Genomic DNA, 57671 nt, shown 5'->3' with positions numbered 1-57671 from the left:
TGTTCTTGATGTAGTCGGCGTGACCCGGCGCGTCAACGTGCGCGTAGTGACGCTTCGGCGTCTCGTACTCGATGTGCGCGATGTTGATCGTGATACCGCGCTGCTTCTCCTCCGGCGCGGCGTCGATCTCGTCGAAGTTGCGCTGGACGTTCGCCGGCAGGTCCGGGTACTTGTCCGCGAGGGTCTTCGAGATCGCCGCGGTCAGCGTCGTCTTGCCGTGGTCGACGTGACCGATCGTGCCGATGTTGACGTGCGGCTTGGTCCGCTCGAACTTGGCCTTAGCCACTGGGGTCCTCCTGGGACTTGGGTAGATGTTCCGAACGTTGCAGATGCTCGGCCAAGAAGCCTACAACTGCGGGGCGTTGCGGTTTTTCCTACAGGTTGGTTGTGCGGGTCGACCTGTGGGGACTCACTCGCCCCGGGTCTTCTTGATGATCTCTTCGGCAACTGCCTTGGGAACCTCGGCGTAGCTGTCGAACTGCATCGAGTACACCGCGCGACCCTGGGTCTTCGACCGCAGGTCACCGATGTAGCCGAACATCTCGCTCAGCGGCACCTGGGCGCGAACGACCTTGACACCGGTCGCGTCCTCCATGGACTGGATCATGCCACGTCGGGAGTTGAGGTCGCCGATCACGTCGCCCATGTACTCCTCGGGCGTACGCACCTCGACGGCCATGACCGGCTCGAGCAGGACCGGGTCGGCGCGCTTGACGCCTTCCTTGAAGACCATCGAACCGGCGATCTTGAACGCCATCTCCGAGGAGTCGACGTCGTGGTAGGCACCGTCGATCAGCGTCGCCTTCACGCCGACCACGGGGAAGCCCGCCAGCACACCCTGCTGCATGGCCGCCTGGATACCGGCGTCCACGGACGGGATGTACTCGCGCGGGATACGACCACCGGTGACGGCGTTCTCGAACTCGTAGAGCTCGCCCTCCGTCGTCTCCAGCGGCGCGAAGGTCACCTGGACCTTGGCGAACTGGCCGGAACCACCGGTCTGCTTCTTGTGCGTGTAGTCGATCTTCTCCGCCGTGCGGCGGATCGTCTCGCGGTACGCGACCTGCGGCTTGCCGACGTTCGCCTCGACCTTGAACTCGCGACGCATGCGGTCGACGAGGATGTCGAGGTGGAGCTCACCCATACCGCCGATGACGGTCTGGCCGGTCTCCTCGTCCAGCTTCACACGGAAGGTCGGGTCCTCCTCGGCGAGCTTCTGGATGGCGGTCGACAGCTTCTCCTGGTCGGCCTTCGTCTTCGGCTCGATGGCCACGTCGATGACCGGCTCCGGGAAGGTCATCGACTCCAGGATGACCGGGTTCGCCGGGTCGCTCAGGGTGTCACCCGTGGTGACGTCCTTCAGCCCGATGAACGCGTAGATGTGGCCCGCCTGGGCTTCCTCGACCGGGTTCTCCTTGTTGGAGTGCATCTGGAAGAGCTTCCCGATGCGCTCCTTCTTGCCCTTGGTCGAGTTCTGCACCTGGGCGCCCTGGGCGACCTTGCCGGAGTAGACCCGGACGTAGGTGAGCTTGCCGAAGAACGGGTGCGAGGCGACCTTGAACGCCAGGGCCGAGAACGGCTCGGTGGCGTCGGCGTGGCGCTCGACCGTCTTCTCGGCGTCCTTCGCGTCGTGACCCTCGATGGAGGGCACGTCGAGGGGCGACGGCAGGTAGTCGATGACGGCGTCGAGCATGGGCTGCACGCCCTTGTTCTTGAACGCCGAACCGCACAGGACCGGGAAGGCCTGCGAGCTGATGACGAGCTTACGGATGCCGGCCTTGATCTCGGCGACCGTGAGCTCCTCACCGCCGAGGAACTTCTCGAGCAGCTCGTCGTCCGCCTCGGCGACGGCCTCCACGAGCTCGTTGCGGTACTGCTCCGCCTTCTCCTGGAGGTCGGCCGGGATCTCCTCGACCTCGTACTCCTCGCCCATCTTGGTGTCGCCGCGCCACGTGAGCGCCTTCATCTCGACCAGGTCGACGACGCCCTCGAAGTCGTTCTCAGCGCCGATGGGCAGCTGGATGACGAGGGGCTTCGCCTTCAGGCGGTTGATGATGGTGTCGACGGTGAAGTAGAAGTCCGCACCGAGCTTGTCCATCTTGTTGACGAAGCAGATGCGCGGGACGTCGTACTTGTCCGCCTGGCGCCAGACGGTCTCGGACTGGGGCTCGACACCCTCCTTGCCGTCGAACACGGCAACGGCACCGTCGAGCACGCGGAGCGAACGCTCCACCTCGACCGTGAAGTCGACGTGACCCGGCGTGTCGATGATGTTGATCTGGTTGTTCTTCCAGTAGCAGGTCGTCGCGGCGGACGTGATCGTGATGCCGCGCTCCTGCTCCTGCTCCATCCAGTCCATCGTCGACGCACCGTCGTGCGTCTCACCGATCTTGTAGTTCACACCCGTGTAGAACAGGATGCGCTCGGTCGTCGTGGTCTTGCCGGCATCGATGTGGGCCATGATGCCGATGTTGCGGACCTTGTTCAGGTCGGTCAGCACGTCGAGTGCCACGGTGTCTTACCCCTTGGTCTGAAGGTGGGTGGGGAGCCGGCTGTTAGGCATCCACCGACGGCCCCGGGGGTCACCCGGGGCCGCTCGGAAGCTACTACCAGCGGTAGTGCGCGAAGGCCTTGTTGGAGTCGGCCATCTTGTGCATGTCCTCGCGGCGCTTGACCGCGGCACCGAGACCGTTCGACGCGTCGAGGATCTCGTTCATGAGGCGCTCGGTCATCGTCTTCTCGCGGCGGGCGCGCGAGAAGTCGGTGAGCCAGCGGAGCGCGAGCGTCGTGGCACGGGCGGGACGCACGTCGACCGGCACCTGGTACGTGGCACCACCGACACGGCGCGAGCGCACCTCGAGCGCGGGACGGACGTTGTCCAGCGCGCGCTTGAGCACGACGACCGGGTCACCGTCGGTCTTGGCACGGACGCCCTCGAGGGCGCCGTAGACGATCGCCTCGGCGGTCGACTTCTTGCCGTCGAGCAGGACCTTGTTGATCAGCTGCGTGACGACCGGGGACCCGTACACCGGGTCGACGATGAGCGGCCGCTTCGGGGCCGGACCCTTGCGGGGCATCAGCTCTTCTCCTTCTTGGCGCCGTAACGGGACCGAGCCTGCTTGCGGCCCTTCACGCCCTGCGTGTCGAGCGCGCCGCGGACGATCTTGTACCGGACACCGGGGAGGTCCTTCACGCGGCCGCCGCGCACGAGCACGATCGAGTGCTCCTGGAGGTTGTGGCCGACACCGGGGATGTACGCGGTGACCTCGACCTGCGAGGAGAGCTTCACACGGGCGACCTTGCGGAGGGCCGAGTTCGGCTTCTTGGGGGTGGTGGTGTACACACGGGTGCACACGCCGCGCCGCTGGGGGGAGCCCTTGAGTGCCGGGGTCTTCGACTTCCCGGCCTTCGAGGTCCGCCCCTTGCGGACGAGCTGCTGGATCGTAGGCACTACGTCTCCGTCGTCTTCTTGAGCTTCGGCGACGCCCTGCCGGCGTCCCCGTCGATGGTTCTGGCTTGTGCGTGCCGATCGCATGCGGCACCCACAGCCCCCACGGGGACTGCTACGCCACTTACCACCGGCTCGATGGCCCGGCTCCGCCGTCGGGGCACGCCGTGCCCCGGGAGGTTCTTGCCGGGGTGCCCACGCACTCACATCGGCCGCTTCCGAAGCCGCTTCGCAGCGGCTCTCAGGGGGTGCGGCCAGACGGCGCAGGCACAGACTCCTAGGCTACCCGTGTGTTCACGGGGGGTCAAAGCGAATCGGGTGTGAGGTACACCCGACCACCCGCCGAAGTAGAACCGTGGCGAGATAGAACTGGGGCTGAGGTGCTGATCAGCACCTCAGCCCCAGTTCTATCTCGCCACGGTTCTACTTCGGCGAGGGGGAACTAGCTCAGCGGAAGTCGCCGAGGTCCAGGTCCTCCAGCGGGATCGCCTCGCCCGAGCCCATGCCGAGCGTCGGGAAGTCGATCTCGTCGTAGCCGAAGCTCGGGTAGAGCTCGGCCTTGGCCTGCTCGGTGGGCTCGACCTCGACGTTGCGGTAGCGGGGCAGACCCGTACCGGCCGGGATGAGCTTACCGATGATGACGTTCTCCTTGAGGCCGAGCAGCGGGTCACGACGACCGCTCATCGACGCCTCGGTGAGCACGCGGGTGGTCTCCTGGAAGGAGGCCGCCGAGAGCCACGAGTCGGTCGCGAGCGAGGCCTTCGTGATACCCATCAGCTCGGGACGGCCGGCGGCCGGCTGGCCACCCTCCGCCACGGCCTTGCGGTTGGCGTCCTCGAAGCGCATGCGCTCCGCGAGCTCGCCCGGCAGCAGCTGCGAGTCACCCGAGTCGAGCACGGTCACGCGCCGCAGCATCTGCCGCACGATGACCTCGATGTGCTTGTCGTGGATGTCCACACCCTGGCTGCGGTAGGTCTCCTGGACCTGGTCCACCAGGTGCGTCTGCGTGGCACGCGGGCCGAGGATGCGCAGCACCTTCTTCGGGTCGACAGCACCCTGCACGAGCTGGGTGCCCACGGTGACGTGGTCGCCGTCCGCGATCTTGAGGCGCGCGCGCTTCGTGACCGGGTACTTGATCTCCTCGCCACCGTCGTCCGGCGTCAGCACGAGGTGACGCGTCCGCTCGGTGTCCTCGATCGTCACGCGACCCGTGTACTCCGCGATCGGCGCCTCACCCTTGGGGGTGCGGGCCTCGAAGAGCTCCGTGACACGCGGCAGACCCTGCGTGATGTCCTCGGCGGCCGCCACACCACCGGTGTGGAAGGTACGCATCGTCAGCTGCGTGCCCGGCTCACCGATGGACTGCGCCGCGATGATGCCGACGGCCTCGCCGATGTCCACGAGCAGACCCGTGGCCAGGGAGCGGCCGTAGCACTTGGCGCAGGTGCCGACGCGCGACTCGCACGTCAGGACCGAACGGACCTTGACGTTCTCGATGCCCGCGGCGATCACCTTGTCGATGATGACGTCGCCGGCGTCGGACCCCGCGGTGGCGATGACGTTGCCGTCGGCGTCCACCACGTCGGTCGCGAACGTGCGCGAGTAGATGCTGGTCTCGACCCGGTCGTGCGGGACGAGCGAGCCGTCGGGGAGCTTCTCCGCCACGGGCAGCGTGAGGCCACGCTCCGTGCCGCAGTCGTCCTCACGGATGATCACGTCCTGCGAGACGTCCACCAGACGACGGGTCAGGTAACCCGAGTCCGCCGTACGGAGGGCCGTGTCGGCCAGACCCTTACGGGCACCGTGCGTCGCGATGAAGTACTCCAGGACGGACAGGCCCTCGCGGTAGTTGGACTTGATCGGACGAGGGATGATCTCGCCCTTCGGGTTCGCCACGAGACCGCGCATACCGGCGATCTGACGGACCTGCATCCAGTTACCGCGGGCGCCCGAGCCCACCATGCGCATCACGGTGTTGCGCTGGTCGCTCTCGAGGTTGACCCGCATGGCCGACGCGACCTTGTCGGTCGCCTGGGTCCAGATCTCGATGAGCTCCTGACGGCGCTCGTCGTCGGTGATCAGACCCTTGTCGAACTGCTGCTGGACCTTGAGGGCCCGGGCCTCGTGCTCGTCGAGGATCTCGCCCTTGACCGTCGGAGCGGCGACGTCGGAGATGGCGATCGTGACGCCGGAACGCGTGGCCCACTTGTAGCCGGCGTCCTTCAGCGCGTCCAGCGCCGCGGCCACCTCCACCTTCGGGTAGCGCTCGGCGAGGTCGTTGACGATCGTCGACAGACGCTTCTTGTCGGCCACACCGTTCTCGTACGGGTAGTCGACGGGCAGCGCCTCGTTGAACAGGTACCGGCCGAGGGTGGTCTCGAACAGCAGCTGCTGCCCCTGCTCCCAGCCCTCGGGCGCCTCGAAGTCCTTCAGCGGCGGCACGAGGTCCGACATCCGCAGCTTGATCTTGGCGTTGATGTCCAGCTCACCCCGGTCGAAGGCCATGATGGCCTCGGCCACGGAACCGAACGCACGGCCCTCGCCCACGGCGCCCGGACGGTCGCTCGTGAGGTGGTGCAGACCGATGATCATGTCCTGCGAGGGCATGGTCACCGGACGGCCGTCCGACGGCTTGAGGATGTTGTTGCTCGAGAGCATGAGGATGCGGGCCTCGGCCTGCGCCTCGGCGCTCAGGGGCAGGTGCACGGCCATCTGGTCACCGTCGAAGTCGGCGTTGAACGCGCCGCACACGAGCGGGTGCAGGTGGATGGCCTTGCCCTCGACGAGCTGCGGCTCGAAGGCCTGGATACCCAGGCGGTGCAGCGTCGGCGCACGGTTCAGGAGCACGGGGTGCTCCGTGATGACCTCTTCGAGCACGTCCCACACGACCGGGCGCGTGCGCTCGACCATGCGCTTGGCGCTCTTGATGTTCTGCGCGTGGTTCAGCTCCACGAGCCGCTTCATGACGAACGGCTTGAACAGCTCGAGCGCCATCTGCTTGGGCAGACCGCACTGGTGCAGCTTGAGCTGCGGGCCGACGACGATGACCGAACGGCCCGAGTAGTCGACGCGCTTGCCGAGCAGGTTCTGGCGGAACCGGCCCTGCTTGCCCTTGAGCATGTCGGAGATCGACTTCAGCGGACGGTTGCCCGGGCCCGTGACAGGCCGGCCACGACGGCCGTTGTCGAACAGCGAGTCCACGGCCTCCTGGAGCATCCGCTTCTCGTTGTTGACGATGATCTCCGGCGCGCCCAGGTCGAGCAGCCGCTTGAGGCGGTTGTTGCGGTTGATCACGCGCCGGTACAGGTCGTTCAGGTCCGACGTCGCGAACCGGCCACCGTCGAGCTGCACCATCGGGCGCAGGTCCGGCGGGATGACCGGGACGGCGTCGAGCACCATCGCGGTCGGCGAGTTCGTCGTCGTCAGGAACGCGTTGACGACCTTGAGGCGCTTGAGGGCGCGGGTCTTGCGCTGGCCCTTGCCGGTACGGATGGTCTCGCGCAGGGACTCGGCCTCGGCCTCCAGGTCGAAGTTCTGCAGGCGCTGCTGGATCGCGTTCGCGCCCATCGCACCCTCGAAGTACGTGCCGTAGCGGTCCTGGAGCTGGCGGTACAGCATCTCGTCGCCCTCGAGGTCGGCGACCTTGAGGTTCTTGAACCGGTCCCAGACCTGCTCGAGGCGGTCGAGCTCCTGGTCCGCACGCTTGCGGATCTGAGCCATCTCGCGCTCGGCGGAGTCACGCACCTTGCGGCGCGCGTCGGCCTTGGCACCCTCGGCCTCGAGCTCGGCCAGGTCGGCCTCGAGCTTCTGGGCGCGGGTGTTGATGTCGTTGTCCCGGCGGTCGGAGATCTCCTTCTTCTCGAGGTCGATCTCGTTCTGCAGGTTGGGCAGGTCCTCCTGGCGGGCCTCCTCGTCGACCGAGGTGATCATGTAGGCCGCGAAGTAGATGACCTTCTCCAGGTCCTTCGGCGCAAGGTCGAGCAGGTAGCCCAGACGCGACGGCACACCCTTGAAGAACCAGATGTGCGTGACGGGGGCGGCCAGCTCGATGTGGCCCATGCGCTCACGGCGCACCTTGGAGCGCGTGACCTCGACACCGCAGCGCTCGCAGATGATGCCCTTGAAGCGCACGCGCTTGTACTTGCCGCAGTAGCACTCCCAGTCCCGGGTCGGACCGAAGATCTTCTCGCAGAAGAGCCCGTCCTTCTCCGGCTTGAGGGTGCGGTAGTTGATGGTCTCGGGCTTCTTCACCTCACCGTGCGACCAGGCACGGATGTCCTCGGCCGTGGCCAGGCCGATACGCAGCTCGTCGAAGACGTTGACGTCGAGCAAGATGTCCTACTTCCTGAAGTTCTCGAAAATCCTTGGTGTCCAGGACTGCGCCTGGTGTCCAGGTCCGCGCCCGGTGCCCCCGGGCGCGGACCGGTGTCAGATCTCGTCGACGCTGGAGGCGGCGTTCGGCCGCCGCGAGAGGTCGATGCCGAGCTCCTCAGCGGCGCGGTACACCTCGTCGTCCGACTCCTTCATCTCGATGGAGACACCGTCGCTCGAGAGCACCTCGACGTTCAGGCACAGCGACTGCATCTCCTTGAGGAGCACCTTGAAGGACTCCGGGATGCCCGAGTCGGGGATGTTCTCGCCCTTGACGATCGCCTCGTAGACCTTCACGCGGCCCGGGACGTCGTCGGACTTGATGGTGAGCAGCTCCTGGAGCGTGTACGCGGCGCCGTACGCCTCGAGCGCCCACACCTCCATCTCACCGAAGCGCTGACCACCGAACTGCGCCTTACCACCCAGCGGCTGCTGCGTGATCATCGAGTACGGGCCGGTCGAGCGGGCGTGGATCTTGTCGTCGACCAGGTGGTGCAGCTTCAGGATGTACATGTAGCCGGTCGAGACGGGCTCGGGGAACGGCTCGCCGGAGCGGCCGTCGAAGAGCTTCGCCTTGCCGTCCTGGTTCACCATGCGCTGACCGTCACGGTTCGGCAGGGTCGCCCCGAACAGACCGCGGAGCGCCTCCTCCTCCAGGCCGTCGAACACCGGCGTGGCGACAGGGCGGCCCGGCTCGCTCGTGTGAGCGACCTCGGGGAGGCTCTCCAGCCACTCCCCGCCCTTGTCCTCGGCCAGCGATACGTCCCAGCCCTGCTTGGCGATCCACCCGAGGTGGGTCTCCAGCACCTGGCCCACGTTCATGCGGCCCGGCACACCCAGCGGGTTGAGGATGACGTCGACCGGGGTCCCGTCCTCGAGGAACGGCATGTCCTCCTGCGGCAGGATCTTCGAGATGACGCCCTTGTTGCCGTGGCGGCCGGCCAGCTTGTCACCGACCGTGATCTTGCGGCGCTGCGCGATGTAGACGCGCACCAGCTGGTTCACGCCGGCGGGCAGCTCGTCGCCGTCCTCCCGGTTGAACTCGCGCACCGCGATGACCGTGCCCTGCTCGCCGTGGGGCACCTTGAGCGAGGTGTCGCGCACCTCGCGGGCCTTCTCGCCGAAGATGGCGCGCAGCAGGCGCTCCTCCGGGGTCAGCTCGGTCTCACCCTTGGGGGTGACCTTGCCGACCAGGATGTCGCCCGCGCCGACCTCGGCACCGATGCGGATCACGCCGCGCTCGTCGAGGTCCGCGAGGACCTCCTCCGAGACGTTGGGGATGTCCCGCGTGATCTCCTCGGGGCCCAGCTTGGTGTCGCGCGCGTCGACCTCGTGCTCCTCGATGTGGATCGAGGAGAGGACGTCGTCCTCCACGAGGCGCTGCGACAGGATGATCGCGTCCTCGTAGTTGTGGCCCTCCCACGACATGAACGCGACCAGCAGGTTGCGGCCGAGCGCGAGCTCGCCCTCGTCCGTCGCCGGGCCGTCCGCGAGCACGGAGCCGACCTCGACCCGCGCACCCTCGTCGACCAGCACGCGCTGGTTGTAGCTCGTGCCCTGGTTGGAGCGCACGAACTTGTGCACGCGGTACGAGCCCGTCGTGCCGTCGTCGTTCGCCACGAGCACCAGGTCGGCCGAGACCTCGGTGACCACACCGGGCTTGGTCGCCACGATGACGTCGCCGGCGTCGACCGCCGCACGGCGCTCCATGCCGGTACCGACCACGGGCGCCTCCGAGCGGACCAGCGGCACCGCCTGGCGCTGCATGTTGGCACCCATGAGGGCGCGGTTCGCGTCGTCGTGCTCGAGGAACGGGATCAGGGCCGTCGCGACCGACACCATCTGGCGCGGCGAGATGTCCATGTAGTCGACCTCGGCACCCGGGATGTCGTTGGTCTCGCCACCCTTCGTGCGGACCAGGACGCGGTCGAGGACGAACGTGCCGTCCTCGAGCAGCGGCGTGTTGGCCTGCGCGATGATGTAACGGTCCTCGTCGTCGGCCGTGAGGTAGTCGATCTGGTCGGTGACCTTGCCGTCGACGACCTTCCGGTACGGCGTCTCGATGAAGCCGAACGGGTTGATGCGACCGAACGACGCGAGCGAGCCGATCAGACCGATGTTCGGACCCTCAGGGGTCTCGATCGGGCACATGCGGCCGTAGTGCGACGGGTGGACGTCACGGACCTCCATGCCGGCGCGGTCACGGGACAGACCACCCGGGCCCAGCGCGTTCAGACGACGCTTGTGCGTCAGACCGGCCAGCGGGTTGTTCTGGTCCATGAACTGCGACAGCTGCGAGGTGCCGAAGAACTCACGGATCGACGCGACGACCGGACGGATGTTGATCAGCGTCTGCGGCGTGATGGCCTCGACGTCCTGCGTGGTCATGCGCTCGCGAACGACACGCTCCATGCGGGACAGACCCGTGCGCACCTGGTTCTGGATGAGCTCGCCCACGGCGCGGATGCGGCGGTTGCCGAAGTGGTCGATGTCGTCGACCTCGACCCGCACCTCGACCGGCTGGCCGTTGCGGACGCCGTCCATCGTCGTCTTGTCCGCGTGCAGCGCGGCCAGGTACTTGATGGTGGCGACCACGTCGGTCAGCGACAGCGTGGACTCGGCCAGCTCCGCGTCGACGCCCAGCTTCTTGTTCGCCTTGTAGCGGCCGACCTTCGCGAGGTCGTAGCGCTTCGGGTTGAAGTAGAAGTTCTCGAGCAGTGCGCGGCCGGCCTCGACCGTCGGCGGCTCACCCGGGCGGATCTTGCGGTACAGGTCGACCAGGGCCTCGTCCTCGGTGTGGACGTGGTCCTTCTCCAGCGTGTCGAGCACCGACGGGAACTCGGCGAACTCCTCGCGGATCTGCGCCTCGGTCATGCCGAGGGCCTTGAGCAGCACGGTGACGGACTGCTTGCGCTTGCGGTCGACGCGCACGCCGACGGCGTCGCGCTTGTCGATCTCGAACTCGAGCCACGCGCCGCGCGACGGGATGATCTTCGCGGAGAAGACGTCCTTGTCGCTGGTCTTGTCCGGGGTGCGCTCGAAGTACACGCCCGGCGAACGCACCAGCTGCGAGACGACGACGCGCTCGGTGCCGTTGATGATGAAGGTGCCGCGCGCCGTCATGAGCGGGAAGTCGCCCATGAAGACCGTCTGGCTCTTGATCTCACCGGTGGTGTAGTTGACGAACTCCGCGGTGACGAACAGCGGGGCCGCGTAGGTGAAGTCCTTCTCCTTGCACTCGTCCGCCGTGTACTTCGGCGGCTCGAAGCGGTGGTTCGAGAAGGAGAGGGACATCGAGGAGCCGAAGTCCTCGATGGGGGAGATCTCCTCGAAGATCTCCTCGAGACCCGAGGTTTCCGGGACGTCGTTACGGCCAGCCGCCTTGGCAGTTTCTACCCGGGCCTGCCAGGCTGGGTTACCGAGGAGCCAGTCGAAGCTCTCGGTCTGAAGGCCAAGCAGGTCGGGGACCTCGAGTGGCTCATAGATCTTTGCGAAGGAAACACGACGGGAAGCGGTACGGTTCGCAATGGCTTCGGCGGACGGAGCTGAAGGGGTGCGCGAGGCAGCCAAGAGGGGTCCTTCCCTGCAGTTCGGGTGAACGCTGTACGCTCTGCGGTGCTGCAGGAAGCTCTGCCGGCTTCACCGGTCACCGGAGGCCATCCCCCAGGCGGGGATGGGACCAGGACTTTCGGGAAGCAGAGGGAGGCGTCGAGGGCACACGCGGGCGCAAAGCGCTAGCATACCTATCTCCCGTAAGTATGTCCAGTACCCCCAGGGCGTGCACGCCGAGACTGTGGTAAACCTCGAATCGTTGCGCATACGCACTGGTCCGGCGCCGTTGCCGCACCCACGTCAACCCTGGTGAGCTGCTCACCGATCCTCGCACCCACGAGCCCGCTCACGCAAGAGGCCCGCACCCCTCGACGGGGTGCGGGCCTCTGCTGGTGGCGGACGACGCCCGGGCCGGGCCCGGGACGCCGTCACACCTGCCCGAAGGCGGTACTGCCAGAGGTCACTTGAGCGTGACGGTGGCGCCGGCGCCCTCGAGGGCAGCCTTGGCCTTGTCGGCGGCGTCCTTGTCGACACCCTCCAGGACGGGCTTGGGGGCGCCGTCCACGAGGTCCTTGGCCTCCTTCAGACCGAGGGAGGTCAGGCCGCGCACCTCCTTGATGACAGCGATCTTCTTGTCGCCGGCGGCCTCGAGGATGACGTCGAACTCCGTCTTCTCCTCGGCGGCAGCGGCGCCCGCGTCGCCACCGGCGGGGGCGGCGGCAACCGCGGCGACCGGAGCGGCGGCGGTGACGTCGAACTTCTCCTCGAAGGCCTTCACGAAGTCGGAGAGCTCGATGAGCGTGAGCTCCTCGAAGGCGGACAGGAGCTCGTCGGTGCTGAGCTTCGCCATGATGGCGTTCCTTTCAGTTGGCGCTTCGCGGGCCGGTGCGGGCCCGCCAGAAGCAGGGGGTTGTGAACTGGCACTGCCACCTGGTCAGGCGGCAGCACCCTCCGATTCCTGCTTCTGACGCAGGGCATCGATGGCACGGGCGACCTGGGCGGGCTTGGCGGTGAAGGCGTAAGCGGCACGCGTGAGCGTGGCCTTCAGACCGCCGGCCACCTTGGCCAGCAGAACCTCGCGGGACTCGAGGTCCGCGAGCTTCGTGATCTCCGCGCTGGACATCGGGCGGCCGTCGAGCACGCCGCCCTTGATGACCAGTGCGGGGTTCGCCTTGGCGAAGTCACGCAGACCCTTCGCAGCCTCGACCGGGTCCCCGGTCACGAATGCGATGGCGGAGGGGCCCTTCAGGTCGGCGTCGAGACCATCGACACCGGCCTCCTTGGCCGCGATCCCCGTCAGCGTGTTCTTCACCACGGCGTAGGTTGCGTTGCCGCTGAGCGACCGACGCAGCTCCTTGAGCTGCGCGACGGTGAGCCCGCGGTACTCGGTCAGCACGGCCGCGCTGGAGTCGCGGAACTTGTCCGCGAGCTCTGCGACAGCGGCTGCCTTGTCCGGCCTCGCCATGGCAATCCTTCCGGTGGTGGTACCACCGTCCCCTGGGGCGACGTGCCCCGGGCGGGCCCCGGAACGAGAAAAGAGCCCCGGCGCAGGCGCACGGGGCTCGGTCTGCACGGCAGGGCCGCACTCGAGTTCGTCACCTGCGCAGGCCCCCGCTCTCACGGGACTTCGGTCTTCTGCCACCCTGATGCTCCGAGGAGCGGGCAGCGTCGGACGACCGGCGGTCTTGGGTTACCCGAGAAGATTACACGATCGGACGCGCGGTCGTGACATCGAGGCGGGTTGCCTGCGCCACACGCGCGCAAGGTCAGCGTTCCAGGCCCTCCAACGACCCGAAGCACACGAGCGGTACGGGTTCCGGCTCGTCCGCGAGCGCCGCCGCCAGGGCGGCCTCCGGGTCGTCGGTGACCCGCAGGTGCTCGTGGAGGCGCGGCATGACGCGCGCGGCCGCGGCGTCGGAGAGCGGGGCGACGGCGGCGACGACGGCGCGGGCGCCGAGCCGTAGCAGGACGGACGTCAGGCCGAGCACCTCGCCGCCCACGACCTGCGAGGAGCCGCCGACCTCGCACGCGGACAGGATCACGACGGAGCCGGGCAGTCGCGTGCTGTCGAGCTCGTGGGCGAACAGCGGGCCGTCGGCGAGGTCGATGCTCGCGAAGAGCGGGTTGTCGGCGTCGTGCCTGCCGTGCGTCGCGAGGTGGACGACGTCGTGCGTGGCGAGCGCGGTGCGGACGGCGTCCGCGGTCGCGGTGGCGCCGGTGAGGACGGTCGCTCCGGGCCAGGTGCGCCCGACTGCGAGGACCTCGCTCGCGCCGAGCGTCACGCCGGGGCCGTGGGCGGCGAGCAGGCGGTGGCGCGCGCCGGGGCGGGCGGGCGTCCGGCCGTGGGCCACGTAGGTGCGCAGGGTGGTGCGCCGGCCGCGACGGGACGGGAGCGCGGTCCAGGGCACGCCGATGACGGGGTCGCGGCCCGCGACGTACAGCGAGCCGCCGGCCTGGAGGGGTACGGCGAGCAGGGTGTCGAGCACGGCGAGGTTGCGGTCGAGGGAACGGCGGGCGGCGGCGCGCAGGGCGGGCGGTACCAGGTCGTTGACGCACACGCCGAGGTCGGCGCGGGTGCGGGCGACCCGTTCGGTGACGTCGGACAGGGGGCCGAGCTCGAGCAGCCGTGCGCCGTGCGCGTCGATGCGGACACAGCGCAGCACGCCGTCGACGACGAGGAAGTTGGCCAGCACCGCGCCGTCGTCGCGGGCCGCGAGGAGCGCGCGGACCTCCTCGGCCCGGGCGGGGCGTTCCTTGACGACGCCCTCCTCCGCGCCGGTGCGGTGCCAGGCGCGTTCGCGGGCGACGGCGAGGAGCCGGCGGGACCGGTCGAAGAGCTGGGCCCGCTCGACGGCCGCGTCCTTGGCACCGAGCGTGCGGGCCCGGGCGACGAGGCCGCGTGCCTCGGTGACGAGCGCGCCGACGGCGGGCTCGTCGGGGGCCGCGGTGCCGCCCATGCCCGCGAAGGTGGCGCGGCCGCGTTCCACGGCCTCGAAGATCCAGTCGGGACGCCCGGAGGCGAGGGCGGCACGGACGTCGGTCCACTGCAGGTCGACGCCGTGCACGGCGGCCGCCGTCACCGACTCGAGCGACCCGAGGCCCATGCGGTGGTCGGCGAGCAGCCGCAGGCCGGCGGTCACCGCCTCGATGCCGGCGTCGCGGTCGCCCGAGGCGAACGCGATCTGGGCGAGGACCGTCTGCCGCTGGATCCGCGTGGAGAGCGGCGCCTCGTCGATCCTGGCGGGGAGGTCGTCGAGCACGGCGCGGGCCGCCGCGACGTCGTCGGCGAGGAGGTACCACTGCGCGGCGACGAACCGGCCGGTCAGGCCGGGTCGCTGGCCGAGCAGCGGGTCCACCTCGTCCCCGGCCTCCGCCGCCCCCACGGCCTGCTCGGCGTGCCGGCGTGCGTCCTCGGGCACGGGCACCTCGCCGCGACGGACGGGCAGGAGGATCGCCTCGAGCTCGGCCACGCGGGCGATGGCGGCCCGCTGCGGGTGCCCGACGCCCGCGTAGTACCGCCGCGCGAACGCCGCGCCGGTGCGTGCCTCGTCCCACCGGTGCAGCGCGAGCAGGCAGCGAGCCCGGAAGTACTCGGCCTCGGCGCGGTGGTGGGCGCGGCCCGGCACGACCATGCGGGAGATGGCCTGGGTGAGCACCTGCTCGGCCTCCTCGAGCAGGCCGGCCTCGTAGAGCACGGCGCCACGACCGATGTCGAGCACGCCGTCGGCCCGCTCGGGGTCGACGGCGCGGGCGGCGGCCATGGCCCGGAGCGCGCCGGGGAGGTCGCCGAGCGCGTACCGGACGAAGCCGGTGTTGTGCAGGGCGAGCGAGGCGATCCCCGCGAGGTCGGCGCCCATGGCCTGCTCGTGGCAGGCGTCGAAGTCGGCGAGCGCCCGATCGAGCCGGCCGAGCTCGATCGCGGCGGCGCCCCGGTTGAGCAGAGCGCTCGTCCGGTCACGCACCGGGAGGCGGTCCGCGACGGCGAGCACGCGGTCGAAGGCGGCGGTGGCCTCGTGCAGGCGGCCGGCGCGCTGGAGCAGGAGCCCGCGCGTCCCGTCGACGACGGCGGCGAGCACCCGGCGCACCCGCGCCGGCGCGGAGTCGGCGCGGGCGTCGGCGTCCTCGAGCAGGGCGAGCGGCTTGTCGAGGGTGTCCTCGATGGCGTGGACGGCGACGGCCTCCCCCACCAGGCCGCGGACCATGCCCTCGGACCAGCGTTCGCGGTCGGCGGGGTCGAGGTCCGCGAGGTCGACGGTGCGGAGCCGGTCGAGCACGGCGCGAAACCGGGGCAGGGCGTCGCCGGGCCGCGACCGGGAGTTGAGCTCGCGGGCGGCCGCCAGCTCGTCCGCGAGTTCCGGCCACATGCGCGTCCCCTGTCTCCTGGTGCCCCCTCGGGGTATCGGGCGGGAACGATAGCGGGACGTGGGGCGCCGTGTCACCGGTGAGTGCAACCGCGCAGGTCAGTGCTGTATATGCAGACGGATCAGTCGGCGCTGAGACCTTCCACCGAGCTGAAGCAGACGAGGGGAACGGGCTCCGCGACGTCGGCCAGCGCCGCCGCGAGCGCCGCCTCCGGGTCGTCCGTCTCGCGCAGGTGAGCGTGCAGGCGCGGCATGACACGGGCGGCCAGCTCGTCGGAGAGCTTGGCGACCGACGCGATGACGGCGCGGGCGCCGAGGCGCAGGAGGACCGACGTGAGGCCGAGGAGCTCGCCGCCGAGCACCTGCGTGGATCCGCCGACCTCGCAGGACGACAGGATCACCACGGAGCCGGGCAGCGGGGTGCCGTCGAGCTCGTGGGCGAACAGCGGGCCGTCGGCAAGGTCGATGCTCGCGAAGAGCGGGTTGTCGGCGTCGTGCTGGCCGTGCGTCGCGAGGTGCACGACGTCGTGCGTGGCGAGCGCCGTGCGGACGCGCTCGGTGACGGCGTCCTCGCCGGTCAGCACGGTTGCACCCGGCCACTGCTCCCCCACGGCGCGCGCCTCGGCGGTGCCGTGCTCGACGCCGGGGCCGGCGGCGGCGAGGAGGCGGCGCTTGCCGGAGGGGCGGGCGTGCGCCCTACCCCTGGCGACGTGTGAGTTCACGGCCGTGCGGAGGCCGCTGCGGGACGGCAGCGAGGACCAGGGGACGCTGAGCAGCGGTTCGCGGGCGACGATGTAGAGGTCACCCTGGGCTGCCAGCGGGACGAGGAGCAGGTCGTCGATCGTCTTGAGGTTGCGCTCCAGGGACGCACGCGCCGCGGCGCGCAGCGGGGGCGGGATGAGGTGGTTGGCCGCCATGGCGAAGTCGGCACCCAGTCGGCGGACGCTCTCCGTGATCGTCTTCTCCGGCGCGACGTCGTAGGAGGTGACGCCCTGGGCGTCGACCCTGACGCAGCGCAGCATGCCGTCCATGACCAGGTAGTTCGCGACGACCGTCGTGTCGTCGGACCGCCGGTCCAGGACGGCGCGCAGCTCCTTCGAGGTGACCGGGCGCTGTACCGCTCCCGCGTTGCCCGCGTGCCGCCAGGAACGTTCCCGCACCTCGTCCTGGATGCGTGCCGCACGGCGCGTCAGGCGCTCACGCTCCCTCGGGTTGGCGGCCCCGATCTCCCGGGCCTTGGCCAGCAGGCCGCGCGCCTCGGTCAGGAGCGCCGCAGCCTCCGGATCCTCCGGAGGCGTGACCCGGCCCGTGCCGGCGAAGGTCGCGCGACCGCGTTCGAGGGCATCGAAGAGCGCGGCAGGACGGCGGCTCCGCGCTGCGGCCTCGACGTCGAGACGCGTGAGGTCCACGCCGTGCGCGGCCGCCGCCGTGACCGACTCGACCGAACCGAGCCTGCTGCGATGGTCGGCGAGCAGTGACAGGCCGGAACGCACGGCGCGCACGCCCTTGGCGCGGTCCCCGGTCGCGAACGCCAGCTCGGCCTGCGCGGTGTAGTGCTGGATACGCAGCGACAACGGTGCCGTCGTCAGACGGCGCGGCAGCTGCGCAAGCGCTGTCTGGGCAGCATCGACGTCTCCGGCCCGGAGGAACCACTGCACCGCGACGAGACGAGCGGCGTGCCCCGGGTCGAGTCCCAGCACCGGACCGGCAGTGTCTCCCTCCTGCGCAACGACGAGTGCCGACGTCGCGCGGCGACGTGCCGTGCGGGCGAGTGTCGGGCTCCGCCGCGCTGGTTCGAGCATCGCCTCGAGCTCCAGAACTCTGGCGAGGACCGCACGCGCCTCGTGCCCCACCCGCTCGTAGTGGCGACGCGCGGTTGCCGCCAGACGCGCCGCTTCCTCGAAGCGATTCAGGATCAACAGGCACTTGGCGCGGTAGTACTCCGCCTCGGCTCGCTCCGGCCGTAGTCTCGCCGCTGCGAGATCCGGGATGGTCGTCGTGAGCAGCTCCTCCGCAGCGGCGACGAGACCACCCTCGAAGAGGACCTCGGCCCGCCCCAGACGGTCGATGGCAGTGCTCTCGTCCGGCAGCGCCGCGAGTGCGTCCTCCATGGCCATCAGCGCTCCGGGAAGATCGCCCATGAGGTGCCGTACGTAGCCGAGGTTGTGGAGTGCGAACGACTGGGTCCTGGCATTGCGGTCTTCCTCCGCCAGCCGACGGGCCCATTCCAGGTCCTCGAGGGCTTCGCCCAGGCGTCCGATCTGGATCAGGGCGACGCCCCGGTTCAGATGATCGATCGCACGGCTGCGCAGGTCGTCCTCGTCGTGCGCGGCCAGCGACGCCGAGATCGCCGGCAGGCTGGCGCCGAACTGTCCGCTGCGCATGAGGATGACCCCGCGCTGACCCGAGACCAGGCCGACGAGCCCCCTGCGGATCGACTCCGGGGCCGCTTCGGCCTCGTCTGCCGCCCTGTCCAGCATCGACGTCGTCATCTCGAGATCGACGGTGTTCTCGTACGTGGCCAGGGCGAGGCCGAGACGCGAGCGCACCAGAAGGCGCGACCGCGTCTCGTTCTCGTACAGAGAATGGGCGGTGGTGTCAGCCAGCTCCGCGACGAGAGACCGGAACGCTGACAATGCCTCGACAGCCTGGTACTGGTCGTTCAGTGTGCGAGCGCCTGCGTAACGCCGCTCGAGGTCGTCCCAGTCCACGGGGTTCACGCGGCACCACACTACCTACCAGCGGTCAGTCGGTCACCGGAGGCTCCGCATAGAGATCCCCCACCTCCACGACGGCGCGCCACGCAGCGGACACGCGCCCGTCGAAATCGGTCGGCGCGACCTGTGCCTCTTCACGTTCCCGCAGGAGCGCTGCTGCCAGCTCACCCGCCAGCACCGGCGCTGCGAACGAGGTACCACTCCACAGGCCGAACCCGCTGGCGAAGTTGTCAGGGTCCACGGTCCGGCGCAGGCCGTCTCCGCTCTGCAACGGAACCTCGGCACCGTCAAAGGTGGTCGGCATCGCGCTCAGCACGTTCGATCCGGGACGGACCGCGACGACCCACGGCCCGTCGTTGCTGAAGTCCGACAGAGTGCCGTCGGGGTTCTGCCCCGTCACCGGAAGCAGGGGCGTGTAGTGCGCAGAGACCTCGCCGCTACCCACCTGGACGGCGCCGTTCGGCGTCCGCCGGACACGGGGCGCCCATGCAGCAGGGAAGATCGGACGGGTGGAACCGTCGTTCCCCGCGGACACGACGACGAGCACACCGGCCCGCCGGAGGTCCCTGAGCCGGCCACGGAGCACACCGTCGTAGTCCTCGTCGTCCTCCGGTCGCTCGGCATAGAATCCACCGCTCAGCACGACGACATCGACCGGCCAGCAGCCGTCGACACCTGCGACGCCGCGGCGGTGGAACTCGAGGAGCTTTTCCAGCGTGTGCGCGATGTCCCACTCCCGGACCCGGCCGTCGCCACCGAAGATGCGCACGGGCATGATCGCGGCATCGGGACTGACCTGGTGGACGACGCCGGCGATGAAGGTGCCGTGTCCCGCATAGGTGTCCAGGTAGGCAGCGTCGTCGCGCCGGCGACCGCGCACCTCCGAGTCGTACAACGGCTCGTCCTCTGCCGCTGTCCCGATCGGCTCTCCGTCCAGGTTCGCGCCTCGGAGGACCACGGCGGTCGGCTCGTCGAACCAGGGGTGAGCGCCGATGCCCGAGTCGAGGACCGCGACGACCGGCCGGGCAGTGCCGTCCGCCGTAGTGAGCGGGGAGTCGCCGTCGGACCGCGTCCGCCGCGGCGCAGGGCCGAGGAAGACGGCAGGTTCGCGCCCGATCGGGCGCCCGTGACCCTGCCACTTCGTATGTCCCGTGAGCACATGGTCCAGGGACACCCGCCGGCGGTCCTCGTCGCCGACCGAGTCCGCCACTTCGTCGAGCAGATCCCACACGTCGGTGCGAGATGCGCCCTCCTCCGTCGCGGCAACCCGGAAGGCAACGCCCGGCCGCGGGCCGAACGGGCCGGACCCGTCGCCCCGCCACGCCGCCTCGGCGAACGCCGTCTCCTCCAGCTCGAGGCCGTGCGCGGCCGCACGCTCCCGGATCGCCCCCATGACCACGTCGTTCTCAAGGTCCTCGCCGACGCGGACGATCAGCCGGTCCGCCACATATCTCGTGGGCATCAGCCGACCTGTACGCCGGGACGAAGCCCGCACGGGGTCGAGATCCCGCACGCGACACCACGTCCCCGCATGATCCCGAACCCGCAGCTCACCCTCAGGCATCGACTCACTCACAACTCTATACCTCTCTGTCGATAGGCATGCTCAACAGACCCCACCGCCCTGTGCGGCCAGGCCTGGCGTGCTCTCGTGCGTTCTTGATGCGCCCCGGGGCCGGTGGCTCAGAGCTCGATGACCGGCGTGCTCACAGCCCCGCCCCCGCCGTCGATCCGGCGGACCACCAGGCTCGCCCGCCCGCGTTCGACCGCCTCGAAGGCGAACCGCCCGTCCTCGTCGGAGGCTGTCGTGACGACGTCGACCCCCGGACGGTGCAGCTCCACCGACAGGCCTGCGGCCGGAGCGGCCCAGCCGTCGATGCGCACCTTGCCGCCGGCGGCCGGCGACAGGCTGATCATCACGGTCAGCGAGTCGTGCGTGAAGGTGATGGTCTTCGCCTCGGCGGGCGCGGTGTCGTCGGCGCGTGCTGCTGCGGCGGCCCCCCGGACGCCCGCGAGCGGCGCGTCGAGGTAGACCGCCTCCATCATCTCGGCCTCGAGGCCCGCCAGGGTGATCGCGAAGAGCGAGCGCTCCACGAGGTCGTCCGGCACCGGGTCGGCCGCCTCCACCAGGTGGGCGAGGCGGGTCAGCACGGCTCCGTCCCCGGCGTCGAGGACGCCCTTCGGGTCGAACGACAGGTCCCCCACGGCCTCGTCGTCCTTGTTCGGTTCCGGCGTCAGGTCCACGAGAAGTCCCCCTGCTCGTCGAGGATGGTGCGCAGCTTCGCCAAGCAGCGGCCACGGGTCGAGCCGATGGAGCCCATCGGCATTCCGATCGCCGCCGAGATGTACCGGTAGTCCGGCCGGTCGGCGAGCGAGACCAGACGCAGCAGCTCTTGGCAGCGTCCGGGAAGTTTCTGGAGCGACGTCCACAGGATGCGGTCGCGCTCGTCGCGCAGCACCTGCGCGTCGGGCAGCGGGTCCTTGGCGGGCAACGACGTCGGGTGCTCCGGACTGTCGTCCGGGAGCTCGGTACGCCGCTTCTCGTCGTCGCGGTGCTTGCGCACGGCCTCCCAGGCGGCGCGCTTCGCCGTGACCAGGAGCCACTTCAGCACGGCCTTCGGCTCGGCGATGGTGTCCGCATGTCGTACGAGGGCCACCCACGTGCTCTGGACCACGTCCTCGGCGGTGTCCTGCTCGACCCCCTGCGCCCGCACCGTGTGCCAGAGCAGCGGTGTGGCCTCACGGACCAGCTCACCGAGCGCCTGGTGGTTGCCGTTGCGGTACTCGGTCAGCGCGATCGCAGCGCGATCGCCGAGCGTGAGACCGGACCCGTCGACGTCGGGCAGGGCCTCCCTTGATCCTGTCATTGCACCACGGGATTCTCTGCTGGCGGATGTTTCCACATCCGGCACAGGATGTGGAGTACGTGGACCAGCCGAGTCTACGACCGCTGCTGTGGATCCGGGGAGGAAAAAGACGGTGCCCACCAGGCACTCCTCTCTCCTCGACGCGTGTCGGCGGGTTGCCGCACATCAGACAAGAGGGACGGGCGCACCGTTAGATACATCGAACTGAGGACCAATCAAAAAGGCCCGCATCCCCGGGTGGGGATGCGGGCCTTCCTGTGCCCGGAGGCCTCGGCTCAGGCCGAGAGCTCCTCGAGGAGCTTGGTGGTCTTGCTCTGGTCCAGCGGGATGCCCGGGCCCATCGTCGTGGTCATGGTCGCCTTGCTGATGTAGCGACCCTTCGACGACGACGGCTTGAGGCGCAGGACCTCGTCGAGCGCGGCGGCGTAGTTCTCCAGCAGCTGCGCCTCCGAGAAGGAGGACTTGCCGATGATGAAGTGCAGGTTCGCGTGCTTGTCCACGCGGAACTCGATCTTGCCGCCCTTGATGTCGGACACGGCCTTGGTGACGTCCATGGTCACGGTGCCGGTCTTCGGGTTCGGCATGAGGCCGCGGGGGCCCAGCACCTTACCGAGGCGACCGACCTTGCCCATGAGGTCCGGCGTGGCCACGGCCGCGTCGAAGTCGGTGTAGCCGGCGGCCACCTTCTCGATCAGCTCGTCGCCACCGACCTCGTCGGCGCCGGCCGCGCGGGCCTCCTCCGCCTTGGCGGCGTTGGCGAACACGATGACCTTGGCGGTCTTGCCCGTGCCGTTCGGCAGGTTGACCGTGCCACGGACCATCTGGTCCGCCTTGCGCGGGTCCACGCTCAGCCGGAACGCGACCTCGACGGTGGCGTCGTACTTGACCGTCGCGGTCTCCTTGGCGAGGCGGATGGCCTCGAGCGGCGAGTACAGCGTGGTGCTGTCGATCTTCTCCGCGGCGGCGAGGTACGCCTTGCTGCGCTTTGCCATGTTTCTCTCCTTGTGGTCGTAGCGGGCCGGACGGCCCTGCCACTGTGCTGGTTCGGTCCGGGGCGAGAGCCCCGGGGATCACTCCGAGACGGTGATGCCCATCGAGCGGGCGGTGCCCGCGATGATCAGCGACGCGGCCTCGAGGTCGTTCGCGTTGAGGTCCGGCATCTTGGTCGTGGCGATCTCGCGGACCTGGTCCTTGGTGATCGAGGCGACCTTGACCGTGTGCGGCGTCGCGGAGCCCTTGGCCACACCGGCGGCCTTCTTGATGAGCTCGGCGGCCGGCGGCGTCTTCGTGATGAAGGTGAACGAGCGGTCCTCGTACACCGTGATCTCGACGGGGATGACGTTGCCGCGCTGCGACTCGGTCGCCGCGTTGTAGGCCTTGCAGAACTCCATGATGTTCACGCCGTGCTGACCCAGCGCGGGGCCGATCGGCGGGGCCGGCGTCGCCGCGCCGGCCTGGATCTGGAGCTTGATGAGGCCGGCGACCTTCTTCTTCGGGGGCATGCTTGTCTACCTTCTTGTTGTGATGGGCCGACGCCGTGGGCGATGACCCGGTTGCACTGCCGGGGGACGGACGTCAGATCTTGGCGACCTGGTTGAACCCCAGCTCGACCGGGGTCTCCCGGCCGAAGATGGACACGAGGACCTTGAGCTTCTGGGCCTCGACGTTGATCTCGGAGATCGAGGCGGGCAGCGTGTCGAACGGGCCGTCCGTGACGGTCACCGACTCGCCGACCTCGAAGTCCACGTGGACCGGAGCCTTGCCCGCCGTCGACGCCGCCGCGGCGCCCGCGGCCGGCTGACCGGACTGCGCCTGCTGGGACAGCATCGAGGGCGCGAGCATCGAGTAGATCTCGTCGAAGCTCAGCGGCACCGGCTGGTGCGTGTGCCCGACGAAGCCCGTGACGCCCGGCGTGTGCCGCACGGCGCCCCACGACTCGTCGGTCAGGTCCATGCGCACGAGGACGTAGCCCGGGATGCGCACCCGGCTCACGATCTTCTTCTGCGCGTTCTTGATCTCGGCGACCTCTTCCATCGGAACCTCGACCTGGAAGATGTAGTCCTCCATGTTCAGGCTCTGGATGCGGTTCTCGAGGTTGGTCTTCACGCGCTTCTCGTAGCCCGCGTACGAGTGGATGACGTACCAGTCGCCCAGCTGGCTGCGGAGGGTTCGCTTGAACTCCTCGACCTCGTCGACGATCACGTCACCGTCGGCATCGACGGGGCGCTCCTCGTCGGTCTCGTCGGGAGTCTCGGCGTCCGCAGGCACGTCAGCGTTCTCGGCGTCCAGGGGCGCGTCGACGGCCGCCTCGTCGCCCTCGGGCGTCGAGACGTTCTCCGTCTGGTCCAGAGAGTCCTGGGACACGAACGAACCTGCTTTCTCTTCGTGCGCCGGGTCTGCGCCCGGCACGGGTGTGCGTACCTCTACGAGCTGTATCCGTTCATTGTCGCGCGAAAACACCGCGGAGGAACAATCGGCGACAGGCGAGAACGATCACAGCGAGGTACTGCGCAGCGTGCCCCATGGCTCTGTCCGGCGCACCCCGACCGGGTCGGGGCCGCGGCCACGAGGGCCGTCCACGGCCACGTCAGCGGCCGTGCCAGGTGCTCGCGATCAGGCGAAGACCCAGCCTGCGAGCATACCGAAGGCGTAGTCCAGGAGGACGACGAAGACCATCACCACGACGAGGAAGACCAGCACCACCGTCGTGTACGTCACGAGCTCCGAGCGCGTCGGCGCGACGACCTTCTTGAGCTCCGCCACCACCTGGCGCACGAAGAGCGCGATGCGGGCGAAGATGTTGCCGCCGCCCTTGCTAGGACGCTCCGCGGCGCTCTGGATCACCTCGGTGTCGCTCACTGCTACCCCACTCCTGTGGCCCGGCGCGCCCGGGCGGCGCGGACTGCCTTTCGAGGTCCACTCACGTGGGCCCGCTGCGCGCGGCCCCGCTGGGGTTCACGCTGGCAGGGTAGACAGGACTCGAACCTGCAACCTGCGGTTTTGGAGACCGCTGCGCTACCAATTGCGCCACTACCCTTTGTGTTCGATGCGCCGCGACGCACCCCGGAGAGGCGCACCACATGAGGTGAGCATCGATCACCGAGGCACAACTGTACGGTACCCACGGCCGTAGGTCGAACCCGTTCTCCGCGCCCCGTCCACCGAACGGGGGACACCAGGTGCAGCCGAACGGGCGTCCCGCCGCGAGCGCCGCCGGAGCATGATCGCAGCATGCAGAACTTCGACCCCGTGGCCGTGCGGGTACGCGGCCTCCGCAAGCGGTACGGCAACCCCCGCGCGGGGTACAAGGACGCCGTGGCCGGGCTAGACCTCGACGTGGCGCGCGGCGAGATCGTCGCCGTCCTGGGTCCGAACGGCGCGGGCAAGACGACCACGGTCGAGATCCTCGAGGGTTTCCGGGACCGGGACGGGGGCGAGGTCGAGGTGCTCGGCGAGGACCCGCGGCGCGCCGGCCGGGCGTGGCGGGCCCGGATCGGCGTCGTCATGCAGGACTCCCGCGACATGAGCGAGCTGACGGTGCTCGAGAAGGTGCGGGCGACCGCGGCGGCCTACCCGGACCCGCGCGACGCGGCGGAGGTCGTGGCCGCCGTCGGGCTGGAGCAGAAGGCCCGGGCCCGGGCGCGCGGGCTGTCGGGCGGTCAGCGGCGCCGGCTCGACGTGGCGCTCGGGATCGTGGGCCGCCCGGAGCTGCTGTTCCTCGACGAGCCGACCACCGGGTTCGACCCGCAGGCCCGGCGTTCCTTCTGGGACCTGGTGACGAGCCTGCGGGACAGCGGGACGACGATCCTGCTGACCACCCACTACCTGGACGAGGCGGCGCAGCTCGCCGACCGCGTGGTCGTGGTGCGCGACGGCGTCGTGGTCGCCGAGGGCACGCCGGACACCCTGGGCGGCGCCGAGGCGCGCACGCCGGTGGTGGCCTGGGAGCAGGACGGCGTGCGGCGCACGGAGCGGACCGACCGGCCCACCGCCGTCGTCGGCCGGCTGATCGAGGCGGCCGGACCGGGGGCCGAGGTGCCCGGCCTGTCGGTGACGCGCCCGACCCTGGAGGACGTGTACCTGGCGCTGATCGGCGAGTCCCCCACCGACGAGGCCGCGGCCGCCGCGCCCGGCGACGGCACGAGCACGGAGGCGGCGTGATGAGCACGACGACGGAGACCACCGGTACGACGACCCGCACCGCCCCCGGCGCACGCCGGCTGCCCGGCACGCTGTGGCTCGGCCTGGTCCGGGGCGGTGTGGAGCTGCGGGAGTACGTGCGCGAGCGGGACTCGATCATCTTCGGCTTCGCCTACCCGATCGTGATGCTCGCGATCTTCGCGACGGTGTTCGGCGACGACGAGCCGATCACCGTGGACGGCACCACGGTCAGCTTCGCGCAGTACTTCCTGCCCGGCATGGTCGCGACCGGGATCATGCTCTCGACCTACCAGACGCTGGCCATCTCGATCGCGGTCGAGCGCGACGACGGCAGCCTCAAGCGCCTGCGCGCCACGCCCCTGCCCCCGACGTCGTACTTCCTAGGCAAGGTGTTCCTGTCGCTGACCACCGTGCTGGTGCAGACCGCCCTGCTGCTCGCGGTCGCGGCGCTCGTCTTCGACGTGCCGCTGCCGGACGAGCCGGACCGCTGGGTCACGTTCGCCTGGGTCTTCGTGCTCGGGACGGCCGCCGGTGCGCTGTGCGGCGTCGCGTACTCCTCGGTGCCCCGTTCGGGGCGCTCGGCGAGCGCCGTCGTGGTGACGCCGCTGCTGGTGCTGCAGTTCACGTCGGGGGTGTTCTTCTCGGTCAGCCAGCTGCCCGAGTGGATGATCAACCTGTCGTCGCTGTTCCCGCTCAAGTGGGTGGCGCAGGGCATGCGGTCGGTGTTCCTGCCGGACGAGTTCGCGCTCGCCGAGCCCGCGGAGGCCTGGCAGCACGGTGCGACGGCTGCTGTACTGGCGGCATGGCTGGTCGTGGCGCTCGTGGTGGGTACCCGGACGTTCCGGTGGCGACGCCACGATGACGGCTGAGGAGGCCGCGGCCGAGGAGGTTCCCGCCGTCGAGCGGCTGTACTCCGGCTGGGGGCAGCAGGTGCGGTGGTGGGACGCGGCGTTCGGCGTGATCGTCGGCCTGACCGCGGTCGCGCTGGTGCTGGAGGGGACGCGCGGGGTGCGGCTGACGGTCGCGTTCGCGGCCATGGGGGCGATCGTGGTCGCCTACGTGCTGTGGGGGGCGCGGGCGGCGCGGACCCGCGACCAGCGGTCGGCCCTGGCGTACCTGGTGGTGCTGGTGCTCGGTACGGCGGTGACGGTGTCCCAGGGCGGTCTGGCGTCGCTCCTGCTGTTCATCGCGTTCGCGCAGGTGTGGATGCTCCTGGAGTCGGTGCGGCTGGGCGTGGTCGGCTGCGCGGTGCTGGCGGCGGCGGTCTCGATCGGCATCTCGGGCCGGTACGGCTTCGACGTCGCGGTGCTGGCCGAGGTGGTGCCGCAGATGCTGGTGACGCTCGTGTTCGCGATCGGGCTGGGGCTGTGGTTCCACGTGGCGATGCAGCGGGCCGAGGAGCATGCGCGGCTGCTCGACGAGCTGCGGGCGGCGCAGGCCGAGCTCGCGCGCACCAACCACGAGGCGGGCGTGCTCGCCGAGCGGCAGCGCCTGGCCCGGGAGATCCACGACACGCTGGCCCAGGGCTTCACGAGCGTGGTCATGCAGGCGCAGGCGGCCACGGCCGCGCTCGACCTGGGGGACGGCGGCGCGGTGCGCGACCGCCTGCACGTGATGGAGGAGACGGCACGGGAGAACCTGGCGGAGGCCCGGGGGCTGGTGGCCGCGTTCGCGCCGGTGCCGCTGCAGGACGCGTCACTGCCCCAGGCGCTCGGCCGGCTCACGGACCTGTTCGCCCAGGACACCGGCCTCGAGGCCGACTTCCGCACCGTGGGTGACGGGCCGTTGCCGCCCGCCATCGAGGTGGTGCTGCTGCGGGCCGCCCAGGAGGCCCTGGCGAACGTGCGCCGGCACGCCCGGGCCCGCACGGTCGCGGTGTGCCTCGAGCGGACGGCGGACGAGGTGGTGCTCGTGGTGACCGACGACGGGCAGGGCATCCCTCCGGGCACGGCCGACGGGTTCGGGCTGGCGGGCATGCGCGACCGCGTGCGTTCGGTGGGCGGGGCGCTGGAGGTGGCGCCCGGCGCCGACGGCGGCGGCACCCGCCTCTGCGCGCGGGTACCGGTCGAGGCCCGGCCCGGGGTGCCCGACGAGGGGGACGCAGCCGGTGGGCCGGCACAGGACGAGACGCAGGAACAGGGGGTGGCCCGATGATCCGGGTGCTGGTGGTGGACGACCATCCGGTCGTGCGGTCGGGGCTGGCGGGCATGCTCAGCGTCGAGGAGGACCTGGACGTGGTGGGCGAGGCCGCCGACGGGGAGCAGGCGGTGGGTCTCGCGGCCGAGCTGCGGCCCGACGTGGTGCTCATGGACCTGCGCATGCCGGTGCTGGACGGCGTCGCCGCGACCGTGCGGATCGTCGGGACCGGTCCGCGCGTGGTGGTGCTGACGACGTACGACACCGACGCGGACATCCTGCGCGCGGTGGAGGCCGGCGCGACCGGCTACCTGCTCAAGGACACCCCGCGCGCCGAGCTGGTCGCGGGGGTCCGCGCGGCGGCCCGCGGCGAGACCGTGCTGGCCCCCAGCGTGGCCACCCGCCTGGTCAGCTCGGTCCGCACGGCCGCGGAACGACCGTCGGCGCGCGAGGCCGAGGTGCTCGCCCTCGTCGCGCGCGGCCGCTCCAACGCCGAGGTGGGCCGTGCGCTGTCCATCACGGAGGCGACCGTGAAGACCCACCTGATCAGGGCGTTCGCCAAGCTCGGCGTCACCGACCGCACGGCGGCGGTCACGGTCGCCCGCGAGCGCGGCTGGATCTCCTGAGCCCGCGGGCTCAGGAGCTCGTCGTGCCGGACCCGCCGCCGGTGTCGCCGCCCGCCTGACCGCCGCCGGTCGGGTTGGTCGAGGGTTCGACGGGTGCGCTCGGTTCGTTGGACGGTTCGCCGGTGGGCTCGCCCGTGGGCTCGGTCGACGGCTCGTTCGTCGGCTCGCCCGTGGGGCCGCCCGTCGGGGTGGGCGTCGGCGTGGGGGTCGGCGTCGGGGTCGGGGTCGGCGTGGGCGTGGGGGTCGGCGTCGGGGTCGGCGTCGGCCTCGGGGTCCACGTGTCCTGCGGCAGCGGCTCGAGCTCGTCCGTCTCGGTGGCGCTCGGCGACGGCGTGGCCGACGGCGTGCGCGACGGTTCCCGCGTCGAGGGGCTGTTGGTCGGGTTGACCGCGGGGGTGCCGCCGTCGTCCAGCATGCTCGCGATGACGAGGCCCGCCCCGCCGAACACGAGCAGCGCGAACACGATGATCGTGGCCACGCGGCCGCGGCCGGTGGTCATCTTCTCCCAGAAGGACTTCTCCTCCGCGGGCGGGTCCAGGGGCGCGGGAGCGGGCACGGGCGGCGGCACCGACGCCGCGGCCTCCGGCGCGCCGAGGGCCCCTGCGGCAGCACCCGCGCCGACCGCGCCCGCACCGACCGCGCCGATCGTCGTCGTGCGGTCGGCCCCCTCGGTCACCTGCCCGAGCTTCATCGTGCCCGAGCCGGCCGCGCCCGTGACCGGGTCGATCACCTCGGTGCCGCCGGCACCGACCCCGAGCTGCATCGTCTCGCCGCTGGTCCCCATCCGGCCGGCGGGACCGCCGAGCAGGATGGTCACGGTCTCGCGCATCGACTCCGCGGTCGGGAACCGCCGGTTCGGGTCCTTCGCCATGGCACGCGAGACCAGCCGGTCCACGGACGCCGGGACCGCGGCGCGGCGGGCCGACGCCGCGGGCACCGGTGCGTTGACGTGCGCCCGCAGGACGTCCTCCGGCTGGGCGCGCTCGTACGGCGCGTGGCCCGTCAGGGCGTAGTACGCGAGCGCGCCGACGGCGTAGATGTCGCTGCGCGCGTCGAGCGGCTTGCCGCGGGCCTGCTCCGGCGACATGCCGATGACCGACCCGGCCACCGTCTCGCCGTCGCCCTCGCCGCCCGCGGGGCGGGTGAGGCCGAGGTCGATCAGGCCCACGCCGTACGTGCCGTCGGGGCGCCTGTCGACCATGACGTTGCGCGGTGCGACGTCGCGGTGCACCAGGCCCGCCTCGTGCACGGCGGACAGGGCCTCGAGCAGGCCGTCGATGATGACGAGCGCGTCGCGCCAGGGCAGGCCGTCGTCACCCGCCAGGTCGGACAGGGACACGCCGGGCATGCGGTTCATGACGGTCCAGGGGACGTTCGCGCCGGCGACGTCCTCCTCGCCGGAGTCCAGGACCTTCACGACACCCGGGTGGTCCACCTGGGCCGAGGCCTCGATCTCGCGGCGCAGGGACGCGCGCGCGTTCTCGTCGTCGACCAGGTGGGGGTGCAGCACCTTGACCACGAGCGGCTGGTCGAACGGGTCCTCGGCGTCGTCCTGCTCGTCCGGGCCGGGCAGCTCCTGGGTCGCGGCGGCGTCCGCCGTCGCACCGGACCCGGTCTCCTCCGCGCCTTCCGGAGCCTCGCCGCCCTCGGACGCATCGGTCTCCGGGGTCGCCGCGGCGTCCTCCCCGGCGCGCTCCGTGTCGCCGGCCGCCTCGCCCGCGGCGGGCGCCTCCGCAGTCGTGTCCGCGCCGTCGTCCGAGTCGTCCTCGGCAGCGTCGGCCGCGTCCCGCTCGCCGTCCTCGGCCTCGGCCGCCGGGGGCTCGGGAGGCTCGGGAGGAGCCGGGGGTGCCACTCGCTGCGCGTCGTAGACGGTGAACGTCGCCCCGGTGCCGAGCACGTCGACCAGCTCGTACTTCTCGCCGAGCACGACGTGCACGGGGAGGTCTGCCGCGTTCTCCTCGCCCGTGTTCTCTTGGTTCACTGGTTCACCGGTGTCTGTGGTCGCGCAACGTGCGAAGCGGTCTTTTCGGCTATCTGGGGCATGTCCTTCTCAGGATACGTAGCGGGGCGCGAGCGCACCAAAGATACGCGGGATGTGTGAGTAGTGCGGAGTATCACGATCGCGGCTGCCACCGGTCCTCCGCTTTGCCAGACTACGCAGATGCGCGACCTCGCACGTCTTCCCAAGGCGCACCTCCACCTGCACTTCACCGGATCCATGCGGGTGCCGACCCTCGTGGACATGGCCGCCGCCTACAACGTCCGGCTGCCCGAGGCCCTCGTCGACAACGACCCCTTGCGCCTGCCCGCCACGGAGCGCGGCTGGTTCCGCTTCCAGCGCCTGTACGACGCCGCCCGCGCGTGCGTGCGGTCCGAGGCGGACATGCGCCGCCTGGTCGACGAGGCGGCCGCCGACGACGCCGCCGAGGGTTCCCGCCGCCTGGAGATCCAGGTGGATCCCACGTCGTACGCCCCGTTCGTGGGCGGCATCACCCCCGCCGTCGAGATCGTCATCGACGCCGCGCGGGTCGCGAGCGCCGCCCACGGGATCGAGGTGGGCGTGATCGTCGCGGCGTCGCGCATGAAGCATCCGCTGGACGCGCGCACGCTCGCCCGGCTGGCGGCGCGCCACGCGGGGGACGGTGTGGGCGACGTGGTGGGCTTCGGCCTGTCGAACGACGAGCGGCGCGGGGACACGTCGCAGTTCGGGCCCGCGTTCGACATCGCACGGCGGGCCGGGCTGGCCGCCGTGCCGCACGGGGGTGAGCTGCTCGGCCCCGACCACATCGGCGAGGTGATGCGGGAGCTCGTGCCCGACCGCATCGGGCACGGCGTGCGCGCGGCCGAGGACGAGCGGGTGCTCGCCGCCATCGTGGAGCGCGGGGTCGCGCTGGAGGTCAACCCTGGTTCGAACATCGGGCTGGGGGTGTACGCGGAGGCGTCCGAGGTGCCGTTGCGCACCCTGGTGGACGCGGGCGCCCTGGTGGCGCTCGGCGCGGACGACCCGCTCCTGTTCGGGTCGCGCCTCGTGGACCAGTACGAGATCGCGCGCACGGCGCACGGGTTCACGGACACCGAGCTCGCGGCGCTGGCGGCGTCGTCCATCCGGGCGAGCCGGGCGTCGGAGAGCACCAGGACGCGGCTCCTGGCCGAGGTCGACGCGTGGCTGCTGGCCCCCGACCCGGCCGACGCGGTCGACACGCACCCGGCCCGGGGCACTGTCACGATTGGGTGACGAAAGGTCTGCCCAACCATCCTGAGCGCCCGCGCGTCAGTTAGAGATACAGGACACTCGCGAGGGGACGACGTCGTCTCGTGGGTGTGGTGCCGCACCGCCCCAGAAGGTGCGGCCGAGGAGGAGTCACGATGCGGGTAATGCACGCAAGGCCGGCCCGTGGTGCGGGCCGGGTCGTCGGTACGAGGGTGATGGGCACGCTCGGCGCGGTCGCGCTGACGGCGGGCCTGCTGTCGGCCTGCGGCCAGGAGGAGCCGCCGACCGACGCGGCGTCGAGCAGCTCGCCGGCGCCCACCGGGAGCAGCTCGCCTGCGCCGAGCACGCCGAGCGCCGAGCCGGGGACCGAGGAGCCGGGTACGGACGAGCCGGGCACGGACCAACCCGGGACCGACGAGCCGACCCCGGACGAGAGCGCGGGCGACGGTACGGACGAGGGCGGCGACGGCACCGGCCAGGAGCCGGGCGACGAGGCGAGCGAGGACCCCGGCGAGGACGAGAAGCCGGAGGACGGCGGAACGGGCCAGGACGAGGGCGACAGCACGAGCGACGACAACGGCGACGACAAGGGCGACGACGAGCCCGAGAAGCCCGACCACCTGCAGCTCGGTTCGTCGGGCGAGCGCGTGGGCGACCTGCAGCAGCGGCTGCAGGACCTCGGCTACTTCGTGACCTCGGTCGACGGCGAGTTCGGCAGCGAGACGCAGCAGGCCGTCTTCGCGCTGCAGAAGGCCGGCGGGCTGTACCGCGACGGTGTGGTGGGTGACGTGACGCTCGACGCCGCGGACCGGGGCGTGGTGCCGCGGGCGCAGACGTCGTCGGGCAAGGTGCTCGAGATCGACATCGACCGGCAGCTCGTGCTCGCCGTCGAGGACGGCCGGGTCGTGCGCGTCATCAACGCGTCGTCCGGCAACGGGGAGACGTACGAGGCGCAGGGTGCGACCTACACGGCGTACACGCCGCGCGGTTCGTTCGCGGTGTACCGCGAGGTGAACCGGATGCACTCCTCGACGCTCGAGCTCGGTGACATGTGGCGGCCGAAGTTCTTCACGGGCGGCATCGCCGTGCACGGCTCGGCGTCGGTGCCCGCGTTCCCGGCGTCGCACGGGTGCGTGCGGGTGTCGAACAGTGCGATGAACTGGATCTGGGACACCTGGGGCGCGCCCTCGGGCACCCCGGTCGTCGTCTACTGACCTCCCGACGTGTCAGACGCTCAGGTCACCCGGGTGGCCTGAGCGTCCGACACGTGCGCGGGGTGTCAGAGCGAGACGCCCACCAGGACGGTCTCCGGCACCAGGGTGACGCCGAACCGGTCGCGGACCCCGTCGCGGACCGCGCGCGCGAGGGCGACGACGTCCTCGGCCCGGGCACCGCCCCGGTTGGTCATGGCGAGCGTGTGCTTGGTCGACAGCCGCGCGGGGCTCTGCTCCCCCGCCAGGCCGAAGCCCTTGGCGAAGCCGGCGCGCTCGATGAGCCATGCCGCGCTGGTCTTGACGAACGCCGGGTCGACGGCGCCCAGGCTCGGGCCGGTCGACGTCTCGGGCGTCGAGGAGCGGACGGGGTAGCGCGGGGCGTCCTCGGGCAGGTGCTCCAGGTGCTCCACGGGGATGACCGGGTTGGTGAAGAACGACCCGGAGTTCCAGCGGTCGTGGTCGGGCTCCGCGCCGAACTCGGGATCGTCGAGCAGCATGCCCTTGCCGCCGCGCAGGCCGAGCACGGTCTCGCGGACGTCCGTCATCGGGGCCCGCTGGCCCACCTCGACCCCGAGGCGCCGGGCCAGCTCGCCGTAGCCCACGGGCGCGGACAGCGTGCCGAGCCGGAACTGGAGCTGCACGCTGAGCACCACGTACCGCGGCGACGGGTACCAGGGGGCGAGCGGGTCGCTCTCGCGCCCCTCGCTGTGCATCGAACGCTTGAGCAGCGAGGTGCGGTACCCGAAGCCCAGCTCCCCCACCGCGAACGTGCGTACCCGGCGCTCCGCCCGGTCCCAGGTGCGCACCAGCGACACCACGCCCGACAGCTCCTGGCCGTACGCGCCGATGTTCTGCACCGGGGCGGCGCCGACCGTGCCCGGGATGCCCGACAGCGACTCCACGCCGACCCAGCCCTCGTGGACGGCGCGCGCCACGAGCTCGTCCCAGTTCTGCCCGGCCGAGGCGCTCACCACGGCGCCGCCGCAGGTGTCGACCGACTCGACGGTGATCCCCGAGCGAGCGTCGCGCACGACCACGCCGTCGAAGCCCTCGTCCGCCACCAGCAGGTTCGACCCGCCGCCCACGACCAGCAGCGGCACGCCGGCGTCGTCGGCGGCGCTCACGGCGTCGATCAGGGCTGCTTCCTCCTCCGCCTCGACGAACGAGGCGGCCGGGCCACCCACTCGGAGCGTGGTGAGGTCGGCGAGGCTGGGGGCCACCGCTTGCGCCTGGACGGTGTCTGCCGGGTATGGGCTCACCGTGCAAGCCTATCTACCTGACGCGTTGGATTTGTGCACATCTTCGACATGGCGTGGGTGATGTCTGTCAGATCTGGAACCTTCCGGGGGCGGCAGACGTGTTCAATGCTCGCGCTGACGGGCCTGGCCTGCGCCGAGGCCGGCGCCCGTCCCTGCACTACCTCTTCACACCCACCGCTTCACACCCGCCGCTGCACACCCGCCGCCGACGGCAGCGGCCGCACCGAGCGGGCCACGGCCAGACCGAGCACCATCGGGACGAGGAGCACGAGCACCGCGAGGCGGTAGCCGGTGCTGTGCGCGACGAACCCGATCAGCGGCGGCCCCACGAAGAACGCCGTGTACGCGATGGTCGAGACCGCGGCCACGCGCATGGCGGCGCGCCTCGGGTCGTCGGACGCCGCGCTCATGCCCATCGGGAAGCCCATCGCGGCGCCCAGCCCCCACAGCGCGACGCCCACCAGCGCGAGCCACAGGAACGGCACCAGCGCGAACGTCAGCACGCCCACGAACGCCAGCAGCGCGGAGAGCACCAGCACCGGCACCCGTCCGAACCGGTCGATCGCCCGGGTGCCGGCCAGCCGCGCCGTCGTCATGGCGGTGAGGAAGACCGCGAGGCCGACGGCGCCCGTGCCGTCGGAGGTGCCGAACCCGTCCACGACCGCGAGGCTCACCCAGTCGTTCGCGACGCCCTCGGTGAGCGCGGACGCGAGCACCACGAGACCGATCGCCAGGGTCCGCGGCTCCCGCCAGGCCGCGAGCAGGCCCGCGACGCCGGACGGCGGTGGCGTCACCGCGGCCGGGTCGGCGCCGTCCGTGCCCACGGCCGCACCGTCGGGCACCGCTGCCGCGACCACCGTCGGCGAGAAGTAGCGGATGGCGACCAGGACGGAGCCGAGCGCGAGGACCCCCGCTGCGACGACGTGCCAGAGCACGGGGACGCCGAGCGTGGCCACGAGGGCCCCGATGCCCGCACCGAGCACCGTGCCGAACGAGAACCCGGCGTGGAAGACGGGCATCACGGCGCGGCCGAGCCGCTGCTCGACCGCCGCGCCCTCGAGGTTCATCGCCGCGTCCCACACCCCGGCCCCGACGCCGAACAGGACGAGGCCGAGCCGCACGGCGAGGTGCTCCCCCAGCGCGACGCCGAACCCGGCGACGGTCAGACCGACCACGAGCACACCGGCGAAGGAGAGCACGGTCCGCGCCGTGCCGATCCGCTCGGCGACCAGCCCCGACAACGGGATCGCGGCGACCGACCCGATGGACCCGGTGAGCAGCAGCAGGCCCATGTCCTGCTCCGAGAACGAGAGGCCGTCGCGTACCGCCGGGAGGCGGGAGGCCCAGCTCGCGAACGCGAAGCCGCTGGCGGCGAAGACGACGAAGACGGCACGGGCGGCGGCGTGTGCAGTAGGCACGGAACTCCTTGGTGCGATTGAATCTCCCGACCGTAAGCCACAACCTGGGATGGTCCCAGCAGATTCCGTGAGGCGAGAGAAGGAACCACGATGACCCGCCAGAACGTACGACCGACCCTCGCGCGGGTCGCCGAGCTGGCAGGCGTGTCCGTCTCCACCGCATCGCTCGCCTTCTCCGGCGCCGGCCCCATCACGCCGGAGACGCGGGAGAAGGTGCTGGCCGCGGCGCGCGAGCTGGACTACTCCGGGCCGAACCCGCTGGGCCGCCAGCTCCGGTCGGGCCGCTCCGGGATCGTCGGCGTCGTGATCGGCGACCAGCTCGGCCGGTCGTTCCGGGACCCGGTGTCGACGCAGGTGCTGCACGGCCTGGTGTCCGCCATCGGTGAGCAGGGGCTCGGCGTGCTGCTCATCCCGGGCATGCCGCAGGGCTCGACCGCGCAGTCGGTGGGGCTCGCGGCCGGTGCGGGCCTGCCCGCCGCCGTCGACCCGCTGGTCGAGGCCGCGGCCATGGACGTGGCCGTGCTCGTGTGGGGCACGCTGCCCGACGACCCGAACCTCGCGGCGCTGCAGCGCCGCGGCGTGCCCGTCGTGATCGGCGAGGGTCAGGACGTGCCCGGCGTGCCCGTGGTCGGCGTCGAGGACCGCCACGGGGCGGCCGAGGCGGTGCGCCACCTGGTCGAGCTCGGGCACACCCGCATCGCCGAGATCACGCTGCCGTTCGGCCGCGACGAGCGGTCCGGGCTGGTCGACGCCGACCGTCTCGCCGCCGTCGAGCGCACCCCGACCCGCAACCGGCTGGCGGGCGTGCGCGACGTCGTGGAGCCGGTCATGTCGTGGGAGACGCCCGCCTCGCTGGTGGAGCACGGCCGCGACGCCGCGACCGAGATCCTGTCCGAGTGGGCGCCGGCGCGCGACCGCCCCACGGCGATCGTCGCGCACTCCGACCTGCTGGCCGCCGGCGCCGTGATCGCCGCCCGGGAGCTCGGCCTGCGCGTGCCCGAGGACGTGTCGGTGGCCGGGTTCGACGGGCTCGACCTGCCGTGGCTCTCCCCCGACGTGCTCACCAGCGTGCACCAGCCGCTGGTCGAGAAGGGCCGGGCGCTGGGCCTGGCGGTGGTCGCCCTGCTCGCGGGCGAGGAGCCGGAGTCGGTGACCCTCCCGGTGAGCCTGGTCGAGGGCACGACGACGGGCCCGGTCCCGGACCTCACCGACCCCGCCCGCTGAGTGCGGGATCTTCGCCCTCCTGGCACACGAAAGAGGGCGAAGATCCCGCACTCAGCGAGGGGTTACGGGCGGGAGGTCGGGGTCGGGAGGTAGACCTCGCCGCCCGACGCCCGGAACTCCTGCGACTTCGTCGCCATGCCCGCCAGCGCCGCCTGGGCCTGCGCGCCCCCGAACTCGTCGCGGATGTCCTGCGAGATGCGCATGGAGCAGAACTTGGGGCCGCACATCGAGCAGAAGTGCGCCGTCTTGGCGGCCTCGGCCGGGAGCGTCTCGTCGTGGTACGACTCGGCGAGCTCGGGGTCGAGCGAGAGGTTGAACTGGTCGCGCCAGCGGAACTCGAAGCGGGCCTTGGACAGGGCGTCGTCGCGGTCGCGGGCGCCGGGGTGCCCCTTGGCGACGTCGGCGGCGTGCGCGGCGATCTTGTAGGTCACCACGCCGGTGCGCACGTCGTCGCGGTCCGGCAGGCCGAGGTGCTCCTTGGGCGTGACGTAGCAGAGCATCGCGGTGCCGTAGCGGGCGATCTCGGTGGCGCCGATGGCCGAGGTGATGTGGTCGTAGCCGGGGGCGACGTCCGTGACGAGCGGCCCGAGCGTGTAGAACGGGGCGCCGTCGCAGAGCTCCTGCTGCCGCTCGACGTTCTCGCGCACCAGGTGGAACGGCACGTGGCCGGGGCCCTCGACCATGACCTGCACGTCGTGGCGCCACGCCCGGCGGGTGAGCTCGGCGAGGGTGTCGAGCTCGGCGAACTGGGCGGCGTCGTTGGCGTCGGCGAGGGAGCCGGGGCGCAGGCCGTCGCCCAGGGAGAAGGCGACGTCGTAGGCCGCGAAGATCTCGCAGAGCTCGTCGAAGTGCGTGTAGAGGAAGTTCTCCTGGTGGTGCGCGAGGCACCAGCCGGCCATGATCGAGCCGCCGCGGCTCACGATGCCGGTCACCCGGTCCGCGGTGAGGGGCACGTAGCGCAGCAGCACCCCGGCGTGCACGGTCATGTAGTCCACGCCCTGCTCGCACTGCTCGATCACGGTGTCGCGGTAGACCTCCCAGGTCAGCGCGCTCGCGTCACCGTTGACCTTCTCCAGCGCCTGGTAGATCGGCACGGTGCCGATCGGCACGGGCGAGTTGCGCAGCAGCCACTCGCGGGTGGTGTGGATGTCGTCGCCCGTGGACAGGTCCATGACGGTGTCGGCGCCCCACTTCGTGGCCCACTCGAGCTTCTCCACCTCCTCGGCGATGGAGCTGTGCACGGCGGAGTTGCCGATGTTCGCGTTGACCTTCACGAGGAACGCCTTGCCGATGATCATCGGCTCGGACTCGGGGTGGTTCACGTTGTTGGGGATGATCGCGCGCCCGGCGGCGACCTCGCTGCGGACCAGCTCGACGTCGCAGCCCTCGCGCACCGCGACGAACCGCATCTCGGGGGTGATCACGCCCTGGCGCGCGTAGTGCATCTGGGTGACGGTGCGGCCGGGCCGGGCGCGCCGCGGGCGGCGTCGTTCGCCCTGCCACTCCTGGGTCGCAGCGCCACGGCGCAGGGCGCCGCGCCCGTCGTCGGCGAGGTCACGACGGCGGCCGTCGTACTCCTCGGTGTCGCCCCGTGCCACGACCCAGGGCTCGCGCGCCGGGGCGAGGCCACGGACCGGGTCGGAGCCCGGTCCCTGTGTGCGGTAGACCCGGACCGGGTCGTTGGGCGTGCCGTCGGGCGACGGCGCCAGGCTGATCTCGGTGACCGGCACCCGCAGGCCGGTGTCGTGCGTGTCGGACTTGTACGCGAGCGTGCGGGACGGGGTGTGCTCCATCATCAGACTCCTGCTTCCTACGCCGGTGTTAACCGGACAGGTTCAACGGTCCCGGGCCGTCCAGCCCGATCTCAGCCCCTGCGCGGGGCACCCGTGGGATCGCCGACGACGGTAGCACCGCCGACCGGCGTACGTCTCGGCCCGTTTCAGGTGGGGGCACAACACTTCTGCCGGGGCCGTCCCTCTGGTAAAGAAGGTCAACGGCTGGTTCACACCGACGTGGGCCGGGGACACGGAGGCAGGCATGTCGACAAGGGGAAGGCTGCGGACCACGGTGTTCGCGCTGATGACGACGGGGGCGCTCGTGATACAGGCAGGGGTTGCGGCGGGTGCCGCACCGGCGTCGGACAACCGGATCACGCTCACCGCGTGGGACGGGGTGCGGGAGCTGCGCGCGGGCACGACCACCAACCTCCGGCCGGGTGCGCACGGCGGCCTGGTGCTGCGCGGCGGCGGCGAGGTCGTCGAGTACACCGACCCGTTCGGCGACGGGTCCCCGGTGCGCTACGAGACGGGCCGGTGGACGTCGCCCGTGGTCGAGGCCGGGTACGCGATCGACGAGTCCGTGACCTCCTGGAACGCCGACACGCCCACGGGCACGTGGGTCGAGGTCGAGTTCCGCGGCCGGAAGGCCGACGGCGTCTGGACGAAGTGGTTCGTGATGGGCCGCTGGGCGTCGGGCGACGACTACACGCCCGAGCGGGGCGTTGGCGACATCCACCGCACCTCGGTGAACGGGCAGACCGACGAGGACGCGTACCTGTTCACCGACACGTACGTCGCGAAGTCCGGGCACGAGCCGGACGCGTTCCAGACGCGGGTCACGCTGTACCGCCCGGAAGACGGCCGGAAGTCCCCGCGCCTCGACGCGGTGCGCACCATGACCAACGAGTACCTGCCGGACACGCACTACCCGGGCACGAGCGACTTCACGCTACGCCGGGAGACCGTGCTCGACGTACCGCAGCTCAGCCAGAACATCCACCGCGGCGAGTACCCCGAGTTCGGGGGCGGCGGCCAGGTGTGGTGCTCGCCGACGTCGTCCACCATGGTGATCTACTCCTACGGGCGCGAGGTGCCGCCTGCCGAGCTGGAGGGCATCGAGGCCCCGAACGGCGACCCGCAGGTCGACTACGCGGCCATGAACACGTGGGACCACACGTACGAGGGCGCGGGCAACTGGCCGTTCAACGCGGCCTACGCGAGCCGGTTCGGGCTGGAGACGTTCGTGACGCGGCTACGCTCCCTCGCGGAGGCGGAGAGGTTCGTGGCGGCCGGCATCCCGCTGGTCTTCTCCATCAACTTCGAGGAGGAGGAGATGCCGGAGGCCGGGTACGGGACCAACGGCCACCTGGTGGTGCTGCGCGGGTTCACGGCTGACGGCGACCCGGTCATCAACGACCCGAACAAGCCGAGCAACGAGGCGGTGCGGGTCGTCTACACGCGGGAGAACTTCGAGCGGGTGTGGCAGACGTCGACCGACGGGCTGACGTACGTCTTCCACCCGAAGAACGTCGCACTCCCCCGCCACCTCCCCGGGGTCACCCCGAACTGGTGACCGCTGAGTGCGGGATCTTCGCCCTTCCGGCCCACGAAGAAGGGCGAAGATCCCGCACTCAACGGGTGGTCAGCGGACTCGGAGCGGGGGCGAGACGTGGGTGGCCGGGGTGTGGGCCGGGGCCGACACCGTGACCTCGACCTGGAGGTCGGCACCGCGGTCGCGGCCCGTCACCAGGTAGCGGCGGCCGGTCGCGTGGCGCACCGGCTCGCCGTCGCGCAGCCAGCGGTAGGTCACGTCGACGTCGCCCGGCAGGTAGGTGCCAGGATGCGCCGTCAGGACGCGGCCCGGCCGGGCCTCACCGGTGACCGACGGACCCGTCACGTCCGCCACGACCGGGTCGTGCAGCTCGACGTCGGCCGCCCGGACGTACACGTACCGGTGCGCGAGCCAGAGCTGGTAGTAGACGTCCTCGCCACGGACCACCGTGCGGTCGCCCGGGCCCGACCCGTCGAACGTGGCGGCCCGGTAGTAGTCGGAGGGGACGTGGTCGTCCGCCACGGCGTAGGCCTGGCCCGCACCGACCGTGTACTCGATGGGCGTGACCTCCTGCACCGGCACGTCCGGGTGGGCCGCATAGGCGGCGGTCTCCGGGTACGCGCGGCCGTAGACCGGGGCGGGGCCGTCGCCCGCCACGGTGACGGTCTTCGCCGTGGCCGGCACCACGACCGGGCGCCCGGCCGGGTTGTGCAGCCAGGCCAGCGAACCGGCCCACCACACGCCCAGCCAGTCACCCTCGACCTGGTCGACGACGAGCTTGTGCCCCGACTGCACGCGTGCGCTCACGTCGCTCGCGTACGTGGTGCCGGCGGAGCCGTCCGGCTTCCAGCCCGGGTCCTTGGCCAGCGGCGCGTCGGCGGACGGCTCCTGGTAGAGGTACCGGAAGTTGGTGCCCGCGCCCTCGACGCAGTCGCCCGAGCCCGGCGAGGCCTCCTCGCAGCCCGTCACCACGTTCGGGTTGTCGGCGTAGCCCGTGCGCACCTCGACGACGTCACCCGGCGCGACGTCCGTCGTCGCCTCCAGCCCGCCGCCGATGGGCGCGCCCAGCAGCTCGAAGTAGTGGTCCCAGTCCCAGTACGGGCCCGGGTCCCAGTGCACGTTCTTCGTGTAGCCGGGCAGGATGCCCGGGACCTGGTCGTGGCCGATGACGTGCGCCCGGTCGAGCGGGATGTCGTGCTTCGCCGCGAGGTACCGCACCAGCGCCGCCGACGACCGGTACATCGCCTCGGTGAACCAGGTGCCCGTGCCCGCCCAGCCCTCGTGCTCCAGGCCGATCGAGTGCATGTTGAGGTACCAGTTGCCGGCGTGCCAGCCGACGTCGGCCGGGTCCAGGTGGTTCGCCACGTGCCCGTCGGCCGACCGCAGCGTGTAGTTCCAGGCCAGGTAGGTCGGGTCCTGCACCAGGTTCACGCTGGGCTGGTAGGCCGTCTCGGTGTCGTGGATCAGGATGTAGTCGAGGCTCGGGCCGCCCTCGCCCGTGCGGTCGGCCTGGTCGTGGTTGCCGTAGTCGCCGGTGCCGTCCGGGAGGTCCGGCGAGCCCTTCTGGTACGGGGCGGGCAGCCACTCGCACCCGAGCTCGGCCGGGCAGTCGGCCGCCGGGTCGCTCGTCCTACCATCCTGCGGCACGACGACGTCGTGGTTGCCCGCCAGGATCACCGCGCCGTCGGCGGGCGTGGTGGCACCCGCGCCGTCACGCAGCGTCCGGTAGACGCCGGCCGCGAAACCCTCGATGTCGCTCATGCGGGAGACGGCGTCCTTCCAGGCGGTGAGGTCCGCGGTGCCGGCAGCGGCGCCGTCGCGCACCGCCTGGTCCTGGTAGGCCGCGAGCAGGGCCGCGCCACCGCACACGTTCGCCTGCGCGTCGGTGGTGAGGGCGTGCTCGCTCAGGCCGGTCAGGGCCGCCGCGCGAGCCAGCTCGGAGGTGCCCTCGCGGGCCGGGCCGTCCTTGTCGGTCACCGCGGACAGCGGCAGGCCGTGGCCGTGCGCGTGCCCCGGCTCGGCGCCACCCGCGAGGTTGAACACCCCGTAGCCACCGTCGGCACTGGCCTGGCCGGCGTGCTGGTCCCAGCGGGACTCCAGGTAGGAGACGGCCTTGAGCAGGTCCGCCGGAACCCCGGTGGCCTCGGCCGCCGCGGCGAACGACTCGTCGAGCGACCCGGCGGCCAGCACCGGGGCACAGGCGACGGTCTCGTCACCGGCGGCCGCCCCGGACGACGCGGCCGGGGGCGCGGCCGCGGCCGACAGGGGGATGAGCGGAAGGAGCACCCCGGCCATCGTGGCCAGGGCTGTGACACGTCGTCGTGACGTCACGAAAAGATCCTCTCGTCGTGCCGGGCGAAAAACCGGACGAGAGCATCACACCCGATCAGGCACGCCGTGAGAAGACCCCGGGGTGAATTGCTCCGGACGCGTCAGGTCGGCGCGGACGTCAGAGCCGCACCTGGGCCTGGGCGCGGCCCAGCACCTTGGCGCCGTCCACCGTGACGGCGAGGTCCACGCGGGCGGTGCCCGCCTCGGCGTCGACGGCACCGATCGTGGCCGTCACGTCGATGGTCGCGACCCCCGGGTTCGGCACCTCGACGGGCTTGGTGAACCGCGTCTGGTAGTCGACGACGGCGCCCGGGTCGCCCGCCCACTCGGTGACCAGGCCGACGACGGTGCCCATGGTGAGCATCCCGTGCGCGATGACGCCCGGCAGGCCCGCCTCCTGGGCGAACCGGTCGTTCCAGTGGATCGGGTTGAGGTCGCCGCTGGCGCCGGCGTAGCGAACCAGGGCGGCGCGGTCGAAGGTGACGGTGCGCTGGCCGATCACGTCGCCGACGGACAGGGCCGCGAGGTCGGGGCGGGTCATGCGTCCTCACCTCGGATCGCGAGCGTGGACGTGACGGTGGCGACGTGCTCGCCGGGGGTCTCCGCCTCGGGCGACGGCACCTCGACGTGCTGCGGCATCGCGTAGATCTCGCAGCGCGTGGTCACCATGCTGATGGCCCCGCGGGAGACGATGCGGTCCACGTGCAGCACCGTCGTGAGCTCGTCGCCGGCGACGATCGGGCGGTGGTGCGTGAAGCGCTCGTCCGCGTGGACCACGCGGGAGAAGTCGATCGCGGCCTCGGGGTCGCGGACGTACTGCGCCTCGGTGCGCTGCGCGACGACGACGGCGAACGTCGGCGGTGCGACAAGGTCCGGATAGCCCAGACCCCGCGCCGCCACGAGATCGTGGTGCGCGGGGTGGGTGGCACCGACGGCGACGGCGAACTCGCGGATCTTCTCGCGGCCTACGGAGTAGGGGGCGTCGGCCGGGTAGACCCGGCCCTCGAAGTCAGCGTTCGCCACGTCGGTGTGAGCTCGCTACGAGACTCAGCGGGTCTCGCGGTGCGACGTGTGCTTGCCGCAGCGCGGGCAGAACTTCGCCAGCTCGAGACGGTCGGGGTCGTTGCGGCGGTTCTTCTTGGTGATGTAGTTCCGCTCCTTGCAGTCCACGCATGCCAGCGTGATCTTCGGGCGGACGTCCGCGCTCTTGCTTGCCATGGCTCTCACCTCCGCGCCTCGAGAGGGAGGCGCCATGTGTCTTCTCGTCGTCCGGCACGGAACGCCGGACGGGTGTACTTGCTTGGTAGCGAGGGCGGGGCTCGAACCCGCGACCTCACGATTATGAGTCGTGCGCTCTGACCAGCTGAGCTACCCCGCCGCGCGTGACTCAACGCGAGGCCGCCCGAAGGACGACCCCGCGTCGATCACAGAGCCCCGAAAGGGAATCGAACCCTTGACCTTCTCCTTACCATGGAGATGCTCTGCCGACTGAGCTATCGGGGCGCGAGGAAGACTCTACATGCCCTCCGGCCTGGCGTGAAATCGAATCGGGTGTGAGGTGCGCCGCGCGCCCTCCGGACCCGGTCCCGGGCCCTTTCGGAGGCCCCGGCACGGCCCGCTCGCGGGCCCGACGGGCCGACGACGAAGGGCCCGTCCGGTGCTGCCGGACGGGCCCTTCGGTGCTTCACGTGGCTGGTGAGGGATTCGAACCCCCGAAGGCTGAGCCGTCTGATTTACAGTCAGATCCCTTTGGCCGCTCGGGCAACCAGCCGTGAACGGTGCCAACCATATCCCCCCGACGGCGCCTGCGAGAAATCGAAAAGCACCCCCGCCAGGTGACGAGCCCCACAGCGCCCGCGGGGCCCGCGGGAGCGCGCGCGACCTATCGTGACGCAGTGACACAACAACAGGATCGCTGGGGCCTCCCCCTGGGCGTCGGCGCCTACGTGCTCTGGGGCGCCATGCCCCTGTTCTTCCCCCTGCTGGAGCCGGCGGGCCCGCTGGAGATCGTGGCGCACCGCATCGTGTGGAGCCTCGTCTTCTGCCTGATCGCCCTCGTCGCGCTGCGTCAGCTCGGCGACTTCGTGACCGCGCTGCGCACCCCCCGGATCCTGGGCACGTTCTGCGTCGCCGCCGCCCTCATCATCGTGAACTGGGTGGTGTACGTGTACGCCGTCCTGTCCGACCGCGTGCTCGACGCCGCCCTCGGCTACTTCATCAACCCCATCGTGACGGTGCTGCTCGGCGTGCTCGTGCTGCGCGAGCGGCTGAGCCCCGTGCAGTGGCTGGCCATCGGGTTCGGTGGCGCCGCCGTCGTCGTGCTGTCCACCGGGCTGGGCGGGCTGCCGTGGATCTCGCTGTGCCTCGCGCTGTCGTTCGGCCTCTACGGGCTCGTGAAGAACCGCGTGGGCCGCACGGTCACCGCACTGCCCGGTCTCGCGGTCGAGACGGCGGTCGCCACGCCCGTCGCCGTCGCCTACCTGGCGTTCCTGGGCAGCGCGGGCACGTTCACGGGGCACGGCACCGGGCACGTGCTGCTGCTCATGTCGGCGGGCGTCGTCACCGCGCTGCCCCTCCTCCTGTTCGGCGCCGCCGCGCGGCGGCTGCCCCTGTCCGTCGTGGGGATGCTGCAGTACCTGGCGCCCGCCCTGCAGTTCGTCGTGGGGCTGGTGGTCTTCCACGAGCACATGCCGCCGGCCCGGTGGGCCGGGTTCGTGCTCGTGTGGGTCGCGCTCGTGCTGCTCACGGTGGACGGCGTGCGGCGGGCCCGCAGGGCGCCGCGCCCCGGCCTGGCCTGAGCACGGCGCCCCCGGGTCAGCAGCCCGTGAACCGGGCGTCGGCGGCCCAGCCGGCGTCGGTCCACTCCGCCGGGTCTGCGGGCGTGAACCCGGGGTACCGCCGGGCCAGCTCGTCCACGAGCCAGGCGGCGAACCGGGCCGCACCCTGCGGGCAGGTGTGGATGCCGTCGCTGCTGCGGTCCGGCAGCCCGTCCCGCACGCGCCGGTACGTGTCGCCCCAGACCGGGGCGCTGTCGAGGTACAAGGCGCGGCCGGCCGAGGCGGCGGCCACCTCGCGGGCGACGCGCTCGGCACGGTCGAGCTCGCCCAGGTGCGGCGCGTAGAAGTCGTCGGGCCGGATCGGCGGGGACGGGACGAGCACGAGGTCGGCCCCGGCACCCGACGCCGTGCGCACCAGACGCTCGTAGCCCGCTCGCTGCTCCTGCTCCGTACCCCAGTCGTAGGTCGTGAGCTGGTAGACGATCACGTCCGGCCCTGCCGCGGCGACGGCCCCCGGCAGGTCGGCCCACGTCGCCTCGGCCAGCGGCCCGACGACGCCCCCGCCGCCGTCCGCCGCCCGCGACTCCAGGGTCACGCCCGCGGCCGCCAGGGCGGCGTCGAGCGGCAGCGCCTCGCCCGCCGCGACGGAGTCGCCCAGGAGCAGCACGTCCGACAGCGGGGAGGGACCGGCCGCGGACGGCGGCGCGTCCGACCCCAGCGCACCCGCGTCGACGTCCGCCGCCGGGGGCCGGGGTGCCGCCACCCAGAACAGGGCCACGGCCAGCGTCACCGCGACCGTCGCGAGGAGGCCGGACCGGCCCCGTGCCCAGCGCGCGCGGTACCGCACCGGGTTCTCGACGAGGTACGTGGACAGGGCCGCGAGCGCCACCGAGACCGTGACCAGGACGGCGGTGCGGGGCCAGCCGGACAGGCCGAGCCGGTCCTCGGTCAGCAGCAGGTAGACGGGCCAGTGCCACAGGTAGAGGCTGTAGGACACCAGGCCCAGTGCGCGCAGCGGCCGCGCGGCGAGCCCGCGGACGACGAGGCCGCCGGGGGCGCGGACGCCGTGCACGGCCACCGCCGCGACGAGCAGCGCCGCGCCCAGGGAGTGGGCGAACAGGCCGCCCTGGAACAGCCACGGGGTCGACTCGCCGTCGGCGGCCCACCAGAGTGCCGCGAGGGCGGCGGCGAGCCCGGTCAGGACCCCGCCCGCCTGCCGGGCGGGGAGCCGGTCCAGCGCCCGGTCCATGGCCTGCCGGACCGGGGCCGTGGCGACGAGCGCGCCGAGCACGAGGGAGAACGCGCGGGTGTCGGTGCCGGTGTAGACGCGGGTGGTGTCGGCGGGGTCGGTGAGCAGCACCATGAGGGCGAGCGAGACGAGGGACACGAGCCCCGCGACCCCGGCGACCCAGGCCTCGGCCGAGGGGGTCCCGGCGCGGTGCGCCCGCCGCACGAGGAGGAGCACGACCAGCGGCCAGACGAGGTAGAACTGCTCCTCGACGGCGATGCTCCACAGGTGCCCGAACGGCCGCTCGGCGCCGTGACCGGCCCAGTAGCCTGCGTTCTCGCCGAGCAGGTGCCAGTTGACCAGGTTGGCCTGGGCCCAGGGTCCGTCCGACAGCGCCGACCGCCACAGGTCGTCGTCGCCGGAGGCCGCGGCGAGCAGCGTTCCACCGACGAGCAGGACGGCGAGCGCGGGCAGCAGGCGGCGGACCCGCCGGCCCCAGAACGCGGTGAGCGACACGGTGCCGGTGCCCCGGGCCTCGCGGAGCAGCAGGTCGGTGATCAGGTAGCCGGACAGGGCGAAGAACAGGTCGACGCCGAGGAACCCGCCGCCGAGGTGCCCGGCGTGGAACAGCAGCACCCCGAGGATCGCCAGGCCACGCAGGCCGTCGAGCGCGGGCAGCCGGGTGGTTTCCCGGGTGGTTTCCCGGGTGGTTTCCCGGGCGGTGTCCACGGTCAGCATCCCGGGACCACGTCGAAGGTGTAGCCCCGCGCCGCGAGACGCGGCAGGGCCTCGCGGAGGGCGTCGACCGTCTGCGTGCGGTCGCCGCCGCCGTCGTGCAGCAGGACGACGGCGCCGGAGGGTGCGTCGAGCAGCCGGGCGGCGACGGCCCGGGCGCCCGGCCGGGACCAGTCGGCGGGGTCGACGGTCCAGAGCACCTGCTGCTCCCCGCGCGCGTCGAGCTGCGCGGCCAGGACGTCGTCGGTGGCGCCGTACGGCGGCCGGACGCAGGGGCTCTCGGAGCCGAGCCGGCGCAGCAGCGCGGCCGTGGGGTCGAGCTGTTGCGCACGGTCGTCGTCGTCCAGGCCGGTGAGGTCGGCGTGCCCCCACGTGTGGTTGGCCAGGGCGTGCCCCTCGGCCACGATCCGGCGGCCGAGGTCGGTGTGCCGGGCCAGGTTCTGGCCGAGTGCGAAGAAGACGGCCTTGGCGTCGTGCTCGCGCAGCAGGTCCAGGATCTCGACGGTCTCGTCCCCGGGGCCGTCGTCGAACGTCAGGTACAGGACCTTGCGCTCGGCGGCCGCCGCGGCAGGGCCGAGGGCGCCGTCCGCCGCGCAGCCCGCCGCGCCGAGGGAGACGGCCAGGAGCAGGGTGGCGGCGGTCAGGAGTCGTCGTGTGCGGTTCATGCGCCCCACGCTCGGGCGCGCACGTCCCGGACCGGTCGCCGGGATGTCGCAACCGTGTCGCAACGCCGCGGGGAGCGGTGGACGGCGTGGGCGGCTCCTCGATACTGGAGCCATGTCGCGCATCCTGCTGATCGAGGACGACCATGCCGTCCGGGTCGGCCTGGGCACGGCGCTCGGCAGGTACGGGCACGACGTCGCGGCCGCCGCCAGCGGCGAGGAGGGTCTCCGGCTGCACCGGGAGCACGCGGCGGAGCTCGTGCTGCTCGACCTGATGCTGCCGGGCATGGACGGCTTCGAGGTCTGCCGCCGGATCCGCGGCGCCGGGACGGTTCCCATCGTGATGCTCACCGCGCGCGGTGACGACGTCGACGTCGTGAGCGGGCTGGAGGCGGGCGCGGACGACTACGTGGTCAAGCCGGTGGAGCCGCGCGTCGTGGACGCGCGCATCCGGGCCGTGCTGCGGCGCGCGGCACCCGCGGCGTCCGCGGCCGCGGGGCGGACGACGGCGTGGGGCGACCTGGTGCTCGACCGCGCCGCCATGACGGTGACCCGCGCGGGTCGCCCCGTGGCGATGACGCCCACGGAGCTGCGGCTGCTGCTGGAGCTCTCGGCCTCGCCGGGCCAGGTGCTGAGCCGGCAGCAGCTGCTGGAGTCGGTGTGGGAGCACAGCTACCTCGGCGACTCGCGCCTGGTGGACAACGGCGTGCAACGGCTGCGCGCGAAGATCGAGCCCGACCCGGCGCGCCCGGTGCTCATCCAGACCGTGCGGGGCTTCGGCTACCGGTTCGGGCCGGTGTAGGGCGGCGTGCGCGGGACGAGGACGGGCCGGCGCCCCGGACGTCGGTGGCCGGGGAGCCTGCGGGCGCGGATGGTCCTGGCGTTCGTGGCGGTGGCGATGGTGACCGCCACGGCGGCGTCGGCCGCCGGGTACGCCGCCGCGCGGGCGTCGCTGGTCGAGGAGACCCAGCGGCGCGCCGTCGAGACCGTCCGCGACCAGGTCACGCGCCTCGCACCGGAGACCGCCTACCCGCCCGACCAGCAGGCGCTGGACCGGCTGCGCACCTCGCTCGGCCCGGACGCGATGGTCACCTTCGAGGGCCTGACGTCGGCGTCCGGGAGCACGCTCGGCCTGATCACGGACGACCTGCGCGCCCGGGTGGCGCGCGACGACGGGTTCGCCGTGCAGCGGGTCGCGGACGACGCGGGGCCCCGGCTCGTGCTGGGCACACCCGTGCTGCTCACGGACGTGGACGGCAGCCGCCGGGACTCCGGCGTCGACGTCTACGTGGTGCACGACCTGGCCGGTACCGAGGCCCAGCTCGACCGGTGGACGCGCGTGGTGGTGCTGACCATCGCCGGGGCCCTGCCGCTGGCGGTCGCCCTCGCGCTCGTGGTGTCCCGCAGCGTGCTGCGCCCGGTCCAGCGGCTCGCGCACAGCGCCACGGAGCTCGCGGAGGGCAACCTCGGCGTGCGGCTGACGCCGTCGGGGCGCGACGAGCTCGCGGACCTGGTGGCCACGTTCAACGACACGGCGGCCGCCCTGGAACGGTCGGTCGGCGAGCTGCGCCGGCGCGAGGCGGAGGCCCGCCGGTTCGTCGCGGACGTGTCCCACGAGCTGCGCACGCCGATCATGGCCCTGACCTCGATCATAGAGGTGCTCCGGGCCGACGCCGCCGGGCGGTCGGACCAGGACCTGGAGCTCGCGACCATGGCCGTGGACCGTACCCGGCGGCTGGCGCGACTGGCCGAGGACCTGCTGGAGCTGTCCCGCCTCGACGCGGGCGTCGGGGACCTCCGGCCGGAGCACGTCGACGTCGTGCACGTCGTGACCGGCACCGTCCGCACCCGGGGCTGGGCGGACGTCGCCGTGGCGGCGGCGGGCCCGGTGCCCGCGCGGGTCGACGTGCGGCGTGTCGACCTGGTGGTCGCCAACCTGGTGGGCAACGCGCTGCGCCACGGCGCCCCGCCCGTGGTGGTGGAGGTGCGGGCCGAACCTGACCACGTGGTCGTCGGGGTGACCGACCACGGGCCGGGCCTGCCCGCGGGGACCGACCCGGAGCTGCTCTTCGGGCGCTTCGCCAAGGGCGACCCGTCCCGTACGTCGTCCGACGGGAGCGGCCTCGGTCTGGCCATCGCGCGCGTGAACGCCCGGCTGCACGGCGGCGACGTGACCGCGCACGACGACCCCGGCGGGGGCGCGCGCTTCGAGCTCCGCCTGCCCCGGCGGCCCGAGGTCTCGGCCGACAGGGAGGACGACAGGGAGGACGACGATGCACCCGCGTAGGAGAGCCCTGACCCTCGCCGTGGTCGTCGCCGCCCTGGCCGGCTGCGGCGTCGGCACCGGCGGCGTCGAGGACGGCGGCGACCCGCCCACCGGCCTCGCGCCCGGACCCACCCTCTACCTCGTCGACGACGCCGGCCGGCTCCGGCCCGACCAGCGCGACACGGGCCGACTGGGCACGGTGCTCGGCGCGGTGCAGCTGCTCCTCGCCGACGCCGACCCCGCCGACCCGGCCCTGCACAACGAGGTGCCGGAGACCGCCACGCGCGCGGTCGTCGAGGACACCGGCGACGACGTCACGATCTACCTGCCGCTGCGCGGCGCCGACCTCAGCGCCGTCGCCGTCGATCAGGTCATCTGCACCGCGGCGGGAGTCGTCGCGGCGTCCGGCCGGGACGCCGGCGCGGTCACGATCACGGTGCACCCGACGCACGGCGGCCCGGTCACGCGAGCGTGTCCGGTGCTCGGCTGAGACCGGACGGGACCGGGCGCCGGGCGTCCGCGCTCACCAGGTGCCGGGCACCTGGCGGGTCGCCACGTTGAGGCGGTTGTAGAGGTTGGTCGTCCCGATGTACAGCACCAGCGCCGCGAGCGCCTGCTCGTCGTAGTGCCGCGCGGCGCGCTCCCAGACGGCGTCGGGCACGCCGTCGGCGCTGTCGGCGAGGCGGGTCATGGACTCGGCGAGCTCGATGGCGGCGCACTCGGCGTCGGACAGGTAGGGCGACTCGCGCCACGCCGGCACGGACGCGAGCCGGTCCTCCGACTCGCCCGCCTTGCGGGCCTGCCGCAGGCCGAACTCGATGCACCAGCCGCAGCCGTTGATCTGGCTGACCCGCAGGTGCACCAGCTCGAGCGTCGCCTCGGGGACACCCTGCCCCTGGACCAGGGCGCCCAGCCCCATCAGGGCCTGCAGGGCGCCCGGCACGAGCGTCGCCGGGTTCTTCATGCGCGGCGTCAGCGTCCGCAGGTGCGGGGTGGTGGTCTCCGTCGTCATCGTGGTCCTCTCTGCACGGCCGGCGGTCCGGCCCGTCCCGGCGGCGCCCTGCGCGCCGTCCGCCCTCCGACGAGGTGGCGGGCCGGGACGTGACGGCGGGGCGGAGAGGATCCGGGGCTCAGCGCACCGCGGCGAGCGCGGTGGCGAGGTGCTCGGCGACGCCGTCCTCGTCGTGGTGGCCGACGACGGCGTCGGCGCACGCGAGCACCTCCGCGTGCGCGTTGGCGACCGCGATGCCGCGGCCCGCCCAGGTCAGCATCGGCAGGTCGTTGGGCATGTCGCCGAAGGCCCAGACGTCCGCGGCGTCGACGCCGAGCCGGGCGCACCACCGGGCCAGCGCGGCAGCCTTGTCCACACCGGGCGGCATGAGCTCGGCCAGGCCGACGGCGCCCGAGTACGCCAGGTGCGCGTGCTCCCCGACCGCACCCCGCACCGCGGTGAAGAACGACTCCTGCGCCAGCCGGATCTCCTCCGGCGGGTCGACGAAGACGCCCGGCGGCGGCACGTGCGCGGGGTCGAGCGCCAGGATCTTGGAGACGGGTCCGCGCACCGCGGCCGTGCCGAGCGTGTCCTCGACGGGGACGGCCCACAGCTCGGGGTCCAGCGCGGGCTCACGCTTCGGGTAGTGGGGGTCGAACGCGACGCCGTCGGGGCGCTCGACCGCCAGCGCGGCGTGCGGCAGCGCGGCCCGGATGCCGCTGACGACGGCGCGCACCGCGTCGTCGCCGAACCCGCAGGTGTCGAGGGTCTCGCCCGAGGCGAGGTCGAGCACGCACGCCCCGCCGATGCAGATGACCCGGCCGTGGCCGCCGACGGTGTCGGCGAGGTGGGTGAGCCAGCGGGGCGGGCGGGCGGTCACGAAGACCACCTCGACGCCGGCCGCGTCGAGGTCGGCGAGCACCTGGCGGGTGCGGTCGGAGACCTTGCCGTCGCTGCGCAGGAGGGTGCCGTCCAGGTCGGTGGCGACCACCCGCGGCAGGCGGGCTGGGCTGACGTCCATGCTGACCCCCTGTCCGGTTCGCCCCTACGCTACCGCGAGCGAGCGGGCTCCCCCGCACCCGGTCCGCCGGCTCAGGTGGTGGGGCGCACGCCCGCCGCGGGCAGGACGACGTGGTCGATGGCCCAGAGCAGGAACTCCGGCTCCACCGGCTTGCCCAGCATGAGCACGCGGTAGGCCATCAGCGCCGGGGCGACCAGGGAGAGCTTCTCGACGTCGGCGTCCGGCGGGATCTCGCCGCGGTCGATCGCGCGCCGGAGGAAGATCCGGTTGACCGCCGCCCGTGGCTCCACGACCGCCTCGTGGGCGGCCGCGGCGAGCTCGGGGCTGCGGGCGATCATCGACACGATGCCCGCCATGACCTTGAGCTTGCGCTCGCTCTCGCGGAGGTTGGGCGCCTTGATCATGGCGACGAGGTCGCCGCGCAGGGTGCCCGTGTCCGGCAGCGTGGCGTGGTCCAGGTCGCGGCTCTTCAGCCAGCCGACGGCGTCGAGGACGAGCTCCGACTTGGACGACCACCGGCGGTAGAGCGTGGCCTTCCCGGCTCGGGCCCGCGTGGCGACCATGTCGATGGTCATCCCCTCGTAGCCGGTCTCCGCCAGGACGTCGAGCGCCGCGTCCAGGATCTCGGGGTCCCGGGTGTGGTCCCGCTTCCGGCCCGGCCGGGGCTTCGCCTCTGCCTGCTCGACACGCATCATCGCCGTCGGCCTCCTCTCCGCATCCCACGACCCTACCCGGACCAATTACTGAACCCACCGTATCCGGAACTGGTCAGTTCCGTATATGCTCCGACGCATGGACCGGACACCAGCCCCCGCGACGGACCGCCGTCGCTGGATCACGCTCGTCGTGGTCGCGCTCGCCCAGCTCATGGTCGTGCTCGACGCCACCGTGGTGAACATCGCGCTCCCCTCCGCCCAGGCCGACCTCGGTTTCACGGACGGCCGTCGGCAGTGGGTCATCACGGCGTACTCGCTCGCCTTCGCGAGCCTCCTCCTGCTCGGCGGTCGGCTCTCCGACCTTCTGGGCCGCAAGCGCACCTTCGTCATCGGGCTCGTCGGCTTCGCCGGCGCCTCGGCGCTGGGCGGCGCGGCACCGTCGTTCGAGCTGCTCGTCGCCGCGCGCGCCCTGCAGGGCGTGTTCGGCGCACTTCTCGCGCCCACCGCGCTCGCCGTGCTGACCACCACGTTCACCGTGCCGCGCGAGCGCGCCCGCGCCTTCGGCGTGTTCGGCGCGATCGCCGGGGCGGGCGGCGCCGTCGGGCTGCTCCTCGGGGGCGTGCTCACCGAGACGCTCGACTGGCGCTGGAACCTCTACATCAACGTGCTGATCGCCGCTGTGGCCCTGGTGGGCGCCCTGGCGTTCATCCCGCGCCTGGCGCGCAGCGGTCCGCGGCCGAGGCTGGACGTCCCGGGCACCCTGCTCGTCTCGGCCGCGCTGTTCAGCCTCGTGCTCGGCTTCTCGAACGCGGAGACCGGCGGCTGGGACGCACCCCTGACCTGGGCCCCGCTCGCGGCGTCGGGCGTGCTGCTGACCGCGTTCGCCGGGTGGCAGAGGCGTGCCGCCCACCCGCTGCTGCCGCTGTCCGTGGTGCTCGACCGCAACCGCGGAGCGGCCTACCTGTCGGTGCTCATCGCCGGGGCCGGCCTGTTCGGCATCTTCCTCTTCGTGACGTACTACCTGCAGCTCACGCTCGGGTTCTCGCCCATCCGGACGGGCCTGGCCTTCCTGCCCATGATCGGGATGCTCGTGCTCGCCGCGCAGCTCGGCACCAACCTGCTCGTCCCCCGGTTCGGCCCCAAGGTGCTCGTACCGATCGGGATGACGCTGGGCGCCGCCGGGATGGTCGACCTCACCTTCCTGGACGCCTCGAGCAGCTACGCCACGGGCGTGCTGCCGGGCCTGATGATGATCGGCTTCGCGATGGGCACGATCATGCCCGCGTCGATGCAGACGGCGACCCTCGGCGTGGACCGGGAGTTCGCGGGGGTGGCGTCGGCGACGGTGAACACGAGCCAGCAGGTGGGCGGCTCCATCGGCACCGCGCTGCTCAACACCCTGGCCGCGACGGCCACCGTCGACTACCTGGTGGCGCACGCCCCGGCCTCGGCGGCCGTCGCCGAGCAGGCGGCGCTGACCGGCTACTCGACCGCGGACTGGTGGAGCGCGGGGTTCTTCGCGGCGGGAGCCGTGCTCTCCGCACTGCTCTTCCGGCGCCGGGGCCAGGGGCTGTCGCTCACCGACCGGGCACCGGTCACGGGCGACGCGGCCGCACGGCCCACCGATCCGGTAGGTGCTGGGCCGGTGAGCACCGAGCCGGTGGGCGTCGGGTGAGCCCGGGGCGGGGCGCCGGGACCCGGCGCCCCGCCCGCGTCCGGAGCGTCAGCGGTAGTTGACGAACTGGAGGGCGAAGTCCAAGTCCGAGCCCTTGAGCAGCGCCTGGACCTCCTGGAGCTGGTCGCGGGACTTGCTGGTCACGCGGACCTCGTCGCCCGTGATCTGGGTCTTCACGCCCTTCGGGCCCTCGTCGCGGATGATCTTGGTGACCTTCTTCGCGGACTCGCCCGCGAGGCCCTCCTTGAGCGTCGCCACGAGGCGGTACTCCTTGCCGGACGCCTTCGGCTCCCGGTCGCCGAGCTCCAGCGCCTTGAGCGAGATGCCCCGCTTGACCAGCTTGGTCTCGAAGACGTCGAGCGCCGCGAGCACGCGCTCCGACGAGTTGGCGACGATCACGATGCTCTCGCCGCTCCAGGAGATCGACGCGCCGACGTTCTTGAAGTCGTACCGCTGCGAGATCTCCTTCGCGGCCTGGTTCAGCGCGTTGTCGACCTCCTGGCGGTCGACCTTGCTGACGATGTCGAACGACGAGTCGGCCATGTGTGGTGCTCCTTCTGCGTGACACCCGGACGCCCCTGCACGTCCGGTCGGGATCTGCTCACCGTATCCGGCCCCGGAGGCCGGGACGACCGCTTCGCGGGTGACGTCGGGACGGCGTCGGAACGGGTCAGAGCATGCCGGGCGGGGTGCCCCACGGCGGCGCGTCAGGGCCCGAGCCGAGGCCGTAACCGCCCGACGGGCCGCCGGCCATCGCCTCGAGCCGGCGGATCCGGTCCGGCATCGGCGGGTGGGTGGCGAACAGACGGCCGATCCCGGCCCCGCGGAACGGGTTGGCGATCATGAGGTGCGAGACGTTCGTGAGGTCGCGGTCCTGCGGCAGCGGGGCGCGCTGGGTGCCCTGCTCCAGCTTGCGCAGCGCCGAGGCCAGGGCCAGCGGGTCGCCGGTCAGCCGGGCGCCGTCCTCGTCGGCGTCGTACTCGCGGGTGCGCGAGATCGCCATCTGGATCAGCATCGCCGCGACCGGGGCGAGGAACGCCATGGCCAGCGCGGCGAGCGGGTTGCCGCCCTCGCGGCGGTCGCCGCCGCCGAAGAACAGGAGGAACTGCGCCAGGGCCGTGATCACGCCGGCCAGCGCGGAGGCGACCGAGGACGTGAGGATGTCGCGGTTGTAGACGTGCATCAGCTCGTGGCCCAGCACCCCGCGCAGCTCGCGCTCGTCGAGCAGCTGCAGAATGCCCTCGGTGCAGCAGACGGCGGCGTTCTGCGGGTTGCGGCCCGTGGCGAACGCGTTCGGCGCCTTGGTGGGCGAGATGTAGAGCCGAGGCATCGGCTGGCGCGCCGCGGTGGACAGCTCGCGCACGATGCGGTGCATCTCCGGCGCCTGGAGCTCCGTGACGGGGTAGGCGTGCATCGCGCGGATCGCCAGCTTGTCGGAGTTCCAGTAGCCGTAGGCCGTGGTCACCAGACCGATGAGCACAAAGATCCACAACATGCCGCTGCTCCGGCCGAACAGAGCCCAGAGCCCGAGGATCACGGCCCACATCCCGCCGAACAGGGCGGCGGTCTTCAGCCCGTTGTAGTGCTTGTGCATCGCACTCCTTTCCACCCCCAGAACGCGCCAGCCAGGTCCGGGGTTCCCCGGCGGTGCCGAAGTAGAACTGTGGCGAGATAGAACTGGGGCGGGACGAACCAGGTGGTTCGTCCCGCCCCAGTTCTATCTCGCCACAGTTCTACTTCGGCGAGCGGCTGATCGTCACCATCTCGTCGCGCGGGACGACCTTGATCCGCTCGCGGCCGGCGGCCTCGCCCAGCGCGCGCTCGTGCGCGTCCAGGAGCTCCCAGCCGGACCACTCGATGTAGTCCACGCCCTTGCCGGCGAGGAACTCGGTGACCGCCTGCGGGTCGCCCTGCGGCGCGGTGCGGCCGCCGTCGAGGTCTCCCGGGGCCTCGCCGTCCGCCACGCCGGTGACGTCCTCGACGAGGTGCCGGATGGTCTCCGACGCGTCCGACTTGGTGTGGCCGATGAGGCCCACCGGGCCACGCTTGATCCAGCCGGTGGCGTACACGCCGGGCACCTGGTTGCCGTCGATGTCGACGACGCGGCCCTCGCGGTTGGTGATGACGCCCTTGACGTCGTCGTACGGGATCTCCGGCAGCGCGGAGCCGAAGTACCCGACGGCGCGGTAGACCGCCTGCACGGGCCAGTCGTGGAACTCGCCGGTGCCCTTGACGGTGCCGTCGCCCTGCAGCGCGGTGCGCTCGGTGCGGAACCCGACGACCTTGCCGTCCTCGCCCAGCACCTCGGCGGGCGCGTGCAGGAAGTGCAGGTGCAGCCGCCGCGACGCGGTGTTCTGGGCCGGGTCCTTGAGCGTCCAGTCGACCAGGGTCTTGACGACCTGCTTGGTCTGGTTGGACGAGTTGATCGCAGCCTCGGAGCCCTCGTCGAACTCGAAGTCCTCCGGGTACACGACGATGTCGACGTCCGGCACGTGGCCCAGCTCGCGCAGCTCCAGCGGCGAGAACTTGACCTGCGCCGGGCCGCGGCGCGCGAACACGTGCACGTCGGTGACCGGGGAGGACTTGAGGATCTCGTGCACGTTGGCCGGGATCTCGGTCGGCAGCAGGTCGTCCGCGTGCTTGGCCAGGATGCGGGCCACGTCGAGCGCGACGTTGCCGGCGCCGATCACGGCCACCTGCTGGGCCTCCAGCGGCCAGGTGCGCGGCACGTCCGGGTGGCCGTCGTACCAGGACACGAAGTCGGCGGCGCCGTAGGAGCCGTCGAGGTCGATGCCGGGGATGTCGAGGTCGGCGTCCTTGATGGAGCCGGTGGAGAAGATGACGGCGTCGTAGAACTGGCGCAGGTCCTCGAGCTTCACGTCCACGCCGTAGTCCACGTTGGCCAGCAGGCGGATGTCCCCGCGGCTGAGCACCTTGTGGAGCGCGACGATGATCTGCTTGATGCGCGGGTGGTCCGGGGCCACGCCGTACCGCACCAGGCCGAACGGCGCCGGGAGGCGCTCGAACAGGTCGATGCTGACGTCGAGGTCGGTCTTGGACAGGATGTCGCTCGCGTAGATGCCGGCGGGGCCGGCGCCGACGACGGCGACGCGCAGGGGTCGGGTGGTGCTCACGAAGGGGCGCCTTCCGGTCGAGAGGTCAGGAGGAAGCGAAGGCCGCCGTCGATTCTACCGACCGGTAAGGATCGCCTCACCGCGCTCTCGCGACGTGGACGTGCGGGGGTTGTGGAGAACCGCCCGCCGAAAGCCCCCGGAGATGCAGGAGTGCCCTCCCCCGCCGTCGGGGAAGGGCACTCGCACGCCGCGGTGCGCGGCGCGGGTCTCAGATGCCCGAGGCCAGCTGCGAGTCCGCGTCCTGCAGCGTCGTGGCAGCCTGCTCCAGGAACGACGCCATGCCCTCGATACCCTCGATGG

At 71.8% G+C, this 57671-nt stretch carries 46 protein-coding genes, 4 tRNA genes and 1 riboswitch (1 of these 51 running past the window's edge); of the genes, 13 read left to right on the top strand and 37 right to left on the bottom strand.

Annotation, left to right across the window (positions count from 1 at the left end; translation table 11 throughout):
* The 18 genes from tuf to APR03_RS10580 all read right to left on the bottom strand — a co-directional run.
* Positions 1 to 286 carry the 5' end (the start) of an elongation factor Tu gene (gene tuf, locus APR03_RS10665; RefSeq protein ID WP_119139916.1) on the bottom strand. 911 nt of this gene lie to the left of the window's left edge, so only the first 286 of its 1197 coding nucleotides appear in the window; it begins with the start codon at positions 284 to 286; its stop codon lies beyond the left edge, outside the window.
* 123 nt (positions 287 to 409) lie between these two features.
* The gene (gene fusA, locus APR03_RS10660; RefSeq protein WP_253835539.1) at positions 410 to 2512 is read right to left on the bottom strand and encodes an elongation factor G; all 2103 of its coding nucleotides are present in this window, start codon (positions 2510 to 2512) and stop codon (positions 410 to 412) included.
* Between the two features lie 94 nt (positions 2513 to 2606).
* The gene (gene rpsG, locus APR03_RS10655; RefSeq protein ID WP_119139920.1) at positions 2607 to 3077 is read right to left on the bottom strand and encodes a 30S ribosomal protein S7; all 471 of its coding nucleotides are present in this window, start codon (positions 3075 to 3077) and stop codon (positions 2607 to 2609) included.
* A complete protein-coding gene (gene rpsL / locus APR03_RS10650; protein WP_020016109.1) occupies positions 3077 to 3451 on the bottom strand; it encodes a 30S ribosomal protein S12 in 375 nt (124 codons plus the stop codon). The genes rpsG and rpsL overlap by 1 nt, the downstream gene beginning before the upstream one ends.
* Positions 3452 to 3895: 444 nt before the next feature.
* Positions 3896 to 7780, bottom strand: a complete 3885-nt coding sequence (locus APR03_RS10645) for a DNA-directed RNA polymerase subunit beta' (RefSeq protein WP_253835538.1) — start codon at positions 7778 to 7780, stop codon at positions 3896 to 3898.
* 96 nt (positions 7781 to 7876) lie between these two features.
* Positions 7877 to 11389, bottom strand: a complete 3513-nt coding sequence (gene rpoB, locus APR03_RS10640) for a DNA-directed RNA polymerase subunit beta (protein WP_253835537.1) — start codon at positions 11387 to 11389, stop codon at positions 7877 to 7879.
* Between the two features lie 442 nt (positions 11390 to 11831).
* Positions 11832 to 12221, bottom strand: coding sequence for a 50S ribosomal protein L7/L12 (gene rplL, locus APR03_RS10635; RefSeq protein ID WP_253835536.1), 390 nt, complete (start codon positions 12219 to 12221; stop codon positions 11832 to 11834).
* A gap of 84 nt (positions 12222 to 12305) precedes the next feature.
* Positions 12306 to 12836: a 50S ribosomal protein L10 gene (rplJ, locus tag APR03_RS10630; protein ID WP_253835535.1), complete on the bottom strand. Its 531-nt coding sequence runs from the start codon at positions 12834 to 12836 to the stop codon at positions 12306 to 12308.
* 301 nt (positions 12837 to 13137) lie between these two features.
* Entirely contained in the window at positions 13138 to 15735 is a 2598-nt protein-coding gene (locus APR03_RS10625; RefSeq protein WP_253835534.1) for a CHAT domain-containing protein, read from the bottom strand.
* Positions 15736 to 15854: 119 nt separating this feature from the next.
* Positions 15855 to 18281 (bottom strand): CHAT domain-containing protein, encoded by a 2427-nt coding sequence (locus tag APR03_RS10620; protein WP_253835532.1) that lies wholly within the window; start codon positions 18279 to 18281, stop codon positions 15855 to 15857.
* A gap of 196 nt (positions 18282 to 18477) precedes the next feature.
* The gene (locus APR03_RS10615) at positions 18478 to 19896 is read right to left on the bottom strand and encodes a S8/S53 family peptidase (protein WP_253835530.1); all 1419 of its coding nucleotides are present in this window, start codon (positions 19894 to 19896) and stop codon (positions 18478 to 18480) included.
* 236 nt (positions 19897 to 20132) lie between these two features.
* Positions 20133 to 20693, bottom strand: coding sequence for a peptidase associated/transthyretin-like domain-containing protein (locus APR03_RS10610; RefSeq protein WP_253835528.1), 561 nt, complete (start codon positions 20691 to 20693; stop codon positions 20133 to 20135).
* Positions 20684 to 21316, bottom strand: a complete 633-nt coding sequence (locus tag APR03_RS10605; RefSeq protein ID WP_253835526.1) for an RNA polymerase sigma factor — start codon at positions 21314 to 21316, stop codon at positions 20684 to 20686. The genes APR03_RS10610 and APR03_RS10605 overlap by 10 nt, the downstream gene beginning before the upstream one ends.
* A gap of 275 nt (positions 21317 to 21591) precedes the next feature.
* The gene (rplA, locus tag APR03_RS10600; RefSeq protein WP_253835524.1) at positions 21592 to 22308 is read right to left on the bottom strand and encodes a 50S ribosomal protein L1; all 717 of its coding nucleotides are present in this window, start codon (positions 22306 to 22308) and stop codon (positions 21592 to 21594) included.
* Positions 22309 to 22386: 78 nt separating this feature from the next.
* Entirely contained in the window at positions 22387 to 22818 is a 432-nt protein-coding gene (gene rplK / locus APR03_RS10595) for a 50S ribosomal protein L11 (protein WP_253835522.1), read from the bottom strand.
* 73 nt (positions 22819 to 22891) lie between these two features.
* Positions 22892 to 23680, bottom strand: a complete 789-nt coding sequence (gene nusG / locus APR03_RS10590; RefSeq protein ID WP_253835520.1) for a transcription termination/antitermination protein NusG — start codon at positions 23678 to 23680, stop codon at positions 22892 to 22894.
* A gap of 249 nt (positions 23681 to 23929) precedes the next feature.
* Entirely contained in the window at positions 23930 to 24175 is a 246-nt protein-coding gene (secE, locus tag APR03_RS10585; protein ID WP_253835518.1) for a preprotein translocase subunit SecE, read from the bottom strand.
* A 102-nt stretch (positions 24176 to 24277) separates the two neighbouring features.
* A tRNA-Trp gene (locus tag APR03_RS10580) sits at positions 24278 to 24353 on the bottom strand.
* Between the two features lie 194 nt (positions 24354 to 24547).
* Here APR03_RS10580 and APR03_RS10575 point away from each other — a divergent pair.
* From APR03_RS10575 to APR03_RS10560, 4 genes are read left to right on the top strand one after another with little or no spacing between them, the layout of a single operon-like run.
* A complete protein-coding gene (locus APR03_RS10575) occupies positions 24548 to 25477 on the top strand; it encodes an ABC transporter ATP-binding protein (RefSeq protein ID WP_253835516.1) in 930 nt (309 codons plus the stop codon).
* Entirely contained in the window at positions 25477 to 26346 is an 870-nt protein-coding gene (locus tag APR03_RS10570; RefSeq protein WP_253835514.1) for an ABC transporter permease, read from the top strand. Before APR03_RS10575 ends, APR03_RS10570 begins: the two co-directional genes overlap by 1 nt.
* Positions 26336 to 27631: a sensor histidine kinase gene (locus APR03_RS10565; RefSeq protein WP_253835512.1), complete on the top strand. Its 1296-nt coding sequence runs from the start codon at positions 26336 to 26338 to the stop codon at positions 27629 to 27631. Before APR03_RS10570 ends, APR03_RS10565 begins: the two co-directional genes overlap by 11 nt.
* Positions 27628 to 28239, top strand: coding sequence for a response regulator (locus APR03_RS10560; protein ID WP_253835506.1), 612 nt, complete (start codon positions 27628 to 27630; stop codon positions 28237 to 28239). Before APR03_RS10565 ends, APR03_RS10560 begins: the two co-directional genes overlap by 4 nt.
* Positions 28240 to 28249: 10 nt before the next feature.
* Here the strand turns inward: APR03_RS10560 and APR03_RS10555 are convergent, their stop codons facing one another.
* The gene (locus APR03_RS10555) at positions 28250 to 30220 is read right to left on the bottom strand and encodes a protein kinase domain-containing protein (protein WP_253835504.1); all 1971 of its coding nucleotides are present in this window, start codon (positions 30218 to 30220) and stop codon (positions 28250 to 28252) included.
* Between the two features lie 180 nt (positions 30221 to 30400).
* Here APR03_RS10555 and APR03_RS10550 point away from each other — a divergent pair, with 180 nt between their 5' ends.
* Both APR03_RS10550 and APR03_RS10545 read left to right on the top strand, forming a co-directional pair.
* Positions 30401 to 31474 (top strand): adenosine deaminase, encoded by a 1074-nt coding sequence (locus APR03_RS10550; RefSeq protein ID WP_253835502.1) that lies wholly within the window; start codon positions 30401 to 30403, stop codon positions 31472 to 31474.
* Positions 31475 to 31614: 140 nt separating this feature from the next.
* Complete coding sequence (locus APR03_RS10545; protein WP_253835499.1) at positions 31615 to 32664, top strand: L,D-transpeptidase family protein; 1050 nt, start codon at positions 31615 to 31617, stop codon at positions 32662 to 32664.
* A gap of 65 nt (positions 32665 to 32729) precedes the next feature.
* Here the strand turns inward: APR03_RS10545 and APR03_RS10540 are convergent, their stop codons facing one another.
* Both APR03_RS10540 and APR03_RS10535 read right to left on the bottom strand, forming a co-directional pair.
* Positions 32730 to 33923, bottom strand: coding sequence for a UDP-N-acetylmuramate dehydrogenase (locus APR03_RS10540; RefSeq protein ID WP_253835497.1), 1194 nt, complete (start codon positions 33921 to 33923; stop codon positions 32730 to 32732).
* A gap of 179 nt (positions 33924 to 34102) precedes the next feature.
* Positions 34103 to 35341, bottom strand: coding sequence for an MFS transporter (locus tag APR03_RS10535; RefSeq protein ID WP_253835495.1), 1239 nt, complete (start codon positions 35339 to 35341; stop codon positions 34103 to 34105).
* Positions 35342 to 35431: 90 nt separating this feature from the next.
* Between APR03_RS10535 and APR03_RS10530 the strand changes: the two genes are divergently transcribed.
* A complete protein-coding gene (locus tag APR03_RS10530; protein WP_253835494.1) occupies positions 35432 to 36565 on the top strand; it encodes a LacI family DNA-binding transcriptional regulator in 1134 nt (377 codons plus the stop codon).
* A 62-nt stretch (positions 36566 to 36627) separates the two neighbouring features.
* On the opposite strand, the gene thiC is transcribed toward APR03_RS10530, so the two are convergent.
* Entirely contained in the window at positions 36628 to 38361 is a 1734-nt protein-coding gene (gene thiC, locus APR03_RS10525; protein ID WP_253835492.1) for a phosphomethylpyrimidine synthase ThiC, read from the bottom strand.
* A riboswitch (TPP riboswitch) is annotated at positions 38356 to 38461 on the bottom strand. It overlaps the preceding gene by 6 nt.
* 141 nt (positions 38462 to 38602) lie before the next feature.
* Between thiC and APR03_RS10520 the strand changes: the two genes are divergently transcribed.
* A complete protein-coding gene (locus APR03_RS10520; RefSeq protein WP_253835490.1) occupies positions 38603 to 39916 on the top strand; it encodes a C39 family peptidase in 1314 nt (437 codons plus the stop codon).
* Between the two features lie 69 nt (positions 39917 to 39985).
* Here the strand turns inward: APR03_RS10520 and APR03_RS10515 are convergent, their stop codons facing one another.
* From APR03_RS10515 to APR03_RS10485, 7 genes are all read right to left on the bottom strand, one after another.
* Positions 39986 to 42226, bottom strand: coding sequence for an N-acetylmuramoyl-L-alanine amidase (locus APR03_RS10515; RefSeq protein WP_253835488.1), 2241 nt, complete (start codon positions 42224 to 42226; stop codon positions 39986 to 39988).
* 118 nt (positions 42227 to 42344) lie between these two features.
* Positions 42345 to 42767: a MaoC family dehydratase gene (locus APR03_RS10510; RefSeq protein ID WP_253835487.1), complete on the bottom strand. Its 423-nt coding sequence runs from the start codon at positions 42765 to 42767 to the stop codon at positions 42345 to 42347.
* A complete protein-coding gene (locus APR03_RS10505) occupies positions 42764 to 43249 on the bottom strand; it encodes an FAS1-like dehydratase domain-containing protein (RefSeq protein ID WP_253835486.1) in 486 nt (161 codons plus the stop codon). The genes APR03_RS10510 and APR03_RS10505 overlap by 4 nt, the downstream gene beginning before the upstream one ends.
* 24 nt (positions 43250 to 43273) lie before the next feature.
* A complete protein-coding gene (gene rpmG / locus APR03_RS10500; protein WP_013837798.1) occupies positions 43274 to 43444 on the bottom strand; it encodes a 50S ribosomal protein L33 in 171 nt (56 codons plus the stop codon).
* A gap of 83 nt (positions 43445 to 43527) precedes the next feature.
* Positions 43528 to 43604 (bottom strand) — tRNA-Met (locus tag APR03_RS10495).
* Between the two features lie 52 nt (positions 43605 to 43656).
* Positions 43657 to 43729, bottom strand: a tRNA-Thr gene (locus APR03_RS10490).
* A 186-nt stretch (positions 43730 to 43915) separates the two neighbouring features.
* Positions 43916 to 43997: transfer RNA gene (locus tag APR03_RS10485), tRNA-Tyr, on the bottom strand.
* 124 nt (positions 43998 to 44121) lie between these two features.
* Here APR03_RS10485 and rarD point away from each other — a divergent pair.
* Complete coding sequence (gene rarD, locus APR03_RS10480) at positions 44122 to 45024, top strand: EamA family transporter RarD (RefSeq protein ID WP_253835485.1); 903 nt, start codon at positions 44122 to 44124, stop codon at positions 45022 to 45024.
* Positions 45025 to 45040: 16 nt separating this feature from the next.
* Here rarD and APR03_RS10475 read toward each other — a convergent pair whose 3' ends face one another.
* The gene (locus APR03_RS10475) at positions 45041 to 46969 is read right to left on the bottom strand and encodes an acyltransferase family protein (protein WP_253835484.1); all 1929 of its coding nucleotides are present in this window, start codon (positions 46967 to 46969) and stop codon (positions 45041 to 45043) included.
* Positions 46963 to 47631, bottom strand: a complete 669-nt coding sequence (locus APR03_RS10470) for a polysaccharide deacetylase family protein (RefSeq protein WP_253835483.1) — start codon at positions 47629 to 47631, stop codon at positions 46963 to 46965. The genes APR03_RS10475 and APR03_RS10470 overlap by 7 nt, the downstream gene beginning before the upstream one ends.
* Before the next feature lie 112 nt (positions 47632 to 47743).
* On the opposite strand from APR03_RS10470, the gene APR03_RS10465 reads away from it, so the two are divergent.
* From APR03_RS10465 to APR03_RS10455, 3 genes are all read left to right on the top strand, one after another.
* Positions 47744 to 48430, top strand: coding sequence for a response regulator (locus tag APR03_RS10465; RefSeq protein WP_253835481.1), 687 nt, complete (start codon positions 47744 to 47746; stop codon positions 48428 to 48430).
* 69 nt (positions 48431 to 48499) lie between these two features.
* The gene (locus tag APR03_RS10460) at positions 48500 to 49915 is read left to right on the top strand and encodes an ATP-binding protein (protein WP_253835479.1); all 1416 of its coding nucleotides are present in this window, start codon (positions 48500 to 48502) and stop codon (positions 49913 to 49915) included.
* Positions 49902 to 50384, top strand: a complete 483-nt coding sequence (locus APR03_RS10455; protein WP_253835477.1) for a hypothetical protein — start codon at positions 49902 to 49904, stop codon at positions 50382 to 50384. The genes APR03_RS10460 and APR03_RS10455 overlap by 14 nt, the downstream gene beginning before the upstream one ends.
* 33 nt (positions 50385 to 50417) lie before the next feature.
* Here APR03_RS10455 and APR03_RS10450 read toward each other — a convergent pair whose 3' ends face one another.
* From APR03_RS10450 to APR03_RS10440, 3 genes are all read right to left on the bottom strand, one after another.
* The gene (locus APR03_RS10450; RefSeq protein WP_253835475.1) at positions 50418 to 50906 is read right to left on the bottom strand and encodes a carboxymuconolactone decarboxylase family protein; all 489 of its coding nucleotides are present in this window, start codon (positions 50904 to 50906) and stop codon (positions 50418 to 50420) included.
* A gap of 118 nt (positions 50907 to 51024) precedes the next feature.
* Positions 51025 to 51906, bottom strand: a complete 882-nt coding sequence (locus tag APR03_RS10445; RefSeq protein ID WP_253835473.1) for an HAD family hydrolase — start codon at positions 51904 to 51906, stop codon at positions 51025 to 51027.
* A gap of 71 nt (positions 51907 to 51977) precedes the next feature.
* Positions 51978 to 52601 carry a TetR/AcrR family transcriptional regulator gene (locus APR03_RS10440; protein ID WP_253835472.1) on the bottom strand — a complete coding sequence of 208 codons (624 nt, stop codon included), beginning with the start codon at positions 52599 to 52601 and terminating at the stop codon, positions 51978 to 51980.
* Between the two features lie 97 nt (positions 52602 to 52698).
* Here APR03_RS10440 and APR03_RS10435 point away from each other — a divergent pair, with 97 nt between their 5' ends.
* Positions 52699 to 54237: an MFS transporter gene (locus tag APR03_RS10435; RefSeq protein ID WP_253835470.1), complete on the top strand. Its 1539-nt coding sequence runs from the start codon at positions 52699 to 52701 to the stop codon at positions 54235 to 54237.
* A 48-nt stretch (positions 54238 to 54285) separates the two neighbouring features.
* On the opposite strand, the gene APR03_RS10430 is transcribed toward APR03_RS10435, so the two are convergent.
* The 3 genes from APR03_RS10430 to APR03_RS10420 all read right to left on the bottom strand — a co-directional run bounded on the left by APR03_RS10430 (position 54286) and on the right by APR03_RS10420 (position 57371).
* Positions 54286 to 54780: a YajQ family cyclic di-GMP-binding protein gene (locus tag APR03_RS10430; RefSeq protein WP_253835468.1), complete on the bottom strand. Its 495-nt coding sequence runs from the start codon at positions 54778 to 54780 to the stop codon at positions 54286 to 54288.
* 127 nt (positions 54781 to 54907) lie between these two features.
* Complete coding sequence (gene htpX, locus APR03_RS10425; protein ID WP_253835466.1) at positions 54908 to 55831, bottom strand: zinc metalloprotease HtpX; 924 nt, start codon at positions 55829 to 55831, stop codon at positions 54908 to 54910.
* 139 nt (positions 55832 to 55970) lie between these two features.
* On the bottom strand, positions 55971 to 57371 hold the full coding sequence (locus APR03_RS10420; RefSeq protein ID WP_253835464.1) for an FAD-dependent oxidoreductase: 1401 nt from the start codon (positions 57369 to 57371) through the stop codon (positions 55971 to 55973).
* Between the last annotated feature and the right edge of the window lie 300 nt (positions 57372 to 57671).

The organism is Promicromonospora thailandica, assembly GCF_024171955.1.
In the GTDB taxonomy this organism is placed as follows: Bacteria; Actinomycetota; Actinomycetes; order Actinomycetales; family Cellulomonadaceae; genus Promicromonospora; species Promicromonospora thailandica.
This window is presented reverse-complemented; position numbering and strand designations above follow the sequence as displayed.

Bases quoted from the DNA above. Each gene is read 5' to 3' on its own strand.
- rpsG (WP_119139920.1), bottom strand. From the start codon at position 3,077: ATGCCCCGCAAGGGTCCGGCCCCGAAGCGGCCGCTCATCGTCGACCCG.
- rplL (WP_253835536.1), bottom strand. From the start codon at position 12,221: ATGGCGAAGCTCAGCACCGACGAGCTCCTGTCCGCCTTCGAGGAGCTC.
- rplJ (WP_253835535.1), bottom strand. From the start codon at position 12,836: ATGGCGAGGCCGGACAAGGCAGCCGCTGTCGCAGAGCTCGCGGACAAG.
- APR03_RS10625 (WP_253835534.1), bottom strand. From the start codon at position 15,735: ATGTGGCCGGAACTCGCGGACGAGCTGGCGGCCGCCCGCGAGCTCAAC.
- APR03_RS10605 (WP_253835526.1), bottom strand. From the start codon at position 21,316: ATGACAGGATCAAGGGAGGCCCTGCCCGACGTCGACGGGTCCGGTCTC.
- rplA (WP_253835524.1), bottom strand. From the start codon at position 22,308: ATGGCAAAGCGCAGCAAGGCGTACCTCGCCGCCGCGGAGAAGATCGAC.
- rplK (WP_253835522.1), bottom strand. From the start codon at position 22,818: ATGCCCCCGAAGAAGAAGGTCGCCGGCCTCATCAAGCTCCAGATCCAG.
- APR03_RS10575 (WP_253835516.1), top strand. From the start codon at position 24,548: ATGCAGAACTTCGACCCCGTGGCCGTGCGGGTACGCGGCCTCCGCAAG.
- APR03_RS10570 (WP_253835514.1), top strand. From the start codon at position 25,477: ATGAGCACGACGACGGAGACCACCGGTACGACGACCCGCACCGCCCCC.
- APR03_RS10565 (WP_253835512.1), top strand. From the start codon at position 26,336: ATGACGGCTGAGGAGGCCGCGGCCGAGGAGGTTCCCGCCGTCGAGCGG.
- APR03_RS10560 (WP_253835506.1), top strand. From the start codon at position 27,628: ATGATCCGGGTGCTGGTGGTGGACGACCATCCGGTCGTGCGGTCGGGG.
- APR03_RS10550 (WP_253835502.1), top strand. From the start codon at position 30,401: ATGCGCGACCTCGCACGTCTTCCCAAGGCGCACCTCCACCTGCACTTC.
- APR03_RS10545 (WP_253835499.1), top strand. From the start codon at position 31,615: ATGCACGCAAGGCCGGCCCGTGGTGCGGGCCGGGTCGTCGGTACGAGG.
- APR03_RS10530 (WP_253835494.1), top strand. From the start codon at position 35,432: ATGACCCGCCAGAACGTACGACCGACCCTCGCGCGGGTCGCCGAGCTG.
- thiC (WP_253835492.1), bottom strand. From the start codon at position 38,361: ATGATGGAGCACACCCCGTCCCGCACGCTCGCGTACAAGTCCGACACG.
- APR03_RS10520 (WP_253835490.1), top strand. From the start codon at position 38,603: ATGTCGACAAGGGGAAGGCTGCGGACCACGGTGTTCGCGCTGATGACG.
- APR03_RS10510 (WP_253835487.1), bottom strand. From the start codon at position 42,767: ATGACCCGCCCCGACCTCGCGGCCCTGTCCGTCGGCGACGTGATCGGC.
- rpmG (WP_013837798.1), bottom strand. From the start codon at position 43,444: ATGGCAAGCAAGAGCGCGGACGTCCGCCCGAAGATCACGCTGGCATGC.
- APR03_RS10475 (WP_253835484.1), bottom strand. From the start codon at position 46,969: ATGCTGACCGTGGACACCGCCCGGGAAACCACCCGGGAAACCACCCGG.
- APR03_RS10470 (WP_253835483.1), bottom strand. From the start codon at position 47,631: ATGAACCGCACACGACGACTCCTGACCGCCGCCACCCTGCTCCTGGCC.
- APR03_RS10465 (WP_253835481.1), top strand. From the start codon at position 47,744: ATGTCGCGCATCCTGCTGATCGAGGACGACCATGCCGTCCGGGTCGGC.
- APR03_RS10460 (WP_253835479.1), top strand. From the start codon at position 48,500: ATGGTCCTGGCGTTCGTGGCGGTGGCGATGGTGACCGCCACGGCGGCG.
- APR03_RS10455 (WP_253835477.1), top strand. From the start codon at position 49,902: ATGCACCCGCGTAGGAGAGCCCTGACCCTCGCCGTGGTCGTCGCCGCC.
- APR03_RS10450 (WP_253835475.1), bottom strand. From the start codon at position 50,906: ATGACGACGGAGACCACCACCCCGCACCTGCGGACGCTGACGCCGCGC.
- APR03_RS10445 (WP_253835473.1), bottom strand. From the start codon at position 51,906: ATGGACGTCAGCCCAGCCCGCCTGCCGCGGGTGGTCGCCACCGACCTG.
- APR03_RS10440 (WP_253835472.1), bottom strand. From the start codon at position 52,601: ATGATGCGTGTCGAGCAGGCAGAGGCGAAGCCCCGGCCGGGCCGGAAG.
- APR03_RS10435 (WP_253835470.1), top strand. From the start codon at position 52,699: ATGGACCGGACACCAGCCCCCGCGACGGACCGCCGTCGCTGGATCACG.
- APR03_RS10430 (WP_253835468.1), bottom strand. From the start codon at position 54,780: ATGGCCGACTCGTCGTTCGACATCGTCAGCAAGGTCGACCGCCAGGAG.
- htpX (WP_253835466.1), bottom strand. From the start codon at position 55,831: ATGCACAAGCACTACAACGGGCTGAAGACCGCCGCCCTGTTCGGCGGG.